Raw genomic sequence first — 57671 nt, 5'->3', positions numbered from 1 at the left:
ACTCGAAGAAGCAGTTTGTCGGTTGTAAGAACACCGAAACTGCGGGGTAGGTGTTTTCTGGTGCGGCAAGGGCAGTGCCGTAGAAGGCAATAATGCCAAAGAGCGGGAGCAGTAGCCAGGCAACAGTGACGAAGATAATAGACAAGCCTGCTGCTGATTCCTGAGAACTCTTAACAGGTTGGAACAGCAGCTGCCCGACCCCAAAGCTGACAACTGCCATGAGGGCAAACGGGGGCAACGCAAACCATTCCTTAAAATAAATAATAACAGGTAGTGTTACGAAGGCAAAAACGGCAGGTAAGTAAAGCAGCTTACCGACATCCTTCAAAAAGGCTTTGAAGTTTACGCTCAAGAGGTATATGTTAAGTTATGTGCATGTTTTAGGCTGCACTGCTACATGCCCAGCACAACCGAGTTAGTTTAAAAGAACCGTAATAGAAATACCTTCACAGGGTTGAAAAGGTTAAAGCGCCTGCTGTAATTCAGGAGGTGAGCCCCGGTTATCGTGGGGGACTATGGCTCCAGGAAGGTAAACTTGCCCTTGGCTTTGATGAAATCTGGCGTGTTAGAGAGCGATGTATAGAAAGGCTTAGCGAATAAGCAACCGTAGTCAAACGCCCTTCACAGCCTTGTATCAAGGTTGGACTAAATGTGTACAGGCTTTTTAAGTGGAGCACCCACAGCACTTCTTTGGGGGGAGCGGCTAATAAAAAAGCACCCGCAGAAACTGCGGGTGCTTTACACTTAACTTAGCTATAATTGGTAGGACTAGTTTATGGTCTTGTCAGCCTGTGTGCCTCTGCAGGCTGTGCCGATAAGTATCTCTCCTCCGGCAGGGCCGGCCCCTCTCGTGTGTCTGTTCTTGTTTCTTAAATAGGTAGCATGGTGTGTTTTTGCTTTAGTTTTCGGATTGGATTCAAAACTAAAAGCTAAGTGTGGCAGCGGTCGGCAAGACAACAGGAGATAATCTTAGCCGCCGCGCCATACTTATTGTCTAAATAAACTATATATAAAATGCGCAGAGCGCGAAGGTCCTAGGCATTTGTGTTTTCCTCGCCCTTTTGCAAGCAGCAAGGGCAGAGCTCGTGTGTTTGTGGGCGTGCTGTACAGGCAGCACCTTTGGCAGCCTAGCTTAGGAAGGCGTTCAGCATCCACAGGGTCTTCTCGTTCTCGTGAATGTCTTCGCTGATGAGGCTTACTGTGCCTTCGTCTCCCGTTTCTGCCGCCAGTTTCAGAATCTCGCGCTCCAGGTCAAGCAGTATGCTCAGGTTCTGGTGCGTAGCAGACACCGTTTCCTTGTCGCCGCTCAGGTTGGCTGCCTCCTTAATGCTGGACAGGCGCATATAGTCTGAGAACGTGTGCAGCGGCTGCTGCCCGATTGTCAGGATGCGCTCCGCGATGGCATCGATCCTGGATAGGGCGCTGCCGTAAAGCTCCTCAAACTTATCGTGCAACTGGAAGAAGTGAATCCCCTTGATGTTCCAGTGAAAGCCCCGCAGGTTCTGGTAGTACAGGTGGTAGTTTGCCAGCAGCTCATTCAGTTTCTCTGCCACGTGCCTGCTGTCTTCTTTCTGTAATCCGATGTTTGATAGTTTTTCCATTTTTCTAGTTTTATCTCTCTGTTGTTCGTTGTTGTCGTTACAAATGTCTCACAAATACCTATATATATCAAATTGATAGTTTTTATACTTTGATAGCTTAAACCTATTATGTACCTTTACACTAGCCTGAAAGCCAGTAGGCGCACAGGGGCAGCCTAACTAATAATTTGCCATGACACTCGTACAGTTAGAATATTTAGTAGCCGTAGACACGCACCGCCATTTTGCCACAGCCGCAGAACACTGCTTCGTTACGCAGCCCACCCTGAGCATGCAGCTGCAGAAGCTGGAGGAGGAGCTGGGTGTACAGGTGTTTGACCGCAGCCGCGTACCGGTACGCCCGACCGAGCTGGGGAAGGACATTATAGCGCAGGCGCGCGTGGTGCTGGCCGAGAGCAAGAAGATACAGGAGATGGTGCAGAACCAGCAGCAGGAGCTGAGCGGGGAGCTGCGCATCGGTGTTATCCCCACGCTGGCCCCTTACCTGATACCACTGTTCGTTACGAGCTTTCTGGAGAAGCACCCGCAGGTGCGCGTGGTGGTGCAGGAGCTGCTCACAGATCAGATTGTAGAGAAGCTGAACCACGAGCTGCTGGATGTGGGGCTGCTGGTAACACCGTTGGATAACAAGAGCATAAAGGAGCTGCCGCTCTTCTACGAGGCTTTTGTGGCTTACATCAACCCAAAGCACCCGTTGGCGCAGCACCCTCGCATAGAGGCGGGGCAGTTGGACATGAGCGAGCTCTGGGTGCTCAATGAAGGGCACTGCTTTCGGAGCCAGGTCCTCAATATCTGTAACCGCGGCGGCGGCGGAGGGAGCGACAGCAGCGGGCACCTCGACTATAAGAGCGGCTCTCTGGAAACACTCAAGCGGATTGTGGAGAGCCAGCATGGGCTAACCCTGCTGCCGGAGCTGTCGGTGCTGGAGATGCCGGAAGAGAAGCAGAAGCTGGTGCACCCTTTTGAGGAGCCGCAGCCGCTGCGTGAGGTGAGCCTGGTGGTGCACCGCAGCTTCCTGAAGAAAAAGCTGATCGAGGCGCTCAGGCAGGAGATTATAGACTCCGTGCCGGACGCTATCAAACTGCGCAAGAAGGAGCAGGTGGTGGCGGTAAAGTAGCGTGTAAGGCAGCCGGGGGAGGAGAACCGCTGGTGCGGTGAGCACCTTATCCAAATGCGTTACAAGGTAGAGTTGGTAAAGCCATTGGCTCTTCTGAAAGATGGCTTGAAACTTCCTCTGCTGCTATTTTCTTTCGCAACCTTAGCTACTCACGAGCTACTGCGGGCCATCGGCTGCAGCAGCAGCGGCACGCAACAGCACAGGCGCTGGAGAGTAAGTATGGCATGCATCCAGTGAGAGAGGCACAGGTGATAAGGGACACAGAAGTTGATAAAAGAAGCCACTTCTGCAGTGGGTATAAGTATAAAACAGGAGAGGCTGCCTTTGTGGGGCAGCCTCTCCTGTTTTATACTTTAGAAAGTATGACTAAGCGTTGATACCAGCCTCTTTCAGAGCTTTTACCATTGCGTCGCCAATTTCAGCAGGAGACTCTACCACATGGATACCGTTCTCACGCATGATCTTCATTTTAGCGGCAGCTGTATCCTCAGCACCACCCACGATAGCACCGGCGTGGCCCATGCGGCGACCTGCAGGAGCAGTCTGGCCAGCGATGAAACCTACAACTGGCTTCTTGTTGCCTGTCTCGCTGATGTACTTGGAAGCCATGGCTTCGTAGTTACCGCCGATCTCACCGATCATAACGATTGCGTCTGTCTCAGGGTCTTCCATCAGCAGCTGCACGGCGTCTTTTGTAGGCGTTCCGATGATCGGGTCACCACCGATACCGATAGCAGTAGAAATACCAAGGCCGGCTTTTACAATCTGGTCAGCGGCCTCATAGGTCAGCGTACCAGACTTAGAAACGATACCGATGCGGCCTTGCTTGAACACGAAGCCTGGCATGATACCAACTTTCGCCTCGCCTGGCGTGATAACACCCGGGCAGTTAGGGCCGATCAGGGTCACATCCTTGCCCTGCAGGTAGTTTTTAGCGGCTACCATGTCTTTCACAGGGATACCCTCTGTAATGCACACAATAACTTTAATACCGGCTGCAGCAGCCTCCATGATAGCGTCAGCGGCAAAGGCTGGCGGAACGAAAATGATAGACACATCAGCCCCTGTCTTTTTCACAGCGTCTTCTACTGTGTTGAAAACCGGCAGGTCGAGGTGGCTGGAGCCGCCTTTGCCCGGAGTAACACCACCAACTACGTTTGTGCCGTACTCAATCATCTGTGACGCGTGGAAAGAACCTTCCGAGCCTGTGAAGCCCTGCACAATCACTTTCGAATCTTTATTTACTAAAACACTCATGTGTATCTTTTTTAGTTTGTGTATTGACCGTCGAACTATAAGGTAGTGCAAAAATAGGCTTTTTTGTGGCCTGTGCAAAAAATAGTTGCGGCTAATATACCCCTGGGGCCGGAACCTGTGGCCTGAAAGTGGGGTTTACAGGTCGCGGGTCTGTGGCGCAGGGGCAGGGGAGCTATGCCTTTGGGTTCTAACCGTTTGATTCTGCAGGCACCCGGCCGGGCCCGTTACGCCACAGCCAGGGCAGGGGCAGCGGAGTCTCATATTTTCCTTATATTTGCACCCGAATTCTAAAAGACGACAGATGAAGTATCTGAATAATATCACCGAGGCAATCGGTAACACACCACTGGTAAAACTAAACAATGTAACGGATGGCATCAAAGCCACTGTGCTTGCCAAAGTAGAGTACTTTAACCCGGGCAACTCGGTAAAGGACCGCATGGCTGTAAAAATGATTGAGGACGCGGAGAAAGCCGGCGTCCTGAAGCCAGGGGGCACTATCATAGAGGGCACCTCCGGCAACACGGGCATGGGCCTTGCGCTGGCCGCCATCGGCAAAGGCTACAAGTGCATTTTTACGCTGGCCGATAAGCAAAGTAAGGAGAAGATGGATATCCTGCGCGCTGTGGGGGCGGAAGTGATTGTTTGCCCTACCAACGTGTCGCCAGACCATCCGGACTCTTACTACTCCGTGGCCAAGCGCCTGAACGAGGAAATCCCGAACTCCTTTTACCCGAACCAGTACGACAACATGTCGAACACGGCGGCGCACTATGAAACCACCGGCCCGGAGATCTGGGAGCAGACAGGAGGCAAGATCACGCACTGGGCTGCAGGCGTAGGCACAGGCGGTACCATCTCGGGCACATCCAAGTACCTGAAAGAGCAGAACCCTGCCATCAAAGCAGTCGGCATCGATACCTACGGCTCAGTGTTTAAGAAGTACAAAGAAACCGGCGAGTTCGATGAGAAGGAGATTTATTCCTATGCCACAGAGGGTATCGGCGAGGACATCCTGCCGAAGAACGTGGACTTCGACATGATCGACACCTTTGTGAAGGTGACAGACAAAGACGGCGCCGTGATGACACGCCGCCTGGCGCGCGAGGAAGGCCTGTTTGTGGGTTGGTCTTGCGGATCAGCTGTTTATGGAGCGCTGGAGTATGCCAGAGAGCACCTGACGGAGGACGACGTCATGGTTATCCTGCTGCCAGACCACGGTACCCGCTACCTGGGCAAGATCTACAACGACGACTGGATGCGCCAGCAAGGCTACATCGACTAAGCAGTCCTATACCTGCAAAACAAAAACCCAGCCCTACCGGTTGGGTTTTTGTTTTGCAGATTCTTTATATCTTCCTATGTGGTGCAGTAACATCGGCCACGTATAACAGTATAAGAAGTCAGAGCACAGCCTCTGCTGCCTGTTGCACAGCTAAACGGGCCTATACGCCCGGATGCCTTCCGGTACGCTGTTAATGGGCTTTTTGATTGTACATCTTTGGTGCGGTACAGCGGAGCGGGGCCGGGAAATACAACTTCGGTAGAAAGAGAATCAGGTTTCTGTACTCAGATTATCAGAAGATTGTATACTTTTGTGAAGGGCAACAGCATTCAATTTTACGAAAGCATGAGGCAGTTGCAGTTATTGCTGTCGCCCTGTTGATTACAAGTGACATTCACACTATGAGAAAATTATCTGGCGTTCTGCTTATTGACGACGATGATACAACGAACTTTCTGAATCAGCGCCTGCTCGACAGGATGCAGGTAACAGACAACGTTCGCACCTTCGTTAACGGTAAGCAAGCCTTCGATTACCTATATAACGTTAGCAACAATAATTACGAAGCAGAGAGTAAGAACTACTTTAAGCCGGAGCTGATTTTCCTGGATATCAACATGCCGGTGATGGATGGCTTCGAGATGCTTGACCTGTACGAGCGCCTGGACCAGAGCTTTCGCAAACATATTGTGATGGTGGTGCTTACCACCTCCACGCACCCGCAGGATACGGCTAACTCGCGAAAGTACAATGCCGAGTATATCACCAAACCCCTGACAGCTGAGAAGGTGAGCGGGCTGCTGGAAAAGCATTTCGAGGATACGCAGGAAAGCGAGGACGCGTAACAGGTATAAAAGAATTAACACAAAAAGGGGCAGCGCCACAAGGCGCTGCCCCTTTTTGTGTTATAAAGGAGTAAACCGCATCAGCGCGAAGAGCCGGGGCCGCTTGCCAGCACACAAGCCAGCAAAGCGGCCTTGGCAGCCTCCGGTTCACACGTGTCGCTATTCGGCCACAGGCACGAACTGGAACGTGTCGCCGTTGAAAAGGCCCTTGTCGCTGAGCTTGAGCGATGGGATTACGAGCAGCGCCATAAAGGAGAGCGTCATGAACGGCGAGGCAAGCTTGCTGCCCATCTCTTTGCTCATGCGGTCGATGGCAGAGTAAGCCTCGGCCACTTTGTAGCCATCCTGTGCCGACATGATGCCCGCCACCGGCAGCGGCAGCAGCTGCTCTTTGCCCATACCCACGGCAGCTACGCCTCCTTTGGCCCCGATGATGAGGTTCACGGCCTTGGCGATGCTCTCATCATCCACGCCCACGGCAATAATATTGTGCGAGTCGTGGCCCACGGAAGAGGCAATGGCGCCTTCCTGCAAACCAACGTTCTTGATGAAGGCCACGGCCGGAATGCTGTTCTCGTACCGGTTCACAACGGCGATCTTCAGAACGTCCTGCGCCACATCCGACTCAACAAAGCCGTTGCGCACATTTGGTGTGGCCCAGCCCTCCTTGGTGATCAGCTGCCCGTCAAACGCCTCGATCACGCGTACCTTCTGCGCCGCGCCCAGGGGCACCTCAAACTGCTGCGCCACCTTCACGTCTGTGTTAAAGTTGTTGATCTCCTCGCTTGGGCTGAAAGTGATGTTCGACTTGCCCTGCTCCGCCACCAGCTCACCGTTGATGTAGGTCGCCAGCACGTTAAAGTTTTCCGGGTTGTCTATAAGTATAAAGTCGGCGGCATCGCCTTCGCGGAGCAGGCCAACCTCCAGCTTGTAATGCTCCACCGGGTTGAGGCAGGCGGCCCGCAGCACGTGGAACAAATCGTTGCCCTTGGCCAGCGCCCGTTTCACCAGCAGGTTAATGTGGCCCTCCACCAGGTTGTCCGGGTGCTTATCGTCGGAGCAGAACATGATGTTGGGGTAATGCTGCGGCAGCAGCGGGATCAGGGCCTCGAAGTTCTTGGCGGCGCTGCCCTCGCGGATGAGGATCTTCATGCCCACCGCCAGCTTGTCCAGCGCCTCTTCGGCGGTAAAGCACTCGTGATCGGTGGTGATGCCGGCGGAGGCGTACCGGGCCGCCTGCTCCCCCATCAGCCCGGGGGCGTGCCCGTCCACGGCTTTGCCGTACTTCTTGGCCAGCTCTATCTTCTCCATCACCTGCGGGTCGCGGTTTAGCACACCGGGCCAGTTCATCATCTCGGCCAAGTACTTGATCTCGTCCCGCTGGAATAATTTTTCGATGTCGGCAGCCGTTATCTCTGCGCCGGCTGTCTCAAACGGTGTGGCCGGCACGCAGGAGGGAGCCCCGAAGTAAAACTTGAACGGTACTTTTTTGCCGTTCTCCACCATGTACTCCACGCCTTCTATGCCCAGCACGTTGCCGATCTCGTGCGGGTCCGACACAGTGGCGATGGTGCCGTGGGGCACCGCCAGGCGGGCAAACTCGCAGGGCACCAGCATGGAGCTTTCCACGTGTACGTGGGCATCCACAAAGCCGGGCAGGATGTAGTTGGACTTGCCTGTGGCCTCCCGAACTATTTTAGAAATCCGCCCGTTTGACACATGAACCGTGCCTTCGTAAATTGCATTGGTATGTATATCGATGATGCGTCCGGAGACGGAGAAATCAGTGTGCATAATGTTAGGTTTTGTTCTTAATTTGCCCTGTGTTTTGGGCCTAAACCGGTAAATTACTTTATATTTGCGTTAAATTCAGTCGTTTTGAGAAAGATAATTTCATACATCGTTTTAGCGGGCTTTCTGGCAACGGGTACGTTGTCGGGCTGCTCCAGCAAAACACCCCAGCAGCGGAAAACGGCTAAATACCTGAAAAAAAGCAAGCGCGGCGCACAGCCCTGCCCTTGCGACTCCAATTAAGTTATCCTTTTTTTGACTTCCCTGTTATGAAGAAAATTGTAATCGCGCTCGACGGGTATTCCTCATGCGGTAAAAGCACCACGGCCAAACTTGTGGCTGCCGATCTTGGTTATGCTTACATAGATACCGGGGCCATGTACCGAGCGGTTACATTGTATTTTCTGGAGCACCATGTGTCGCTGACTAACCCCAGGGAAATCAGGGAGGCGCTGGATAGCATCGACGTTGAATTCCACTACAACCCCAAGAAGAAGCGCAACGAAGTATACCTGAACGGCCTGAACGTGGAGGATGAGATACGCAAGATGTATGTCTCTAACCAGGTAAGCGAAGTGAGCGTGATACCGGAGGTGCGGCGCGCCATGGTAGCCCAGCAGCAGAAGATGGGCAAGAAGCGCGGCGTGGTGATGGACGGACGCGATATCGGCACAGCTGTTTTCCCGGATGCGGAGGTGAAGGTCTTTATGACGGCCGATGTGGAGACGCGCACCAAGCGGCGCCAGGTCGAGCTGCTCGAGAAAAAGCAGCTGGTGAACCTGGACGAGATCAGGGACAACCTGCTGAAGCGCGACCTGATAGACTCTACGCGCGCCGAGAGCCCGTTGCGCCAGGCCGAGGATGCGCACCTGCTCGACACGACGCACATGACCATAGATGAGCAGGTGGATTTTGTGCTGGAGCGCGTGACATCGCAGCTCCTGAAAAATGAGTTTGCAGCACAACAGAACTGAAGCGAGAGAAAATGAACGTAACCATAGACAAGAACTCCGGCTACTGTTTCGGTGTGGAGTTTGCCATACAGATGGCCGAGGACGAAATGGAGGGATGCGAAGAGCTGTATTGCCTCGGAGATATCGTGCACAACAGCATGGAGGTGAAGCGCCTCTACGAGAAGGGCCTGCGCATCATAGACAGGGAGCAGCTGCAGGAGCTCCGCGATTGCAAGGTGCTCATCCGTGCCCACGGCGAGCCGCCGGAAACCTATAAGCTGGCGCTGGAGAACAACATCGAACTGATCGACGCCTCCTGCCCGGTGGTGCTGAAGCTGCAGAACCGCGTAAAGCACGCGTTTGACAAAGGCTTGCCCGACAACGCGCAGGTGGTGATTTACGGCCAGGTTGGCCATGCCGAGGTTATCGGTTTGGCCGGGCAGACACGCGACGAGGCCATTATTGTAACCACGGAGGAAGACCTGGACAAGATCGACTTTACCCGCCCGGTAACGCTCTTCAGCCAGACCACCAAGAGCACCAAGGGCTTTTACCACATCAAGTCGCTGATAGAGGAGCGCCTGCAGCAAGCCAACCAGGATAGCACCGCGGTGCCTGAGTTTGACGCCAACGACAGCATCTGCCGGCAGGTGTCTAACCGTGAGCCGCAGCTGGCCCGGTTCTCCACAGAGCACGACGTGATTGTGTTTGTGAGCGGGAAGAAAAGCTCCAACGGAAAGGCCCTGTATAGCGTATGTAAGCAGCACAACCCCAGCAGCTACTTTGTGGAAAGCGAGGAGGAACTACAGGAGGAGTGGTTCACGAACGCCAGCAGTGTGGGTGTTTGCGGGGCAACCTCTACGCCGATGTGGCTGATGGAGCAGGTCGCGACAAGTATAACCGCCTTCGAGGCAGAGCAAGTGTAAACATTAGCGAAATACTATAAAAGCTTTTGCTAATTTAGGCTTTGCTTCGGCAAGGCCTTTTTTTATGCACAACATACAATGAAAACCCTTATCCGCTACTTTCTAAACGGACTTCTCATTATTGCCCCTATCGCCCTCACTATCTTTATTGTGGTGGGCATTATTGATTGGCTGGACAGCATGTTTGACCTGGGCATACCCGGTTTGGGAATTCTGCTGATGGTGGTGTTGCTGACACTTGTCGGCTTTATCGGCTCCTCCTTCTTTGTGAAGCCGTTTCTGGTGGTAACGGAGCGCCTGCTGCATAAGGTGCCGCTCGTGAGCATTATCTACTCCAGCATTAAAGACCTCTTTGACGCCTTTGTGGGCGATAACCAAAAATTCAACAAGCCGGTCATGGTGAAGATGGCAGAGGACTCCGACAACCACAAGCTCGGCTTTGTGACACAGGATGCCCTGCTGCAGCTGAATATCGAGGATAAGGTGGCCGTATACTTCCCGCACTCCTACAACTTCTCCGGAGAACTGTTCCTGGTGCCCAGGCGCAACGTGGTGTACCTTGACCTGCCGAGCTCGGAGGTGATGAAGTTCATTGTGTCCGGTGGCGTGTCGAGGCTGTAGGCCGGGCGCGGCGGCGCTTCTCCCGGGGCGGCCCATTTTTATAAAAGTAGAAGGCTGAAGCGGCAGACAGCTTGTATGCATGCCGAATAATGTGTAATATGCATAGGTAGCCTTGCCGGTGCATCGTTAACCATCATCTATACTTCTATACAAAGTGCCATTTCTCCTACACGACAGGTCTAAGCTGCACTACCGCGTGATCGGGCGCGGCAGCCGTGTGCTGCTGGCTTTCCATGGCTACGGGCAGAGCAGCAGCTATTACCTGCCGATGGAAAAGGCGCTGGGCGAGGACTACACGATCTATGCCTTCGACCTGTTCTACCACGGGCAGAGCCACCTGCACAAGCACAACATGCCGCTCACCAAGGAGTTTCTGGCAGCCTTTGTAACGCATTTCCTCGAAAAGCAGGGCATTGAGCGCTTCTCGCTGATGGGCTTCAGCATGGGCGGCAAGTTCGCCCTGACGCTGGTGGAGCAGATGCCGCAGCGCATACAGGAGCTCTTCCTGATTGCCCCGGACGGTATCAAAACAAGCTTCTGGTACAACATTGCCACTTACCCGGGCTGGCTGCAGCAGCTCTTTAAACGGACGGTGCTGAAGCCGGAGCCGTTTTTTAAAATGCTCCAGGTGCTCAGCAAGTATAACTTAGTGCACAAGAGCCTGCTCCGCTTTGCCCATTACCAGATGGACAGCACACCGAAGCGCCTGCGCGTGTACCGCAGCTGGATCGGCTTCCGCGACCTGAACTTTGACATCCGCAGAATCGTGTCGCTGCTTAACCAGCACAAAGTGCCGGTGCTGATGTTTCTGGGGGAGTATGACGAGATCATTTCGCCGAAGCGGGTGGCCGTGTTTGTGGATGCGCTGGAGCAGGGAGAGCTGGTGATGCTGAAAACGGGGCACTCACACCTGTTGCAGGAGGTGGCGGACATGCTGCACGCGAAGCGGTCGGGCTAAGCTCAGTTCAGGTCTTTGTTGGGCATGAACAGCGGCGGCAGGAAGTAATAGCGGCCATCGAGGCGGGCAGCGTTAAACTGTACCACAAAAGGCAAGCTGCCGGGGGAGGTGAGGGTGAGCCTTACGGGGAGAACGGCGACGCGATGCGGGGAGGCGGGCACGCCGGTCAGCACGCTTTTCACCTGCGTGTCAGGCCAGCTTACCTCCAGGGCTATGCCGTCGCGCACCACCTGGCTGAAGCCTTTCTGAAAGTCATACTGCATCTCATCGGGTGTGTAGAGCACAAGCGCCTCCTGAACAGGGAGAACACCCGTCAAAAGCATTTTATCATATACCTGCTTGCTGATCATGTGCGGGCTCACCGGGTCGAAGTTGGTGCGCTGCAGGGCCTGGTGCAGCAGCAGCGCCAGGGCTTCCGCGCTCTCAGCGCCGGCTACCTTGTTGTGCGCCAGGCGCTGCACGGCCAGAGAGTCGGGCTCCTGGGCCAGGGCGGGGGCAGTTGCCAGCGCGGCCAGTGCTAGTGCCATCGTCCATCCAAACCACATTTGCTTTGCCATACTGCCTGCTTTGCCTGTTGCGTAAACATTGTACTTCCGTAGGAGTATACGTACCTTAGTATTCTGCGGCCGTGCGGCGCCTGCTGCACACGCTGTACTTAAACCTAAACCACTATATCAAAACTACCGCAAGAATGAAGGATCTATTGCGCCTGCTGTGCCTTGGCATAACCCTCACGGCAATCAGCACAGGCTGTTCCTCTGACAACTCAGCCAACGACGCTACCAAAACAGGACCAACCGAAACAGAGCAGGCCGCCGGTGAGCGCACTGGCGCAAACTTGCCCACAGGGCCTATCGATAAAGACCTCCAGCGTATAAAGCTGCCGGAGGGCTTCCGCATCGACTACTATGCCAAAGACGTGGAAAACGCCCGCTCCATGGCCATGAGCGAGTCCGGGATACTGTTTGTGGGCACCCGCAGCAACGACAAGGTGTTTGCGGTGGTTGACCAGAACAACGATGGCAAAGCCGATGAAGTAGTGGAGGTGGCCTCCGGCCTGAACTCCCCGAACGGGGTGGCCATCCGAAACGGTGACCTGTACGTGGCCGAGATCAACCGCGTGATCAAATACCCGAACATAGAGCAGGCGTTCCGCAACAAACCCAAGTACGAGGTGGTGAACGATGACTTCCCGAGCGATGCGCACCACGGCTGGAAGTACATCGCCTTTGGCCCGGACGACAAACTGTACGTGCCGGTGGGGGCGCCCTGCAACATCTGCAAATCAGAGAAGCCGATCTACGCCAGCATCACCCGCATGAACCCGGATGGCTCCGGCCTCGAGATCTACGCCGAAGGCGTGCGCAACACCGTGGGCTTTGACTGGAACCCCGAAACGGGCAACCTGTACTTTACCGACAACGGCCGCGATATGCTGGGCGACAACCTTCCGCCCGATGAGCTGAACCGGGCGACGGAGAAGGGCCAGCACTTTGGCTACCCTTACTGCCACGCCGGTGAGATTGCCGACCCTGAGTTTGGCAAGCAGCGCGATTGCAGTGAGTTTGTGGCCCCTGTGCAAAAGCTGAACCCGCACGCGGCCTCCCTGGGCATGAAGTTCTACACGGGCAGTATGTTTCCGCAGGAGTACAAGAACGATATCTTCGTGGCGGAGCACGGCTCCTGGAACCGCTCCCAGAAAATCGGTTACCGTGTTATGCTGGCCACAACCGATGGCAGCGGCAACGTAACGGGCTACAAGCCTTTTGCCGAAGGGTGGCTGCAGGGCGAGGAGGACTGGGGCCGGCCGGTGGACGTGCTGGTGATGGACGACGGCTCGCTGCTGGTGTCAGACGATAAGAACAATGCCATTTACCGCATTACGTACGCGCAGTAGCACCCTTGCCAGAGAAGAAGCGGAGACAAGTATAAATTGCCGCCGGAGTGAACCAAAAAGCCCCGTTTATACTTTCTTTATTCATGCTCGCGCATGCTGAGTTCGTAATTATTACTCTATCTTTAGCCGCTGATGAGAGAGGAAAAAACAAACAAACCCAAGCCGGAAAAGCTGCTGATCGGGCGGCGGGAGCTGGTCTCCTTTCCGGAGCTGGACATAGAGGAAATAGAGGCGAAGATAGACACAGGCGCCTTTACATCGGCCATCCATTGCTCTGACATACATGAGGAGCTGCGCCCGGACGGGAGCAAGGTGATCTGCCTGGACCTGCTGGACCCGTCGCACCCGCAGTATAACCACAAGAAGCTGGAGTTTACCGAGTATGACCTGCGTGAAATTAAAAGCTCCAATGGCGAAAAGCAGGAGCGCTTCGTTATCAGGACCAGGATCAAGCTTTTTGAGGCGGAGATTGAGGCGGAGTTCTCGCTATCGGACCGCAGCGACATGAAGTACCCGGTTTTGCTGGGCCGCAAGCTGCTCAAAGGCCGTTTTGTGGTGGATGTGGCCAAGAAGAACCTGGCGCACAAGTATAAGATCAAACACAAACAGAAATAAAAGCATTTATGAAGATTGCTATTCTCTCCCGCAACCCCAAGCTGTACTCCACCCGCCGGTTGGTGGAGGCGGCGGAACAGCGGGGGCACGAGGCTGTAGTTCTGGACCACCTGCGTTGCGACCTTGTGATCGAGCAGGGCGACCCGCACATCCTGTACAAGGGCGAACGCCTGAACGATATTGATGCGATCATTCCGCGTATTGGTGCCTCCGTTACCTTTTACGGCACGGCCGTGGTGCGCCAGTTCGAGATGATGAAGGTGCGAAGCGCCGTAGACTCACAGGCCATCGTACGCTCCCGCGATAAGCTGCGCTCGCTGCAGATACTGGGGCGTGCCGGGCTGGGGATGCCCAAGACAGCCTTTACCAACTACTCCAAAGAAACATCGGAGCTGGTGAAGGAAGTAGGCGGTGCGCCGCTGGTGATCAAGCTGCTGGAGGGCACCCAGGGGCTGGGTGTGGTGCTGGCGGAAACCCGCAAAGCCGCCGAGTCGGTGATAGAGGCTTTCCACAACCTGAAGGCGCGCATTATCGTGCAGGAGTTTATCTCTGAGGCCGGTGGAGCCGATATCCGTGCCTTTGTGGTGAACGGAGAGGTGGTAGGTGCCATGAAGCGACAGGGCAAGGAGGGCGAGTTCCGCTCCAACCTGCACCGTGGTGGCAAAGCCCAGCTCATTAAACTGAGCCGCCAGGAGAAAGCGGCCGCCCTGCTGGCGGCCAAGTCGCTGGGCCTCGGCATTGCCGGCGTGGACCTGCTGCAGTCGAAACGCGGCCCGCTGATACTGGAGGTAAACTCCTCGCCGGGCCTGGAGGGCATCGAGAAAGCCACGCAAAAGGACCTGGCAGGTAAGATTATAGAATATGTGGAGAGCCTGCCCGTGAAGAAGAACTCTAAGAAGAAAGTGAGCGAGTAGCATGCCCGAAACCATTGTTATCAACGGTAGAAGTATAGACCGTGGAGAGAAGGTGCTGACAAAGCTGGTGATCAGCAAGCTGCCAAGCGGCACCGTCATTGAAATACCCGTGTATGTTTTCCGCTCGGTGCACGATGGGCCGGTGGTCCTGCTGATGGCCGGCATGCATGGCGACGAAGTGAACGGCACCGAGATTATTCGGCGCATGCTTTCCAAGAAGATGCTTTACCCGCTTAAGGGTACTATCATTGCCGTGCCGGTGCTCAACATCTATGGCTTCCTGAATTTCTCCCGGGAGGTGCCGGACGGCAAGGACGTCAACCGCAGCTTCCCGGGCAACCGCGACGGGTCACTGGCCAGCCGTGTGGCCCACCGCTTTATGAAAGAGGTACTGCCTTACGTGGACTACGGCCTGGATTTCCATACCGGGGGCTCCAGCCGCGCCAATTACCCGCAGATACGCTGTGTGCTCAGCGACCATAAGAACGCCGAGCTGGCCAATGCCTTCGCGCCACCGTTTATCATGAATGCGCCTTACCGGCAGGGCTCGCTGCGCAAGGAGGCCGGCAAGCTGGGCAAGTCCATACTAGTGTATGAAACCGGTGAGTCGCTGCGCTTTGATGAGAAGGGCATTAACCTGGGGATAGAGGGTACCTGCCGCGTGCTGCACCACCTGGGGATGATGGCCAACTTTAACGAGCCAACGGAGCCTACGGTGGTCTGCATGAAGGATATATGGCTGCGGGCCAAGAACGCGGGTCTGTGGCGCACGTTCATCAGTATCGGCGAGCACGTGAAGAAGAACCAGCACATTGGCAGTATCACAGACCCTTACGGGGAGATGGAGGTACGCCTGAACGCACCGGCCACAGGCTATGTCATCGGCCTTAACAACATGCCGGTGGTAAACCAGGGCGACGCGCTGCTGCACATTTCGTTTTAACCTTTGCTTTTATCCCCTTTTAAAATGTGCCGCTTTATACTTGTTTAGTGTTCAGGGTAGTACGTAGCGGCGGTGTATGAAAAAGCACCCGGTAACAACTGTAAAAGGCCATGAGTATGAAATTTCAGAAGCGTAGTAGCGGTGGCAAAGTAAGGTTGCCTTTGCTGGCGCAGTTAGCCGTTTTGCTGGCCCTTTTCGGTACAGGGTTGCTGGTAGGAGAAACCATCGCAAAGCTGTTGTAAAGTGCACTCCCTGATTTTTACTCGTAAAGCCTCTAAAACCAGAAGGGCCAGCTACACTTAGCTGGCCCTTCTGGTTTTAGAGGCTTTAAACAGGCTTAGGTCCTACTTAAAACACGTAGCGTACGTGCAGGGCCGTATCCCAGAAACCGCCGCCGCGCGGTATGTTGAAGTACGGCTTAATGTCGGCTCCGATCGTGAACGGAATGTCGCGGATGTAGTACTCCAGGCCCAGCACACCATCAATACCCACACCAAACACGTCATCATCGTAGTGCTTGTGGTGGTGATCGTCATAGTAGTCGTGGCCGTCCCAGAAGCCGACGTGGCCACCAAGGCCATAGTACCACTGCAAGCCGCGCGTATCAAAAGCCTGCGCGTGCTTCTCGTACAGTACCGTAATCACGGTGCCTCTGTACTTAAAGCTGGTGCTCAGGATACCCTCAATGGCGGCATCGCTTTTAATAAAATGCTTTACGGTAAGGCCAGAAGCTGCTCCTCCTCGCAAGCCGATACCTGTTGTGTAGCCACTTTGGGCCTGTGCGCCGATGGCCGCAAAAAGTATAAGCGCCAGCGCAAAAGTCAATTTTGTAAAAATTCTCATCTCTTTGGTAAAGTTGGAAGATCCTCGTCGGCTGCGATAGGTATGACTGCCACAGCCGCCGCGAAATTACAAGTTCTAACGCAGACATGAAGCATTATTGTGCGCCGCCCGCTACTTTTTACCCTCGGCTTTGTAGTCTTGCAGGTACGCCGATTTTCGGGTGCGGCGGCCTATCAGTTTAAAGAAAGAGATAAAGCCTTGCTGGTCAAGCTGCAGCGCTTTGGCGAACGGGTCTTCCTCCTGTTGCTGCTCGTAGTCCCGGATGTAGTGTTCCCGCACCAGGTCGGCCTCGGCTAACTCCTCGGCGGCCTCTATCTGCACCAGCCCCGTCTTCTCCCAGAGCCTGCGCCACCAAGCTATACTATGGATAAAGTACCAGTAGTGCTGGTAGTCCTGCCGCAGAAAGTCCGGCACCTGCTCCAGCGTTTCTACCTCCTGGGTAAAGCACACGTCCACGATGGCGATGCAGCCGCCGGGCTTGATGAAGCGGGCGATGTAGGGGAGGTACTTCTCGTCGGTGCCGAAATAGGTATAGGAGTCCACCACAATCACGGCATCGAAAAACTCCTCGGCAAAGGGCAAGGCGCGGGCATCGGCCTCCAACGGAATCACTTTGTCTGCGCAGCCCGCGTGGCAGATGCGCTGGTAGTTGCCGCTGGCCGATACGGCCTCGTCCACGGCATACACCGTTACGCCGAACTCCCGGGCCAGAAAGATAGAGCTAATGGCTTTGCCGCAGCCCAGGTCCAGCACACGCATGCCCGGCCTCAGCTCCAGCGATTTGGTGAGGCTTTCGAGGTTGAAGAGCACATTCTCGCCCATGGAGTGCTTTCGCACCCACGTCGGGTCGTACTGCAGTGCCTTCGGGAAAACATGTTGTAGTTGCTGTTTGGCCATAAACGGGTATTTGCCTGAAAACAGCTTACGCGGGGCCGGGGCTAAAGTTTGGCGCCTACGTGGGCAATGTCATCGGAGAGGTGGATATGCCTGCCTGGCTTCTCCTCCCTGGCCGCCTGCAGCATGGCCTTGGCCACCGTCTCGGCCTCTATGGGCTTATACTTTTCCAGCGGCCCGACCATGAGCCCGCTCAGTGGTTTCATCACTTTGGAAGCGAACTCCTCACCGCCCCGGTGCTCCTCGCGCTCCCCGAGCAGCAGCGACGGACGGAAAAAATGGAGGGCGTTAAAAGGCTGCTGCTGTACATCGCGCTCCATCTCGCCTTTGGTTTTGTTGTAGAAGAACATCGAGCCGGTATCGGCACCCATCGCCGAAACGACCAGGAACTGCACGGCTCCCCGCTGGGCAGTTATCTCGGCTAACTGCACCACATACGTGTGGTCTACTTTGTAGAAGTTCTCTTTGGACCCTGCCTTCTTAATGGTGGTGCCCAGGCAGCAGAAAACATCGTCTGCGGTCAGGTCGGCGGCGTAACCCCGCATTTTGTCAAAGTCGATTACCTGCTGGTCCAGCTTAGGGTGGATCAGCGGCAGTTCGTGGCGCCCGATGGAGATAACTTGGCTATAGCGTTCGCTCTTGAGCAGTAGGCTGAGCAGGTGCCCGCCTACCAGCCCGCTGGCTCCGGCTATCAATGCGGTTCTTACTTTTTGCATAAGTGAATTAGCTTATGCAGAAAATACGTTCTTCAGCGATATATAGTCTATAAAATATAGCAGCTTTACGGAGAAATTATTGTTCTGCGGCACCGCAAAGGTCCTGGACATATTATCGAAGTAGCGGTCTTCAATCTCGCTGCTCTTGTCCTCAATAAAGTTCTTCCACACGACACGCAGCTCGCTGCCCGGGGCAAAGCGCCAGCTGTACACCAGGTCCATGGTAAAGGTGTTGTAGTTGATGTCTTCTATCCCGGAGGTGTAGGCGTTCTGCTCGGCTGTGGTGGCGCTCAGCAAGCCCTCCTTCGTCAGCTCGTAGAATTTCTGGTAAGCCGCCCTGGACCAGTAGTGGCGCATGTTCAGCGTGAGCCCGGAGCGCTCGTTAAAGATATAGGCACTGCTGATGGTGGTGCTTAAGGTGGTGAGGGTGCGGTCGCCGAAGAGGATGCGCTTGTTCAGGGCCGCATCTTCATACTTGTCGGCGTAGCCAATGTTGTGCCGCTCAATCTCGTAGCTGTTGCCGTTCACAATCGAGAACTTGTCGTTCACGCGGAAGCGCGGGGAGAAGTTAAGCCACCAACTGGTCTGGTCGTAGCGGCGGGAGCGCCAGAAGCCCGTGGAGGCGTCCAGGGCGAGGCGTTTGCGGTAGTCGGTGCTGATGCCCACGTTGGCGTCGTGGGCCGGCGGGCGCACAAACACCTGCGGGAAGGCGCGCGCCTCAAAATAATCGTACCTGTCGCCGGGGCGCACGCTTAGGTTCAGGTAGGCGCTCAGGAAGTTGCGGAAGCGGACGTTGGTGCTGGCGCTCAGGTCCAGGGCGACAAACTCGCTCGGCTCGTACAGCATGCTGTGCCCCACGCTCAGGCTGTTGCTCCATGACAGGAACTTCCAGATGGGCTGGTAGAACTTGTAGCTCACGCTGGCGCTGGTGTACATCTCGTTGTTATTGCTGATAAAGCCCAGGTCGTTAATGTCGTAGGTGTCGGACTCTACGCTGTGGTTAAGGCCGTACTGCAGGTTGCCGCTAATCTTGTTCAGGTTTATGAAATACTGGTGGCCCAGCGTAACGCCGTCGTCCGTTGCCGGGTCGTCGTCCACGTCTTTGCCGTAGAGTTGGCTCAGGTTGCCCCCGGCAGTCAGGGCAAAGAGGTTGCGCTTATCGGCAAAGCGCATGCGCAGGCCGCTCACGTTGGCATCGTAAAAGCCACTGGCACGGGTTACGTTGGTGTTGGTAAAGGTGAGGTAGGAGTTGCGCGGCAGCGTTTGGTCCAGCACAAACACGCTGTAGTTCGTGAACGGGTCCGTGAGTATCTCACGGGTGGCCCCGGTGGTGGAGTCCTGCACGGTAGCGTAGGTGCTGCCGGTAAAAGCGTTAAACAGGCCTACACCCAAGCCGCGGCGCGTCCTGCCCGATACCTTGGCGGCATTCAGCAGCTGTGTCTCCACCGGGTTTTTGCTGATGCCTTCACGGCCCTGCAGCTGATCCTCCACCGCGTCATAGCCTACAGGGCTGGCCCCGATGCGGCGGGAGTAAAACAGGCCCGCTTTGTTAAAGAGCTCCGTGCCCTCGGTAAAGAACTGGCGGTTCTCGCTGTACTTCACCTCAAAGGGCCCCAGGTTCAGCACCTGGTTGTCCGACTGCGTCTGCCCAAAGTCAGGGATCAGGGTTACATCCAGGGTAAAGGCGTCGTTGATGCCGTACTTTACATCCATGCCCCCGTTAATAGAGTGGCTGAAGGCCTTCCGGTCGCTCTCGCTGTCCTGGTTCGGGGAGTGGTTTACGTAGCCCGACACATAAGGCATAAACTGCAGCCGCACCGGCGACTCAATTCCGTCGATGCCGATAACGCGGCCTCCCTGGTTTATCAGGCCTTCCACCGAATTATCTACATGGCTCCAGAAAGACTTTTCGCGGCTTCTGCGGATAACGCGCATGTAATTAACGCCCCACGTCTGCACCTCTGCCTTGGGGAAGCGGATCGCGCCGTAGGGAATGCGCAGCTCTACCGTCCAGCCGCCATCGTGCTTGCGCACGCTGCTTTCCCACACGGCGTCCCAGTTCCAGTCTTCGCGGCCCTGCGAGTACTTGATGTCCGTCTGCACCCCGGCCGCCGACACCAGAAAGGCAAAGGCGTTCTGCTTGTCGTTGTAGGTATCGAGGTACACACCGAACATATCGGAGTTGTTTTCGCCGGAGTCGCGCTGGCCCAGCTGCGTCAGTACAGAGTCGGGAGCGGTGTCGTGCAGGACGGCCCCGATGTAGACGGCATCATTGTCGTAAAGCATGAACACCTCCGTCTGCTGAGACGAGGGCTTGCCGTTGAGCGGGTCGTAGCGGTAGAAGTTCTTTGCCGGCTGCACCTGGTGCCACACCTCAGGCTCCAGGTGCCCATCCAGCTTTGGCACGGCCCGTGTGCGTGCCACTTTAGTGGTCTTGTTTCGCTTGTTCTTCTCTGCTTCTGTGTCGTCGTTTCCGTTAGCCTGTGCGCCTCCGGCGCACAGGCTAAGTATAAGCGCAAAAGGTAATAGTCTAGTAAGCATACGCTGTAGCAGCCCTTACTTAGGGGCTGCTTGTTTAAGGTGAGATGGTTCGGTATAAGGTGTCGTAGGGGTGGCTGGGGCGGCGGCTGGAGCGGTTAACTCTTCTTCAGCCTGATGCTGTCCGGCTCAATTGAGATCTTGCCGGCTTTATACAGGCTGCCGATAGCGCGTTTGAACGTTTTCTTGCTCATGCCCAGCGTCTGGTAAATGTCTTCGGGCGAGCTGCTGTCCGAGAGGGGCATCCAGCCGCTGCCCTGCTCCAGCGAGCGCATGATTTTGTCTGCGGCTTCGTCTTTCTCCTCCTTCTGGTTAATGCCCGGCTTGCGCAGCGTTACGTCAATCTTGTTGTCAGGGCGGATAAGCTTGATATAGCCTGTGGTTTTATCGCCGATGCGCAGGTCCTGGAACACTTCGTTTTTATAGAGGATGCCCATGTACTCGCCGTTGATGATAACCTTCATGCCGATATCGGTAAGGCCGGCCACCAATAGCTGCACCTCGTCTCCCTCACTTAGCTTGATGTCTTCGTTGTGCAGGTATTTCCCCAGCTTGGAGGTGGCTACTACACGGTCAGAGCTCTCGTCCAGGTACACGTACACGCAGTACTTGCGGCCTACCTGCATTTTGTTTTTCTGGTTGTTGAGCGGCACCAGCAGGTCCTTTTCCAGGCCCCAGTCCAGAAAGGCGCCGAAGGGCGTTTCGTCGGTGCAGGTGAGGCAGGCGAACTCGTTGATGGTGGCGTAGGGCTCCAGGGTAGTGGCGATCATGCGGTCTTCGGAGTCGCGGTACACGAAAACGCGCAGTTTGTCGCCTACCTTTGCGCCTTCGGGTAAATACTTGCCCGGCAACAGAATGTCTCCGTCGTCTGAGGTGAGGTAAACGCCAAAGTCTACCTCACGGGCTATCTCCAGCTCGTTGTAATTGCCTAAATCTACCATGTTATACTTGTGGTTAAGAGATGTAAAGTGCAGAGGCTGCACTCCTTCTACAAATCTAATAAAAAGAGCGCGTGCTTAAAAGTTGTAACAGTAGATAAATAGGGAATAGCTTATGTTTTACCGGGAATGCCGGGGGCACGAGCGGAGTGAGGGGTGTTCGTGCGTTCGGAACTGGCCGGGCCAGTGCAGGCAGTGCCGGAGCAGCAATAGACTGCGCCGCCCGGTCTGGCGCTGCTGGCCTGCTCAGCATTGGGAAAACAGTTGCAGCGGCGGCGGTAAGCCCTATCTACTCGGAAGGGACCGAAGAAAAAGCAAAACCCCGGTAGCCAGGGCCACCGGGGTTCTACGGTATACTTAGGCGGAGCGTGTTACGCTTTCGCTTTCTTCTTCGCCTTGGCTTTGGCGTCTTCTGCCTCTCCGTCTTCCATAATGTCACTTGGCTTTGCGATCAGGCCAATCGAAAGGCCGTCTTCGCCGAGGAAGTGCTCGATGTGGTGGCAGCGGTCCTCGGTTTTCAGCAAAATGCCTTCCAGCAGTGATTTGGTCGCGAAGTCCTCATGCTCCAGAGCCTTTTTGATTGACTTGCGCAGCTCCACGGCAATGGTTTTCTCATCGTCCATGTCCTTTTCCAGCATCTCGCGGATGCGGAACTCGCCCTCCTCCTCGTGCTCCAGGTAAGCGATCTTCAGCTGGTTGGCCGGGTGGCAGGTAGGGCAGTAGCCCATAACCGTCAGGCGCTCGGCAATGGCGTCGTACTGCGCGTGCAGCTCGTTGTAGTGCTCTTCAAAAAACAGGTGCAGGTCGCGGAACTGCGGCCCCTCCACCAGCCAGTGGTGTTTATGGTATTGGTGGTATAGCACAATAAAGGAAGCCAGGTGGCGGTCCAGCTCTTTGGCCATGGCCGTTGCCGTGTCTTTCGACAGCCCTACCGGATTCCCCTCATATTCGTTTTTCTCTCTTACTTTTTTCATAGCAGTCTTTGTGTCCGTTTGGTTAATCTCTACCCTCTAACAGGTGAACCTCCCAAAAGGATACGAAGAACTAGTAAAAGTCTGCCACGCCGGGGCGGTTAAACTGGAAGTCGCGCAGGTCGTAGTGGGTGGCCGATGACTCGTAAATTCTGAAGTCGCGCAGGTTGTCGTTGGGGGGGAGCTTGGGGTAGTAGCTCAGGGTAATCTGAATGGTGCTGAACGAGAGGAACTCGTTCCGGAGCCGGAAGCCAACCCCGTAGCTGCGGTAAGGCGACTCTTTGAAGGGGGAGCTCTGGTTGCCGGTAGAGAGCCAGGCCACATCGGCAAACACAAAGGTGGCCAGGCGGAAGCCGAGCAGCGAAAGCGGCGTGTAAAGGTTCGCCTCGTAGTTGAACGTGATGCGGCGCGTACCCCGGACCAGGTCAGACCGGAAGCCCCGGACGCCGCTGTCGTCGTTAATGGAGAGAAGCTCCTCGGGGTGGCGGTCGATGCCGATGGTGCCGCGGCCCAGGAGGTAGTGGCGCAGTTTCCAGTTGCCCCTCTCAGACAGTTTGGTGATGTACATTGTCTCAACGTCGAGTACGCCCTGCTCCCAGCGGTCGTCCCGGATGTAGGAGCCGTAGCCGGCCTTGCCGTACAGATACCCGAAGTTCGTGCCGTACTTGGCAAAGGAGAGGGAGGTGCTAAAGTACTTGCGGTCCCAGATGCTGCCGTCCTGGTAGCCGCCGGTTACCGTAAACAGGGTGCCCACGGGGATGTCCTCCGTGCGGCCAAAGCCGAAGATAAACCTGTCCTTGTAGTACTTTCGGATGCTGTAGCCCACGCTGCCGAGCATCAGGGTGTTGTCCTGAAAGTTGCCTGTAGGAGTAGTGGTGTAATTGGTGTTAATGACCCGGGCGCCAAGTATAACCCGCCCCCGCGAGTCATAACCCAGGTTATAGCTCTTGAACTTGAGGGCGCGGCCGAGCCAGGCATCCTGCCGGGTGTAGCTCACATTGCCGAAGCGGGCGGCTGTGTCCTCGGGTGTGGAGGGCAGCAAAATGCGCTCATCGATCCAGCTGGCCCCTACCGCGCCGGCGTACTTGGTGTTCAGGGAGAAGAAGTCACGGCGCAGGAAAAGGCTTTTCTCCTTGTAGTAGTTTTCATCCACATAAGCCAGGTCCGCGGAGACGTAGGTTTTGCCGATGTTTTCAACGGTGTAGTAGGCCGCTGCCTCCCAGGGCCGCGGCCGGTCCATGTTAAACTTGTAAGAGCCTTCTATCTGGTGGCCCTGCCCCAGGAAGTTGAGCTCACGCAGCGTAACGCGCCCCCGCCCGGAGGAGGGGGAATAGGAACCGGAGCCGCCCAGGCTGAAGATGTCTTTGGTGACCACGAACACATCCACGCTATCGTTGGTGGTGGTCTCCTCGTTTACGATGATTCGGGCATCGAGCAGGTACTTGGTCTGGCGCAGCAATCGCTCAGACTCCACCAGGGCCAGCGGCTCCAGAGGCTTCATCTTCTCAAAGAGCAGCTTGTTGCGGATCAGGCCGCGGCCAGTCTTCACGTGTAGCGAGTTGCCGGCCTTCTCAAGAAACGTGTCCGGCACCTTGGAGGTATCGTTGATGGAGTAGCCGAAAACGTCCAGTGTCAGGATATCGATGCGGCGCACGATTTTATAGTTGTGCTTTTCATACTCCTTTCGGATCAACTCCGCATCCAGGCCATACACCTCCTCATCTGCCCGGTCAAAGTCGAGCAGTGCCTTCATGAGCTTCCCCATAATGGTCTTGCGCTTTGACAACTCCTTCAGGTTCTCGATTACACGCGTGTTGAAGTTCTGCTTTGTGGAGTCGGTCTGGGTGGAGTCCTGCACCTGCGCCTGGCACACCCCTATGTTGAGCAGCAGCATGCACAGCAGGCAAGCCAATGGCAAACAGCGAAACGTGAAGGGTGAATGAGGCATAAGTATAGGTATACGCAAAAAAGGCAATCAATGAGCCTCCTAATATAACGCTTTCTGATTGCAGAAACGATATGCTACCCCTACTAAAATAGTGCCAGCAGGCGCAGGAGGTTGCTTCTGTGCAAGTACACGCACGGGGCGGGTTGCTAACTATTTTAGTTTATCAACAGGTGTAGATAAAGGTGTGGATAAAATAATGCTAAATATATTGGGTTTATTGCGGAGGTGGCCGTATCTTTAAACCGTTGAAAGTTCAGTAACCCAGCAAAATGGATAGTAGAGTAGTAGAGAAACTAAAGATATTAGCAGATGCTGCCAAGTATGATGTTTCCTGCTCTTCGAGCGGTGGAAAGCGCAAGAACGAGAACAAGGGGCTGGGCAACTCCGAGGGGATGGGCATCTGCCACAGCTATACAGAGGATGGCCGTTGCGTGTCGCTGCTGAAGATCTTGCTGACCAACCACTGTATTTTCGACTGCGCCTACTGTGTAACCCGGAAGAGCAACGATGTGCAGCGCGCGGCCTTCACAGTGCAGGAGGTGGTGGACCTGACGATCAACTTTTACCGCCGCAACTACATTGAGGGGCTGTTCCTGAGCTCGGGCATCTTCAAAAATGCCGACTATACCATGGAGCGGCTGGTGCGGGTAGCGAAGCAGCTGCGGCAGGAGCATAAGTTCAACGGTTACATACACCTGAAAACCATACCCGGGGCCAGCGAGGAGCTGATAAAGGAGGCGGGGCTGTATGCCGACAGGTTGAGCGTGAACATAGAACTGCCTTCCGAGGCAAGCCTGCAGCAGCTGGCGCCGGAGAAGAACTATAAAGAGGTGCTGGAGCCGATGGGAAGCATCAGGCAGCAGCTGGCACAGGCAAAGGAAGAGAAGAAGCTGTTTAAGTCCGCGCCTGCCTTTGCGCCGGCAGGGCAAAGCACGCAGCTGATTGTGGGCGCCTCGGCGGAGAACGATCACCAGATCCTGCAGCTCTCGAGCCAGCTCTACAAAGATTACAGCCTGAAGCGCGTGTACTACTCTGGCTATGTGCCGGTGAGCAGCGACAGTCGCCTGCCCATCATCACGGAGCCGCCCATTATCCGGGAGAACCGCATTTACCAGGCCGACTGGCTCATGCGCTTCTACGGGTTCGACGCAAAGGAAATCGTGGATGAGCTACACCCCCACCTGGACCTGGACATCGACCCGAAGCTAGGCTGGGCGCTGCGCAACCGCCATGTTTTCCCGGTGGAGCTGAACACGGCGGACTATGAGATGATCCTGCGGGTGCCGGGGATCGGGGTGAAGAGCGCACAGAAGATTGTGTCGGCCAGAAGGTTTGCCCCCCTCAACTTTGAGCACCTGCGGCAGATGGGCGTGGTGCTGAAGCGGGCAAAGTACTTTGTTACCTGCCAGACCAAAAGCCTGCAGCGCCAGGACTTCGATTCGCTGGCGATCCGGAGAAAGATACTGTTTGGCGAGGGCTCCGTGCGGAGCGCATTGCTCACGCAGCAGCTGGACCTGTTCCGGCAAGTGGGGTAGTAAAGAGGGAAAGGAAGCAGCATGAGAGAGAGAAAGAAAAAATCAACCATACCAAGTTATACTTCCAAGTTAATCCAACCTAAGAAAGTGTTAGTCATGAGAAAGAGCCAGAAAGTAGCCCGCGTGTCGCTTTATTGCAAACTGAACATGCTGGTGCCGCAGCTGCAGAGCCTCTCGGCCCGCATGAAGGCCGACGCGACCGAGAAGGCCCGCAACACCAGTAAATAACACCGCATGAACGCCCTGTACCACTACACCTACGACGGCACGTTTGAAGGGCTGCTGACGGTGGTGTTTGAGGCTTATGAGCGAAAAGCCTGGCCCGCCAGCATAGAGCAGGAGCACCTGGCGCAGCCAAGTATGTTTGGCCAGCACCTTGCCGTGGTTACCGATGAGGAGAAAGCCGCCCGTGTGTGGCAGGGCCTGCAAAAGAAGCTGAGCGTGGGGGCGCAGCAAGCGCTGTACTATACCTACCTGTGGGAGCAGCCCGGGTTTGAGCAAACAGTCTTTGCCTATGTAAAGCTGGTGTTCGGCTCTTCCGAAAGTATAGAGGGCAACTACGCGGCCCCGTGTGTGCTGCAGGTGCAGCAGGCGGCAAAGCAGGTGCACCGTGAGAAGCACCGGATGGAAGCCTTTGTGCGCTTTGAGAAAACAGCCGATGGCCTCTTCTACGCCGCTGTTACGCCTGACTTCAACGTGCTGCCGCTCATTGTGCGGCACTTCGAAAAGCGGTACGCCGACCAGCGCTGGGCCATTTACGACACCAGCCGCCGCTACGGAGCCTATTACGACCTACAGCAGGTATCGCTGGTGCAGATGGAGTTGCCGCCGCACCGGCGCCAGGGCGTGCCGGCCACCGAGGCCAGGCACGCGGAGGAGGATACGTACCGGCAGCTGTGGCAGGTGTACTTCGACCACGTGACTATACCCGAACGCAGGAACCCAAAGCTGCACTTACGCCACATGCCCAGGCGCTACTGGAAATACCTGTCCGAAAAACAGCCCCGCAAGTTGCTGTAAGAGCTTCTTCTGCAGCATCAAAGCAGCGATTGCACTAAAACGTGGTTAAAATTGCACTCGTTGCGCAACCTTTTCCTGCTTCTATACGTTAATAAGTATATATATCACTTCAACAGTAAGGCAGGAGAGGACCCATGGCGGCGAAAACCCGTTTCAGCGGCCCGGACTGCGTAAACCATAAATTTGCACAATGAATTCACGCGTACGAAAGAAACTGATTCAAGTAGCTCGCGGCAGAGCACATTTGATGTCCTTCCAAAACTTGATCTACGAAGCCGAGCTGGGGCTCAACCTGGAAAACCCACATGAGAAATCGATGCTGGCCGATGTCATCGATGAGATCTCGGAGAAAGAATACAAAGAGGGCCGGCCGCTGCTAAGCGCCCTTGTGAGAGTAAAAGGCCAAAAGAACCAGGGAGATAGCTTTTTCAGAATGTGTGAGCGCCTGGGCTACGGCAACTGGAAAGAACTGAAAAAGAACTCCAAATTTATTGAGGAGCAGCGCGAGGCCTGCCGTGAGTTCTGGTCTGACAAGAAAAACTTCTCCGCATATTTGTAAATACTTACGTGGAGCGGCAGTACCGCCATCCCACCCTCGGGCTGCCGCTCCACCCCTTTAGCTCACCAAGTCCATCCCTAACCCTGCCGTGCTGTCGTACGGCTGTTTCTTACTCCCCTGTAAACCAGCGGCAAGGCTGCATCTTTGCCTGCCGCTATGTATATTAGCTGCAAGGCTGCTACAGCGGCATCCACGCGTTGCTTGCCCACCTTGCCCCGTGATGATAGCTTGAGCGTGCACGGTATAACATAAGAGCGGCAGTGAAAAGAATAGTCATATTCGTAGAATCACCGGAACTGCTTTCAGTGAAAAAAAAATTTTTAGGCGTGAAAGCCTTTGCCGGTGCACATAGCCGTTTTTTGCTGCTTCACGAGAACCGTATTCTTAAAACCTACCTCAAAACTTTACAATCCGTTTTGGTTATAAAGAAAGATATTGTTTTCTTTATGGTGAAATATAGCTATAAAAGTATGCTTAAACCTGAAAAAGGAATAAGAGCTTTGTGGGCTGTGTTTTAATCCGCGCTTATAATTCTACTTACATACTAGTTATTTACCATTGCCTATGAAAGCAATCTCTACCAAACTACTGGTGCTGGCGCTATGCATTGCCGGTGCCGTACAACATGCCGTTGCCCAAGCCCCCAAATTCGGAAAGGTCTCGGAGGAGGAACTTAAGATGCGCATGTATGACAAGGACACAAGCGCTGCGGCGGTTATTCTGTCTGATTTTGGCTCCACCCGCTTCATCTACACAAATGAACTGCAGGTGGTTTTCGAACGCCATCTCCGCATCAAAATCTTTAAAAAATCCGCTTATGATTGGGCCGATATTGTAGTACCCTACTATGTGAAGGGCACAGACAAAGAGCGTGTAACCAACGTGAAGGGCTATACCTTTAACCTGGAGAAAGGGCAGGTGCAAAAGGATAAGCTGGAGAACAACAGTGTGTTCGATGAGCAGACGTCGGAGAACTGGCTGGCCAAGAAGTTCACCATGCCAAACGTAAAGGAGGGCTCGGTGATTGATGTGAGCTACACCGTTACGTCTGACTTTGTCTATAACCTGCGCGACTGGGAGTTTCAGCACAGCATCCCGACGGTCTGGAGCGAGTACCGCGCCCGCATACCGGAGTACTTCGACTACAAGTTCCAGATGCAGGGCTACAACATGCTGTACAAGAGCGAAACCAACAGGGAGGCGGCAGGCAACTCCGCCTCTCCAGATATGCAGAACAAGGCCTATGTATGGGCTATGAAGGATGTGCCGGCCCTGAAAGAGGAGAAGTACATTACCACCGTGCGCGACTACCAGTCTAGAATAGAGTTTGAGCTGCAGCGCGTGCAGTATCCGGGGCAGGCACCCCGCATCATGACCGGCGACTGGAGCAGTGTAACGAGTGACCTGATGCTGGCGGAGCGCTTCGGTACGCAGCTTAAGCGCAGCGGCTTCTATAAAGAAGAGCTTGCCTCGATCCAAGGGAAGTACAAAACCAAGCCGGAGCAGCTCGCCGCCGTTTTTGACCTGGTAAAGAGCCGCATGAAGTGGAATGGCAGAGGCGCCATCTATGCCGATGCGACCATTAAAAAGGCGTGGGATGAGCGCACCGGAAATTCCGCCGATATCAACCTGCTGCTGACCTCTATGTTGCTTGAAGCAGGGTTTGATGCCGCGCCCGTACTGGTAAGTACCCGCGACCACGGCCGTGTGCGTGCGGCCATGCCTCCCATGGTTAGCAAATTCAACTACGTGGTGGCGCATGTGAAGTTAGACGGTAAAGAGTTGCTGCTGGACGCCACTGATCCGTTGGTGACCGTTGGCATGTTGCCTGCCCGTTGCCTGAATGGCCAGGGCCGCCTCATTAAAAAGGATGACCAGCGCTGGGTGGACCTGTTGCCGGCGGCCAACTCCACCACCATGTTCAGTGCGGCGCTAACGATCAACGGGAAGGGCGAGATTATCGGTACGGGCCGTGAATCTGCAGGGGGCTACAGAGCCCTGAACATGCGCAAAAGCATTCTGGAGGAAGGCGAAAGCAAGTTCACCGAAAGCCTGGCAAAAGAGGTAGGGGACTTCAAGATGACAAAGCCTGAGATCAAGAACCTGAACAACCTGGGCGATGCGCTGGACATTACCTACGACATCAGCGTTAGCGGCAGCGGCCGCTCCAATGACATTATCTACCTGAACCCCATGCTGGGACGGGGCGAGAAGGAAAATCCCTTTAAGCTGACTGAGCGCCTGTACCCCGTAGACTTTGCCACGCCGATAGACGAAACCTACATCTGCAGCTTCACTATTCCGGAAGGCTACGAAGTGGAGGAGGCTCCAAAAAGCATCGCTGTGAACCTGCCCGAAAACGGCGGCCGCTTTATGTACATGGTGCAGCACGAAGGCAACACACTGCAGGTGATGAGCAAGGTGAACATCAACAAACCTGTTTTCTACGCGCCGGAGTACCAGTACCTGAAGGAGTTCTTCAACCAGATAATCGCCAAGCATGCCGAGCAGATTGTACTGAAAAAAGCAACGGCATCTAACTAACCTGAAAAGCAATTGAAGTATAGCTGATGGAGAATGGCCTGCTGCGGTGTTTACTGTAACAGGCCGTTTTCGTCAGGCGTCCTTTCAACTATAATACCCATGCAAAGTATAAACAACACCTATAAGTGGATCTGGGGGCTAGCCTGTTGGCTGCTGCTGGCGCCACAGGCCTTTGCCTCCGGCGTCGGTTCGTTTGAGGCCCTGGCCAAGGAGGCCAACGCGGTTATCCGTTCAGAGGAAACGGTGTTCACCGTCAACTCTATCAGCAGCGGCACCCTTCGCTTTAAAACCACCGTCACCATCCTGAACGAGAACGGAGACCACCGGGCCACGATCTATGTGCCCTATGATGACATGAGCAAAGTTTCCTACATCAGCGGCACCTGCTACGATCGCTTGGGGAAGAAAATCAAAAAGCTCAAGAACAGCGATATCAAAGACGTGAGCTCCGTAAGCAGCTTTTCGGTGTATGAGGATGACCGGGTAAAGATCGCCAGCCTGGAGTACAATGTGTACCCGTACACGGTGGAGTTTGAGTACGAGGTGAGCCAGAAGAACATGATGTTCTACCCCCACTGGTTGCCGCAGGACGAAGAAAAGCTGTCGGTAGAGAAGGCGAGCCTGGAGGTACAGATGCCGGTTGGAATGCCGCTGCGCTACCTGGAAAAAAACATGCCCCAAAAGGCTGAGAAGAGCAACAACGGCACTTTGGAACTGTACCGTTGGGAGCTGAAAGACCTGAAGCCGGTATACCGGGAGCCCTACGGGCCCGGCCTGGTGGAGCTGGTGCCGCAGGTGATTACCGCCCCCACTGAATTTGAGGTGGATGGCTACAAAGGCCGTATGGAAACCTGGAAAGACTTTGGCATCTGGATAAACAAACTCAACGCCGGGCGCGACGTGCTGCCTGAGGCAACAGTGGCCAAGCTGAAGCAGCTCACCGCTAACGCCAAAACCCCGGAGGAAAAAGTAAACCTGGTGTACGATTACATGCAGGGCAAGACCCGCTACGTGTCCATACAGCTGGGTATAGGGGGCTGGCAGCCGTTTGAGGCCAGCTTTGTAGACAGCAAAGGCTACGGCGACTGCAAAGCCCTCTCGAACTACACCAAAGCGATGCTGGCCGCGGTGGGGGTTAACTCCTACTACGCACTTATAAAGGCAGGTGAGGGCACACCGGACATCAGAACCGAATTTCCAAGCACGCAGTTTAACCACGTAATCCTGTGCGTGCCGATGGCCCAGGATACCATGTGGCTGGAGTGCACGAGCCAGACAGCGGCGGCAGGCTACAACGGTAGCTTTACCGGCGACCGACACGCCCTTTTGATCACACCGGAAGGTGGGAAACTGGTGAAAACAACCTCTTACGGCGCTGCCGAGAATCAGCAGGTCAGGAAGCTGCAGGTAAAGCTGGATGAGAAAGGGAACGGCACAGCCAACGTGGAGACGCACTATACCGGCATTCAGCAAGAGAGCCGCGACGGTGTGCTGCACAACCTGAAGCCGGAGGAGCAGCGCAAGTGGCTGTACGAGCAGGTAAAGGCCCCTTCCTTTGAGATCAGTAAGTACAGCTTTTCGCAGCAGAAGGAGCGCGTGCCACGCATTACCGAGAACCTGAAGCTGAGCCTGCGGCAATGCGCCACCCTGAGCGGCAAGCGCATGTTTATCAGCCCTAACCTGATGAGTAAGTGGAGCTACGTGCCGGACCAGAAGGAAAAGCGCAGCACCGAGGTCGTGCGCACGATGGCTTTCTCAGACGTGGACACCGTAGAGATACAGGTGCCTGCAGGCTATGCGGTAGAGTACCTGCCCCAGGAGGTGATGTGCAAATCTGTTTTCGGGGAGTACAAGGCCAGCTTTAAAGTAGAAGGGCAGCGCATTCTGTATGTGCGTCAGATGCAGATGGGCAAGGGCCGCTTTGCCCCAGAGACCTTCACAAAGCTGGTAGAGTTCTACAACAACATCATTAAGGCAGACGCAGAGCAGGTCGTGTTTGTGAAGAACGTGCCGTAAAAGCGGCAGGCTTAGCCAAAACTGTAAAAACCGCCCGGGCAAAACCTCTGCCCGGGCGGTTTTTTTGTTAATTTTCAATAATGCTGCGTCTTTTCAGGGGGGGCTCCGTCATCAGGGTGTACAAAGAACAAAACACTCAAAAAAACAGAGCCATGAAAAGATTTCACGTAAATGTAGGCGTTAAGAACCTGGAGGAGTCCACCGCCTTTTATACCGCCCTGTTTGGCGCGCAGCCGACCGTGCTAAAGCCGGATTATGCCAAATGGATGCTGGATGACCCGCGCGTAAACTTCGCCATTTCGCTACGGCCGGAGAACCCTGGCATTGAACACCTGGGCATACAGGCTGACAGAGAGGAGGAGCTCCGGGAGGTGTACGGCCGCCTGAAAGAGGCCAAAGGCACCATTCGGGAGGAAGGCAAGTGCACCTGCTGCTATGCTAAGTCGGAAAAGTCGTGGATTGCAGACCCGCAGGAAGTGGAGTGGGAGGCCTTTTATACTTTTGGAGAGTCGACCGTGTATGGAGAGCCGGCTGCCGCATGCTGCCACTAAGCCACCGCTGCCAACTGGTGCGAGGCGTAACCAGCCGAAACAGCAGCAGGTGTTTACTTATACCTGTTGCTGTTTTATATTTACTTTCAGATAAAAGTATGCAAACCACTACAAACAGCTTGGTGACAGTATCGGAGATGCTGCCTGAGCACTACCCGCAGGTTCAGGATATCTACGCCCACGGCATAGCGACACACAATGCCACCCTGGAAACCACAGCACCGGGTTGGGAGGAATGGGACAACAAGCACATGAAGAGCTGCCGCTTTGTGGCGCTGACAGAGGCTGGCGCGGTGGCAGGCTGGGCGGCCCTCACACCGGTCTCGGGCCGGTGTGTGTACCGTGGTGTGGCAGAAGACAGTGTGTACATTCACCCGGCTCACAAAGGCCAGGGCCTGGGAAAGCTCCTGCTGCAGCGCCTGGTGGAGGCCTCGGAGCGGGAAGGCGTCTGGACACTGCAGGCGGGCATCCTGAAAGAGAACCAGGCAAGTATAAAGCTTCACGGGCAGTGCGGCTTTAGAGTGGTAGGCATACGGGAGCGGCTGGGGCAACTGCACGGGCAGTGGCGGGATGTGTGCCTGATGGAAAGAAGAAGCAACATAACCGGTTTATAAGTATGAACACCTGCTGCACCAGTGCCGAAACAAAAAGCACTCCTGACTCCTGTTCAGCTGTCGGACCCGTGTTTCTGGCGTATGAGGCCCGGCTAAGGGGCTTTGTGGAGAAGCGCGTTCCGGATAAGGCCGAGGCCGATGACATCCTGCAGCAGCTGTACCTGAAGGTTTACGCCAACTGTGAACAGCTGCAGGAGGTAAAGAACATCAAAGCCTGGCTGTACCAGGTTACGCGCAATGCCGTGTATGACTTCTTTCGGGAAAGCAGCCGCCGCCAAAGTATAGGCGAGCTGGAGCTACCGGATGGGGAGCTGCCCGGGAGCGCACGGCATGAGGTAGAAGCCTTGGTAGAGCCATTTATAAAGCTTTTGCCTGCCGAATACGCTGAGGCTTTGCGCCTGAGCGAGCTGGAGGGTATAAGCCAGAAAGAGATTGCCGGGCGGCTCGGTATTTCATACTCGGGAGCAAAGTCAAGGGTACAGCGGGGCCGCGAAAGGCTAAAGGCCCTGTTTATGGAGTGCTGCCACTTAGAGTTCAGCCACGACGGGCAGGTGCTGGAGGCCCAGGTAAAAGCCAGCTGCGCAGCCTTGCAACAGCCGCAAAGCTGCTGCAAAAAGTAATCAGTGTTGGGCTTATCAAAGCCCAAGCAAGTGTCTAATTAGTGCCTTGCATAACTCTCCTTGCAAGGCCGGGACAGACTATTCCTTTATAGCCATTGCTGTGGCGCGAGCGGGTGCCTGCACCATCGGCCGTATCAAAACTTATACCGGGCCTGCACTTTCATGTCGGACCGCTTTGCTCCCTCTATCGTTTCCAGCCCGGAGCCGATACGGTCCTGGTTTCGGTAGTGGGTCAGGCCGTACTTCACCCATACATCCAGGTGCCGAAGCGGCCGGAACTGCAGCAGCGCGTACATTCTGGTGCCCTTGCCACTGAATGCGGGTATGGAGAAGGCATACAGCACATCGCGCTCATACGCGTATTGGCGGGTATCGTAGCTGTCGGTGTCAAAAAGGGCGTAACGGGTACTAAGCCGTACTTTATCAAACGTCATGTTGATATCCTGTGCAATCAGGTAACCTGTCTGCTGCGGCGACTCCTGCGCATAGGTGCTGAACTGTACCCGCGATTTGAGGTTGAAAGTTTTAGAGGGGGATGTTTCGAAGTACAGTAGGTAATTCTGCCGCTCTGCCTGTGCCACATAGTCCAGGGCTGTGGTATTGTTGCTGCGGTTGCGGCCCTTGCTTTCGTGGCGCATTTGGGCATACAGGCTGCTCTGCCGGGTAGGCTTAAAGTATACCCGAACCAGATACTCATCTCCCCGTGAGGGAGCATCCACCAGGTAGCGCAGCCACGGAAACGTGAACCGGTCGTAGTAGGCGGTTATCTCCCATTTGGGCAACGGCTTTATTTTGATGCCTGTGTAAAAGCCCCGCTCGTTTATGGTACGGGTGCCTTCCCCGAAGGCGCCGCCGTAGAAGGCGTGAAAGTCCCGGGCGTAGTGGCGGTAGAGCATCGAGAGCTCCACTGCGTTGGATAGGTTGGCGATCAGGCCGTTTACGCTCCCAAGGCCGCCGCTTCTGCTCACAGCCGTTTCCCCGAACAAGTACACGTTTTGCCAGGTGTAGCTGTAGTTGGCTCCTACGTTATAGTTATCAGTGCCGCTGAACTCAAACCGCTGGTAGGGTGCGCCAGCCTTTTGTACGGAGGAGCTGTAGTGGGTGCCCAGGGCTGTAATACCTACGGCAAGCGTTTTGTCGCTGGACTGATACTGCGCACTGCCGCCGTACACCTGCTCGCGTACCCGGTCTTTGTTGGCCAGCTCTGTGGGCGTGCGGTGGAAACCGGTGGTCTGGATGCCGCTAAAGAACTGCTGCTCCGTCAGTAGCGTGTCCAGCTGGGTCTGCAGGTTGGCGTCCACCAGCTTGTTGGAGTAAAAGGCCGTAACGTCTACTTTCCCCAGGTCATAGGTCACCGCGCCGCCGCGCAGGAAAGCGTACTCCAGCACGGAGTTGTAAGGCCGGATGCCCAGGTTAGGCCTGCTGACGGTGGTGATGGTCTCACTGCCCTTGCCCACACTGTAACCGGAGGAGAGCAGCAGGCCCTGGCCGATCTGCAGCTGGTAGTCTCCCAGGGCTATCGTTTTAAAGCGGCCCTTGTTGTAAAGCTGCAAATGGAGGGTGTAGTAGTCGAAGCCGTAACGGCGGGTGGTGGGGCTCCAGGTAAACTGCTCCCCGGCGTCTTTCTCGGCCGTAAAGCCAAAGCTGTAGTCGCGGGCGTGGCTGATGCGGTAGCGCAGGTACAGCTTGTCAGGTGAGCCGAGGTAGCGGGAGGAGTTGCTTCGGGTGGTGTCAGCGGAGGTGTAGCCGCGCCGCTGCTGCAGCGTGCGCTCATACCGAAGTATAAGTGCGTTGTTGTCCTCGCCCACTACGCGTTGCCACAGCGGCCTTGTGTCAGCCTGCAGCCCCGCATCCTGCACCCGCACAAAGGGCAGCAGTTGGTTTATGGTCAGCCTGTCGAAGCCGGGTATGGCCTGTAGCTCATAGATGCTCAGCAATTCCCCGTTCTCCTGAATGTAATTAAAGAAAGCCACGATCTGGGGGCGAGACAGCAAGTAGAGCGAGGCAAGCTCTTCGGGGGAAGTATGGTTTAGGTCGATGGGGCGTTGGTAATACTGGAAAAGCGTTTCGTACAGGTCCTCGTAAGAGATGCTTTCATCGTCCTGCTCTGCAAAAAGCTCCTGTACCAGCAAGTCCAGGTCTATGTTTTGGCGCGGATAGTCCTGTGCGTACAGGGGCAGTGCAGCCAACAACGTGAACCAAGTCAATAGAAACCCTCGTACCATACAGTCAGGAAATATTGGTATCTAGATATTTTCATACTTAATCAGGACCTTAAGGTTGAACAAAATCTGACACATGGAGCTTTTTCACTTATTCTCAGCCATACTTGCCATCTCGGCGCTTTTTGCCTACATCAACCAAAAGTTTATAAAACTACCTGGTGCCATAGGGTTGTTGCTGGCTGGCTTGCTGCTGTCGCTGGTGGTGCAGGGGCTTGGGGCCGTGTCGCCGGAGTTTGAGGCGATAGTGGAGAAGCGCCTGTCGGAGCTTGACTTTTCGGAGTTTCTGCTTGAGTTCCTGCTCAGTTTCTTACTGTTTGCCGGTGCCCTGCACACCGACCTTGAGCGGCTCCGAGAAAGCAAATGGCCTATTATGGTGTTTGCCACGGTAGGGGTGCTGATCTCTACTGCTGTAACGGGCACCCTGTTTTACTACCTGCTGCAGCTGCTAAACTACCCCATCGACTACATCTACTGCCTCCTGTTCGGGGCTCTTATCTCACCTACCGACCCGATTGCCGTGCTTGGCATTCTGAAAAGAGCCAAGATTCCAAAATCGCTGGAGGTGAGTATCACCGGAGAGTCGCTGTTTAACGACGGTGTGGGGGTGGTCATCTTTATTTCTATCTTCCAGATAGCGCAGAGAGGACTGGGGAATGTAGAAGGAGGGTTTATTGCTGAGTTGTTCCTCAAAGAGGTGGGGGGCGGTATCGGCCTGGGCTTGCTCATTGGCTACATTGCCTACCATTTTATGAGGCGGATAGACCATTACCAGACCGAGGTGCTCATCTCTTTGGCCGTAGTGATGGGGGGCTACAGCCTTGCCCAGATTTTCCACTTCTCCGGCCCGCTGGCGATGGTGGCGGCCGGGCTGCTTATTGGTAACCAGGGCACGCAGTTCGCGATGAGCAAGCAAACGGCCGATTACCTGACCAAGTTCTGGGAGATGGTAGACGAGATCTTCAATGCTGTCTTGTTTGTGTTGATTGGCCTGGAGCTGATGGTGGTGCAGTTTAAATGGGAGTATGCTGTAACGGGTGTGATTACAACAGGCATTGTGCTACTGGTGCGTTACATAGCGCTTGCCGTGCCGAGTTACACGTTGGGGCTGCACCGTACTTTTGCGCCCGGGGCTCTTTCTATCATGACGTGGGGAGGCCTGCGCGGCGGTATCTCTATTGCGCTTGCCCTTTCGCTTACGCCGGACATGTACCGCAATGAGATTGTGGCCATCACCTACACGGTAGTGCTTCTGTCGCTGGTGGTGCAGGGGCTTACGATAGAGTCGTTCATCAAGCGCGTCTCCGATAGAGTGCGTGTATAGCCGGGGCGGCAGCCTTGGTGAGCATCTTAGGGCAGAAGTTAGCCGCTGGTAGGCTGGCAGTGCTTGCCGCGCCTGGAGCTAACGGGCTAACGCGTACGAAACGGAAAGGTGGTGGCTGTTGCCGATAGGGGAGGTGGAGCCAAAGGCGTAGGCAACCTGCAGCTGCCTTGCCTGAAAGCCTGCCCCGAAGGTCAGGCTACTGGTAAGCGTGCTAAAGCCGCTGCGAAGCAGGAACTTCTCCTTTATGAGGGTATACTCCACCCCGGCCTTGAAGTCGGCGTCAAAGTCGATGCTCTTCTCCGTTTCTACGGCTAGCAGCAGCCGTGGGCTGGGGTGGTAAGATAGCCCGGCCTTCATGATGGTCGGCAGCCGTTCATCCTCATAGGAGGCAAGTTTGGCTTGGTTCAGGTTGTAAGCGTAGGCTCCAAAGTATAAAGTAGGCACCACCTCGCCACGAACCCCGGCCGATAAAGCGACAGTCTTGCGGCTGCCGTACCCCTCCACCTGCGCCTGCCACACGTCTGCTTTTGCACCCAGGCTAAACTGGCCCAGCCGGTGCGCCACCCCCAGTCCCGCATGCTGGAAGCTAAAGAGCGCGTCGCCAAACCTGCTGAAGCTAAGGCCATAGGTGCCGTGGCGTTGTGTCGGGTACACCGCCTGCAGCGCCACTGTCGTAAATGCGGCCATTCCGAACCTGCTCTCGACCGAAAGGCCCAGCTGCGGCTCCTGCAGGCCCGCCATACCCGCGGGGTTGTTGCTAAGAGCCCACACATCGGCCAGGGTAACCGCAGCATGCCCCATACTTGCCGAGCGGGCACCGAAGTTGCATATCTCCTGCGCTTGTGCCTGCCTTGCCCAAAGTACTGAAAGGAAAGTGAGGAAGTAGGTGAAGAGTAGCTTCATAGCATGCTTTTTAGGTCAATGAATGGCACCATAAAAGATGTTTCTGATGGATTTAGGTACTTAATATTGATTTATGGTGATTATTTCATGTTTAGCTTCTACGGAAGCCGGTTGGGAATGATATAATAACAGTAGGCGTGTTTGTTTAATTTTTAGAAATAATTTTAACTAAAGAATTCAGAGCGTTAGCATCAGAAAATAGATTATTTAGCTTCATATATGATTTAATTGTATTTATTTAATATTATTGACTGTTTGTTGCACCCGTAGACTAAGCTAAAATACTATGTTTAACAGCTAATTATGGGTTCATGAAAAGAGTTCTACTACTAAACCTGATGCTGGCCGTGCTATTGCCATTGTTAGGTTTCTCACAAGGAGCAAGGACTGTAACGGGGACAGTAACTGACGAAGCAACAGGTCAGCCTTTACCTGGTGTGGCAGTTCTGGTAAAAGGAAGCACCATAGGTGTTACCACTGGTGCAGAGGGGGTGTACAGTATCAACGTGCCCGAAGGCTCCAACACGCTTGTCTTCCGCTTCCTCGGCTATGCCAACGTGGAGCGGCAGATCGGTAATGCGGCTACCATAAACGTTGCCATGGGCATTGATGCCGAGCAGTTGCAAGAGGTGGTGGTAACCGCCCTCGGCCGTAAGGAAGAGGAAAGAACATTGGGGTACGCCACGCAGCAGATTAACGAACAGTCGATTACGCAGGGTCGCGAGCGCAGTGTGGTAAACTCACTGCAAGGCAAGGTGGCCGGCGTAAACATTCAAAGCCAGGGCGGTGGACCGGGTTCCTCGAGCCGTGTGGTAATACGGGGTGCCAAGTCTATTTCCCAAAGCAACCAGGCCCTCTTTGTTATCGACGGTATTCCGGTAGACAACAGCAGCAGCGGTACCGGTGACAACCTGAATGCCGGTGTCGACGTGGGTAACCGCGCCAACGACATAAACCCCGATGATATTGAGTCAATCAACATCCTGAAAGGGCCTGCCGCCGCGGCGCTTTACGGAGCGAGGGCGGCCAACGGTGTTATCATGATTACCACCAAGTCGGGCAGGGGCGCAACAAAGGGAGCAGAGGTTACCTTTATTACCTCCTACACCGTGGAAGACATTCTACGCTACCCTGAACTGCAGAACCGCTACGGGCAAGGTTTCTTTGGGGCACCGGACCTGCTGGAGAACACAAGCTGGGGACCTATTTTTACCGGAGAGTTGCTGCCGTGGGGTCAGGTTGTAAACGGCCAGCAGCGGGTTAAGCCCTATGTGGCGCTGGAGGATAACGTAGAGGAGTTCTTTAACTACGGTTACAACTGGACAAATACGGTGTCTTTATCAGGTGCCGGTGAAAACGCCACTTACTATGCCTCGTACTCCAACACGCAGCAGGAAGGGGTGGTGCCTACCACAGAGTATGACCGACACTCATTGGCGGTAAAGGGAACAGCTAAACTGGCGAACAAAATTACCTCTAACGTTTCCCTGACCTACACAAAATCAGGCGGAGACTTTGCTTTGACAGGGCAGGGCAACTCGGTTTTCAACCAGATCATCCAGACGCCTCGCGATATTCCGATTCTGGAGCTGGAAGACCTGGATAGTCCTTTCAACGACGATGCGGGCTTCTATTCGCCATACACCATAAACCCTTACTGGTCTCTCCGGAACCAGACCTACGAGAACGATGTGGACCGCCTGTTCGGTAACATCCAAATTGGCTACGAAATAATTGAAGACCTCAATGTGACATACCGGATTGGTACAGACTTCTACACTGACCGGCGCAAGCAGTTCTCCGCTATTCGTGATGTAGAGGGGCAGAACGCATCCAACAACGATAACGGCCTGTATGCGGAGCGACAGATCTATTACAGAGAGGTTAACTCTGACCTGATTGTAACCTACAGCAGAGATCTGTCAGAGGAGCTCTCGCTGGAGTTGCTGGTTGGGCAAAACGTGAACCAAAGGATCAACGATGACCTTACTGCCACAGCCGATGCGCTGGCAAATAACGAGTTCCGGTCTCTGAGCAACATCATAGGCACGCCGCTTACAGTAGGGTTCCGTGACATGAGGAGGTTGATTGGCGTTTACGGGTCGGCAAAGATAGGTTACCGCAACTTTGTATGGTTAGAGGTTACTGGCCGCAACGACTGGTCCTCTACACTGCCGTTGGACGACAACAGCTTCTTCTACCCTTCTGTGAACCTAGCGTTTGATGCCGCGGAGGCCTTCGGGTTGGCTGAGAATACACCGTTCAACTTTGCAAAGATCCGGGCCAACTATGCTAACGTGGGTAACGATGCACTGCCTTACAGCACGCGTTCGGTGTTTGTGTCAGGTAACATCAGCGATGGTTTTGCCGGCACCGATCTAAACTTCCCGTTCGCCGGCCTGCCAGGCTTTGAGGTGAGCAATGTAATTGGTAACGCCAACCTGGAGCCTGAGAACACCAGTTCGTGGGAGGTGGGAGTTGACCTGCGCATGTTCAACGAGCGCTTCAGAGTTGATGCGGCCTACTACAACTCTGAGTCGACAGACCAGATCATAAATGTTCCGCTTTCCTATGCAACAGGCTATGGCTCTGCTTTCCTGAATGCGGCCACCATTCGGAATGAGGGTGTTGAACTGCTGGTGGGCGGTGTCCCAATTGAAACAAACGATTTCAGCTGGGATATCAGTGTGAACTTTACCAAGAATGAGAACAATGTGGAAGACGTATCTGGGGACAACGAAATCTCTCTGGGTGGTTTGTCATCAGCCGCACTGGTCATATCAGAGGGCAGGCCATACGGCACGTTCCTGGCAGAAGACTACCTGCGTGACCCGCAAGGTCGAATTGTGGTAAACGCCTCTACAGGAAGGCCTCGCCTTGCCACGGAGCAAACTTATCAGGGTACGATTCAGCCCGACTGGACAGGCGGTTTAGTGAATACCTTTAAGTATAAAGGGCTGCGCCTGGCAGTCGTGTTTGACACCCGCCAGGGCGGTAAAATATACTCCAGAACAAGAGGTACACAACGCTTTGCCGGTACGGCTCCTGAGACGCTCTTCAACGATCGCCAGCCATTCATTATTCCAAACTCTGTGGTACAGGTAGGTAACACGGATGAGTATGTGGAGAACACCACACCACTTACCAATGCCAACCTGTACGATTACTGGGGTAACCTGCCTGAGGGTACTAACATCATAGACGCCTCTTTCACAAAACTCAGAGAGGTGAGTCTATCCTATCGCTTGCCGGAGTCGGTGGTAAACAAGACTTTCTTTGGCAACATTGAGGTGGGCGTTACCGGCCGTAACCTGGTTCTCTGGACACCGGATGAAAACACCTATATAGACCCGGAAGTGAACAGCCTTGGCAACGGCAACCTACAGGGTTACGAATTCAGCAGTTACCCTAGCACCCGGTCTTGGGGCGCTAACATCAGAGTAACTTTCTAAGCAACCGAAGAAGAGAAAATCATGAAAAAAATATGTAAAAGAGCTTTTGCTGTGTTACTGGCCTTGTCTCTGGGCTTCACAGCATGCGACGACTATCTTGATGTAAACGTAGACCCGAACAACCCGCCCACCTCCACACCTGCCTTAACACTGCCGGCAGGTCAGGGTGAGTTGGCCTACGTGCTTGGTAACCAGTTTCAGTTCCTGGGTAACTTCTTTGCCCAGCACTGGACACAGGCCGGTGCCGCCAACCAGTATTGTGACCTGGAGTTGTATCAGATTACCTCATCAGACTACGATGCCCGTGTGTGGGGTGAGCTGTATGCCGGCGCACTAAACGACTTCCGCTACGTGGCAGCGCAGGCAGAGGAAAATGGAAACCCGAACTTTCAGGCAATAGGTGAGATTATGCAGGCCTATACCATGCAGGTGATTACAGATGCATGGGGCGATGTGCCGTTTACCTCTGCTTTGGAAGGGCTGGACAACGTGAACCCTGAGTACCAGGAGCAGGAGCTAATCTATGACGGCCTGATTAACAAGCTCGACTCGGCACTGATGCTGATAGATGAAGGTGCTCCTGAACCTGGTGCCTCTGATCTGGTGTATGGCGGTGACATGGACCTGTGGCGCCGGTTTGCCAACACGCTTAAGCTAAGAATCTACCTGCGCCAAGCCTATGTGAGGCCGGATGTAGCACAAAGCGGCATACAGCAAATGTACGCCAACGGCGCTGAGTTTCTGGAGATAGGCCAGACGGGCGACATCCCGTTTGCTGACCAGACGCAGAACCGAAACCCGTTTTACCAGACGCAGGTGGTTTTCAGAGGAGGCGTGGACGTGGTGGCCAGTAACACAGCCCTTAACTACCTGGAAGAAACCAACGACCCTCGGATAGATGAGTTTTACAACCCAGCAGAGAGAGGACCTGCCGCTGGCTTGTTCGTTGGTGTGGACCAGGGAGTGGAGTGTACCCCAGACAGAACCGGTGACCAGGCGAACACGGTGTCAAAGCCCGGCCCGTTTGCCGCGAGCCCCACTTCGGCAGTACCGTTTATCACCGCGGCCGAAAGTTACTTCCTGCAGGCAGAAGCAGCGGCCAGAGGCTGGACAGGCGGTATGGCTGACGCACAGGAACTGTACAGACAGGGTATCGAAGCCTCTTTTGTTTATGTTGGCCAGGACATTGACGCGCTGGATGAGTACCTGGCACAAAGCGAGGTAGGCTATCCTACTGGCGCCCCGGTAGAGGAGCAGGTAGAGCAGATCATAACCCAGAAGTGGATTTCCTTTAACGGTGTGCAGGGGTTCGAAGCCTGGACAGAGTACCGAAGAACAGGCTATCCAAGCTTTATCGATCCATCCGCGGCATCCACCTTAGGACCTGATATCATTCCCAAGCGCCTGATTTACCCGAACACCGAGGCCATCCGGAATTCAAACTATCCAGGGCTGCTTGAGGTGGACGTGCCAGTTTGGTGGGATGTGAAAGACTAATGTTGAAACTAATATTGAGAAGAAATGATGAACACTAAAAATAGACTCTTCATACTGGCTCTGATGTGTTTCGCATCTGTTTTCCTGGCCAGCTGTGAGAAAGACGAAGACACGGCGGATGTTTCGTTCGTAACGACATATCCAACCATAGAGCTTACTGGTGAGCAGTGGGACGCCATCATGGTAGGCGAATCCTACACAGACCCTGGTGTGGAGGCTTTTGAGGGAGAAACCCCTATTGAGTACACCACAACCGGTTCTGTGGATCCCAACACGCCAGGGGCTTATGTCATTACCTACACGGCCACGAATTCAGACGGCTTTTCAACGTCTGTCAGAAGGTACGTGGGGGTGATTACACCTGAAGCAGCTGCCATAGACCTGAGTGGGCAGTATCAGCGAAACGCTGGTGCCCTCGGTGTTTCCACAGTTATACGCTTAGAGCCCGGGCTCTACCAAACGAATAACATTGGGGGTATTGGTGCGCCTGGGCCTGCTACTACCGTTAACTTTTTCCACCCTACGGTAAACAACCTTGTCGTGCCACCACAAAACGTCTTAGGAAATGAGTTTGCGGCTGTTGATGCTACTGTGATACCAGGTACGAGCTATAGTTGGTCAGTGGTCAACCCAGGATACGGAACGGTTCTCCGCACATTTGTTAAACTATAAACCTGTACAGATATGAAACTGAAATATACCTTACTGCTGCTCACGTTCCTTTCGTTTGGTTTTCTGACGTCCTGCGACGATGACGATGATGAGGACATTGACTACACGGCCACCTACCCGATTTCAGGTGACTGGACCGTAACCTATAGTATAGAAACCAGCCCCGGTGAGTTTTTGCCGCTCGTGGAGAACGAGGAACTCCTGATTTACAACACAGCGGCAAACGTGCCTACCGAGGTGTGGGTAGATGACGACGGCCACTTCTGGGACTTTAAAGTAAAGACGCCCGTTGATATCAGCAGCCTTACTTTCGGGGGCGAGAACCTGCAGAACGTGTCGTACAACTCGCAGGTGAACATCTCTAACGGGCAGGTTTTCCTGAACGCCGTGGAGGTGAACACCATCATGAGAGACAGCATTTACTTTCAGGTGTCTTTCAGCGATGATGAAGAACCCTATGGTACTATTTACCATGTGTACGGCCACAGAAGCACAGGCTTCGAATAATCAAAGGTAAAATACAAAAGCAAGTAAAAAGGCAGGCTCTGCAGAGCCTGTCTTTTTACTTGCCCCTTTTAGCCCCGCCAGTAGCAAACACAGCCCTGTGGGGCCAACTGAACACACGATCTTCGGCAGCAACTGTAAAACTTACATGAAGCAGATTGTCCTTTGCGTTACGCTGACTTTGCTGGCCTGTGTCGGGTGCCTGTGCTCATACGGGCGGGCTTGTTCCAACGGCTTGTGGTATGACGGCTGGGGGGGGAGCAGCACCCTGCAAACAGTGGAGCTGCAAACGGAGGGCGCACCGGTTACGGTGAGCGGCACCGTGCGCGATGCACAGACAGGGGAGGCCATTGCAGGGGCTGCCGTACAGGCCGTGCAGCGCAATGCAGGTACTACCACCGATCAGAGCGGCCACTTCCGGCTGACCCTGCCGGGGGGCACGCACACACTTATCGTTTCTTTCCTGGGCTATGAGAAGGCTACGCTGAGCTTTACCCGGTATGAGGACTATACGCTGGACGTAAAGCTGCTGCGCTCGTCCTTCGAGCTGCAGGAGGTGGATGTGGTAAGCGGCAAGCCCGTGGACGATAACATCAGGAGCGTGCAGAGCGGCATTTCCAGCCTGAGTATAAACACCATTAAGTCCGTGCCCGCATTTTTGGGGGAGGTAGACGTGGTGAAGAGCATAAAGCTGCTGCCTGGGGTGAGCTCCGTTGGGGAGGCGGCCACGGGCTTTAACGTGCGGGGCGGCAGCACCGACCAGAACCTGGTGCTGCTGGATGATGCCCCGCTCTTTAACAGTTCCCACCTGTTCGGTTTTTTTTCCGTTTTCAATCCGGATGCCGTAGCGGATGTGACACTGTACCGGGGCGGTATGCCGGCGCAGTTTGGCGGGCGTATTTCATCGGTGCTGGATGTCAGGCAGCGGGAGGGGGACTTTCAGCGTTTCGAGCTGAACGGTGGCATTGGCCTTGTATCCGGCAGGCTGGCGGTTGAAGGGCCGCTCGTGAAAGACAAGACCTCCCTGCTGGTGGCTGGCAGAAGCTCCTACTCTGACTGGCTGCTGCGCAAGATGCCCGATGTCAGCATCCGCAACAGCAGTGCCTCCTTTTACGATGTATCAGTAAAAGTGAGCCACCTGTTTAACGAGAAGAACAAGCTTAGCCTCTCTGGCTACCGCAGCCACGATGCATTTGGCTTTTCCGGCGATACGCTTTACAGCTGGGGCACCAACGCGGCCACCCTGAAGTACACACATCTCTTTAGCAGCAGCTTTTCCGTGGACATTACCGGCGTCTACACTGACTATACGTTCGAGGTGAAGGCAGAGGAACCCGGCAACGCTTCCACGTATAGCAACGGCATCACCGTTAAAAACGTGAAGGCTGATTTTGCCCTGGCAGCAGGTACGCACCAGATCAATTTCGGAGCGTCGGCCATGGCGTATGAGTTTCAGCAGGGCAGGCTGGAGCCGGCATCCGATGAGTCGCCGGTGCTGCCTGTGCAGCTGCAGCCGGAGCATGCCCTGGAAAGCGCCCTGTACTGGAACGACGAAGTGCGGCTCTCCCCGAAGGTTTCGTTTATGTACGGCATCCGCTACTCGTACTATGCCAACTACGGGGCCGGTACAGTATACCTGTACCAGCCGGGGAGGCCAAAGAGGGAGCGCACCATTACCGATACCCTGCGTTACAGTGGGGGCGAGGTGATAGAGGCCTATCATGGAGCGGAGCCTCGGTTATCCCTGAACTATACCTTAAACGACAGAACTGCTGTAAAACTGGGCTACAGCCGGAACAGGCAGTACATCCACCTGATCACCAACACCACCTCTGTTTCGCCTACTGACATCTGGAAGAGCAGTAACACCTACATCCGGCCCCAGGTCGGAGACCAGGTGAGCCTGGGCCTCTTCCGCAATTTTAAGCAAAACGCTATTGAAGCCTCGGTAGAAGGCTACTACAAGCGCATCGAGAACATGGTGGACTATAAAAACGGAGCCAATCTTTACCTGAACAAAACCCTGGAGGCGGATTTGCTCTCTGGCGAAGGAAGGGCATACGGCGTGGAGGCAAGTATAGCCAAACAGAGCGGGCGCCTGACCGGCTGGTTAAACTATACCTATGCCCGCACAGAGATTGCTATAAAGGGGGCCACGCCGGAGGAAACAGTAAACAACAGCGACTACTACCCCGCCAGCTATGATAAGCCACACACGCTGAACCTGGTAGGCAGGTATGAGTTAAGGAAGCGGGTGATCCTGTCGGCGAACTTTACCTACAGCACCGGCCGTCCTATCACGGCGCCGCTCTCACACTATGTTATCGGCGATTATATTGTGCCGAACTTCGGGGAGCGCAACCAGTACCGCATCCCCGACTATCACCGCCTGGACCTGTCGTTGTCGGTGCTCCCGAACAAGGCGAAGAACAAGCGCTGGGAGGGCACCTGGAACCTGTCGGTGTACAATGTGTACGGCCGCAACAACCCCTACTCGGTTTTCTTTAAACAAGTGTACGGCTCCCCGCCCAGGGCCTACCAACTGGCGGTGGTGGGGGTGCCGCTGCCATCAGTTTCCTACGATTTTAAATTCCGGTAGCACGCTATGAAAAGAGGGTATTCTATTATGCTGATAAGTATACTGCTGCTGATTAACAGCTGCATTGATCCGCTGGAGCTGGACATCGACGCCAATGCGGAGCAGCTGGTGGTGGACGGGGTGATCACCAACGAGCCGGGGCCCTACACGGTGCGCCTGAGCAGGAGCAAACCTTACGACAGCTATGCCGACAGCTGGGACGCCGTGGAAACCGGCGCCACGGTTGTTATATCGGATGACCAGGGAAACCAGGAAACGCTTTCGGAGACAAAGCCAGGCCTCTACCAGACAAGCGCGGAGGGGATACAGGGGCAGCTGGGCCGCACGTACACCCTGAGCATCAGAACAAAGGGAGGCCAGCAGTATACCTCTGCTCCGGAAACGCTGCTGCCCGTGCCCCCAATCGACTCCCTGTACTTCGAGGTGCACCCGGAGCAGCTCCTGAACGAAGAGGACATAGAGGAGACGGTGTATGTGGTGGATGTGCTGTCTGCCGTGCAGGACCCCGCGCAGCAGAAGAACTATTACATGTGGCAGTGGGAGAGTGTTTTTCAGGTGAGCACGCAGCCGTGGGATTACTCGGAGAAAGTGCGGGGCGTGCGCGTGAAAATGCCGAAGGACTGTTGTGAAACCTGCTGGGTAACCCGCTTTACCAACAGTGTAAACGTGCTGGATGATCGGCTGCTAAACGGCGGAACCGTAAAACGGCATCTGGTGACAAAGATTCCGGTGACGGAGCAGGCCTTCGGGAACAGGTACCACATAGAGGTGAAGCAAACCTCCCTGACAGAAGCCGCCTATGACTACTGGAGTTTACTGAGGTCGCAGATCGAAAACGGCGGAAGCATACAGGACCCTCCGCCGGCCATCGTTATCGGGAACATTACCAACGCCAACAACCCTGACGACAGGGCCCTTGGCTTCTTTGGCGCGTCTGCCGTTGCCCGGCGCCCGCTGTTTATCAACCGGGAAGACCTGGGGGTGCAGGTGGGGCTTTACGTTTTCCCGGATGATTGCCGGGTGATTGTGAACAGCACCACCGAGCGGCCTGCCTTTTGGTAGCCTGGTGTTACCCCTGAGGCTGCCCCAAAGTATAAGCTTGGCGGCTTCGGCTATGCAGGCACATGCGCCTGCCACTGTAAAAGAGGCTTGCGCTGGCAAGGCAGCACTAGAGCGGTCTTTCGTTTTTAGAGAGGCGCTTATGGCATTTTTGCCCTGTAAGCCGGGGAGGGTTGAGCAACAAAAACAAACAAGGGGGCTGTAACGGTTACAGCCCCCTTGTTTTCATGTAAGATAAGGCATGCAGCCTACTCCACGCTCAGCTCATCTACCAGCAGCCATGTTTTCTGGCCTGCCGATGGATACTGCGCCGGGCTGACGCCCACGTTGCGAGCCGTAACTTTAACATAACGCGCCTTCGTCTGCGGGATTTCCGCTACAACCGCTTTTCTCGTTATAGTTTCGTCGCCGTCTGGGTTTGGCTTATCAATCACCTTAACTGTTTTAAAGTGCTTGCCATCCTCCGAGACGGCATACTCTACCTGGGCCGGCAGGAAAACGCGGTAGCCGATGTGCTGGAAGTAGGAGCTGCTGATTTTGCTGATCGGCTGCACCTGCTGCAGGTCAATCACCGCTTCCAGGTCGTTGCTCAGGTAACCGAGCCACTGGCCGTCATAGTGGTCGGTGGTGCCGTGGAGGCCGTTGACAAGTATAGCAGTGCCCGGCGAGAAGCTGGCGTGCGGCTCAGTGGCAAGCTTTACTTTCTTGTTCAATGCTTTGCTGGCGTCAAACACGCGCGTGCTCGCTTTGCCAACCAGTTTACCGTCCACAAAGGAGCCTGCCTTGATAACAGCTGCTTTGTCCAGCTCAAAGGGGCTGCTGTACTTGCGGGATTTCGCCGTTGGCTCTGATCCGTCCAGCGTGTAGTAGATGTCGGCTCCGGCAGCGTCTGTGTCGAAAGTAACCTTGGCGATGTTGCGGTTCGGGCTCAGCTGCAGTTGCTGGCGCACCTGGTAGGCACTGCGGGCGTAGTTTATGCCCATGGCATCGTAACGCTGGTACTGCTGCTGCATGCGCTGCTTAAAGTCATCCCAGTTCTTCTGGCTTGCCTGCGTCCAGAGCACCTCGGATAAGGCTGCCATACGCGGCATAGCCATGTACTCTACATGATCCTCCGTTGCAATGTACTCCGTCCAGAGGTTGGCTTGTGCGCCTAGGATATACTGCTGCTCTTCTTTGGAGAGCTCTGCCGGCGTCGGCTCGAAGGAGTATACTTTGGAGAGCGTGCTGTAGCCGTGAATGGTGGTCGGCTCCAGGTCGCGGTCGCCTTGGTAGTGGTCGAAGTACAGGTGCGTGCCCGGCGTCATAACGACGTAATGCTTTTGTTTGGCTGCCGCTATGCCGCCTTTGGTGCCGCGCCAGCTCATAACGGTAGCGTTCGGGGCAAGCCCTCCTTCCAGAATCTCATCCCACCCGATGATCTGGCGGCCGTTGGCGTTTACAAACTTCTCCATGCGCTGCACAAAGTAGCTTTGGAGTTCGTGCTCGTCCTGCAGGCCTTCGTCGGCGATGCGCTGCTGGCACTTCTTGCACACTTTCCAGCGGTCTTTGGGGCTCTCGTCGCCGCCCAGGTGGATGTACTTGCTCGGGAACAGCGCCATCACCTCCGTCAGCACATCCTCCAGAAACGTAAAAGTCTGTTCGTTGCCGGCACAGAACACATCCTTAAAAATTCCCCACTTCGACTCGACATGGTGCGGGCCGCCGGTGCAGGAAAGCTCCGGGTAAGCAGCAAGTGCCGCCAGCGCGTGGCCCGGCATCTCGATTTCGGGAACCACCGTGATGTAGCGCTCCTGCGCGTACTTCACCACGTCTTTGATCTGCTCCTGGGTGTAGTAGCCGCCGTGGCGGGTGTTATCGTAGGTTTGCGGCAGGTCCCAGTAGTGGCCGATCAGGGTGCTGTCGCGCCACGCGCCCACCTCCGTCAGTTTGGGGTGCTTCTTGATCTCGATGCGCCAGCCCTGGTCGTCGGTGAGGTGCCAGTGAAAGGTGTTCATCTTGTGCATGGCCAGGTAGTCGATGTACTGCTTCACGAACTCCACCGGGAAGAAGTGGCGGGTTACGTCCAGGTGCATCCCGCGCCACTCAAAGCGCGGTTTATCGGCGATACGCACCGCGGGTATGGCTACGGGCGCTTTGCCCTGCTGGGTCGGCAGCAGTTGTTTTATACTTTGCGCCCCCAAAAACAGGCCGTTCGGCTGGTTGGCGGCAAGTGTGATTCTGTCTGGTGTTACCTCCAGGGTATAGCCCTCTTTGCCCAGCGTGTCGGGTGTGGAGGTGAGGGTGAGCTGAATGATGTTCTTTGCCCTGGCTGGGGTTTTCTTCTGTACCACCTGCGGCTGTACACCTGTGGCAGAGGCTATGCTTTCAGCCAGTTTGTCGGCGATGCTTTTCAGCTCCCCGTTTTTTGCCGGCACGTAGATCTTTGTGTCGGCGCCGAGCATAAACTGGCCCTGCTTAGGCGTGAGGTGCTGCGGCTTCGGGATGATAGAGATGGCTGCCTGCTTCTGGGCAAACACATAGCCTGTGCTTAGCAGCAGTGCCAGGCTCAGCAATAAGGTTAGAAATCTGTTCGGATTCATGCAGAGTGAAGGTGATGTTTGAACATCAAGAATAAACAATATTTTGTAGAAAAGCCAGTAAGAGAGAATAATAGCGAAGCCAGGTGCCCTGCTTGTGCATGTGGCGATGCCTGAAGTGGGAGCAGGGAAGGGGTGGGGCCTCCCGAGGGGTGGCTTCAGCTCCTTTGGTTGTAAAGAATGCCGACGCGCCTTTCCTGTGTTACAGCATAGGTGCAGCTGTTACGCACGCTGTGTGGTTTGGGTAAAACAAAACCGGCGCTGGGGAAGCCCCAGCGCCGGTTTTATACTTTAAAAGAAAAGCAGCTGCTTAGTCTTTGATCTGAAGTTTTACCTTCACGTCGCCTTTCTTTTTCTCAATCTTAAACTCTTCTTTACCGTTTTGCAGGTTTTGCTGTGCTTCGTTTACAACGGCGTTCAGCAGTTCTGCCTGTGGCGTCTTCGCTTCGGCTTTGGCTGCGTCGCCGGCACCTGGGCTGTTGCTGTCTACTATCGTCATCTCGTTGATCAGGTTCTGTGCGCCTGCGAATTTATCGATCAGGAACAGCAGGTAACGAGAGTCCATGTTGATGCAACGCTTGTAGTCCGGGTCGTACACCAGGTCACCTGTCATGGCTTCCCAGTTGCCGTCGAAGGCCAGGCCGATCAGCTCACCTTTGCCGTTGATTACCGGAGAACCTGAGTTACCGCCCGTAATGTCGTTGTTGGTGATGAAGTCGGTTACCAGCTCGCCTTTAGAGTTGGCATAGCGGCCGTAGTCTTTGGCCTGGTACAGTTGCTTCAGTTTAGCCGGAACCACGAACTCTTCGTTGTTCGGGTCTTCTTTCGACATCACACCATCCAGCGTTGTGTAGTAGTTGTACAGCACGCCATCCTGTGGGCTATAGTCCTTTACAGCACCGTAGCTCAGGCGGATAGTAGAGTTAGCATCCGGGTAGTATACCTTGTCCGGGTTCATCAGGCGCAGGCCAGCCACGTACAGGCGGTTCGCCTTGTCCAGCTTGGCGTTGCTCTCAGCCACTTTAGGCGCAATGTTGTTTCTGTAGTTCTCGATGATAGCGTTCACGATCTGGAAGGCCGGATCGTTCTCCAGCGCCTTCTGCGAAGGGTTAGCCAGGAAGTTGTTGAGCTTCTGCTCGTCTACTACCACAGAGTTGCTGTACACGTAATCAGCAAGCTTGTTGAAGTTGCCGTTATACTTCTTCACCAGGTTTTTGAAGTACTCTGGCTGCTGGTCTTTGGCGATGTCCTCGTAGTAGTACTTCATCAGGGCGGCGAACACTTTCTTGTCGGCCGGCTTGTAGTAGTCCTTGAAGAAAGCATCCACGCGCGGCTTCAGGTCTTGGGCAGCCTTTTGGGCCGCTTCCTTGTTTCCTGCTTTCAGGGCGTTGTAAAGCGGTGCCATGCGGTAAGCCATCAGCAGTGACTCTGTGCCCAACACAGCCTCGTTCAGGTACACGGAGCCCAGGTTATACTTCTCGATTGTCGCGTAAGCATCTGCAATGTCGCTTAGTACGTTGCCGTAGGTTGCTTTGCGGGAAGCATCGGCGTTAGCCCAGTTCTGGAATTTATCCTCGTCTACCAGCTTGCCTTCGATGGTGCGCATGCGCTTGATGCCTTCGTTCTGGCCGATAGAGTACTTGTAGTAGTTAGAAGTAGACGCATACTTAGAAGCATACTTAATGCGGGTAGCCGCATCTTTGTCCATTTCTTCTTTCCACAGGTTCAGCTTGTCGTTACGCAGTTTGATGCGTGATTTGTTCAGTTGGTTTACCTCCAGCTTCAGGCCGTGCGACGTCATGAAACGCTTTGTGCGGCCCGGGAAACCGAACACCATCGAGAAATCGCCCGGCTCTTTGTCGCCGATGTTGATGGGCAGGTGGTGCGCAGGCTTGTAAGGTACGTTCTCTTTGCTGTAGGTGGCCGGTGAGCCATCCGGTGCCATGTATACACGGAACATAGAGAAGTCGCCGGTGTGGCGTGGCCACATCCAGTTGTCGGTGTCGCCACCAAACTTACCGATAGAAGACGGAGGAGTACCTACCAGGCGTACGTCGTTGTAGCGGTTGTACACGAACAGGTAAAACTCGTTGCCGTTGAAGAAATCGCGCACATACGTTACGTACTTGCCGTTTTCAGAGGCTTCTTTGGCCAAAGCCTGCGTGCGCTGTGCAATCAGCTGGGCACGCTGCTCTTCCGGAGTGTTGTTGTCGATGCCTTCCAGTACTTTGCCTGTCACATCGTCCATGTGGTGCAGGATGTCCACAAAAAGGCCTTCGTTCGGAAGCTCCTGGTCTTTAGAAGTAGCCCAGAAACCATCCGTCAGGTAATCGTGCTCCGTGGTAGAGTGCGACTGGATAGCGCCGTAACCGCAGTGGTGGTTGGTCAGCAGCAAGCCTTCAGGAGAGATGAACTCACCAGTACAGAAGCCGCCGAACTGCACGATGGCGTCTTTCAGGCTGGAGTTGTTCACAGAGTAGATTTCTTCGGCAGTCAGCTGCAGGCCTTGCTTCTGCATGTCTGTGTAATTCAGACGCTTGATGAGCATCGGCAGCCACATACCCTCGTCTGCCTTGGCCGCAAACGGCACGCTCAGCGAGACTAAAAGTAAGAGTGAAAGGATTCTTTTTAACATGGAAATTTGTTTAGATTAGTTAAACAGTGGCAAATTTAGCAAATATTGCCGCCTTTTGCTCATTTGTTGCAAAAACCAAACCATGACTTGGATTCTGAAGAAGTTTGTGCTCGGGCTGGTGTGGGTGTACCGGAACATGATATCGCCGATGACGCCTGCCGCCTGCCGCTATACCCCCACCTGCTCGCAGTACGCTGTGGACGCCGTAAACAAGTACGGCCCGTTTAAGGGAGGCTGGATGGCGATGAAGCGCATTGGCCGCTGCCACCCCTGGGGCGGGAACGGCTATGACCCGGTGAAGTAAGCCCGTAAGGTGCTGTGATTTATGATTTAACATGATAGCTGGTTGGGGACGGGTGCCGCGCATTTCTAAATAAAAGCTGTTGGTAAGTGATACTTTACGATAATATTTCTTAAACTGCATATCTACATTTTTTAGATGTAGCCGCCTGTGTTTTTTTAACAATAAATGTAGGCAAACATGATAACGCATATTCAAGGGCCGGAGGGCTCCTCCAACACACAGATCCAGGTAAAGGACATCCTGTACCTCAAAACCCACCAGTTAAGCTTTTTTGATACCGAGGTGTTTAACCTCTATGTATTCGTGAAAAAGGGCGACTCAGAACACTTCTATCTTTTTATTTATAAGGAGCTGCTGCCAATGCAGCTGGCTTTTGAGCAGCTGACGGCTGCCATGGAAACGCCCCTGTCTGGCACCCACACAATTTATTTTTCCCCGGACCTCCATCTGGCTTCGGAAGAAGTATAAAAGCAACGTGTTTGCTCTTGCAGGCACTCCGTCTGTTGGCCCTGCCTTTCTGGCGGCCCTCTGTTAGGGCTTTGTCGGGAGTTCCTGCAGGTAAGTATAAACTTTCCCCCGGTTGGTCTAAAGAGCGAAGATGGCGCTTGGGTTTCAACGCCTTTATGATCATATTTAGAAAAGTATATACTATCTCACCGCAATATATGATCACAACGTTGCTCTCTCACCAGTGGAAGGCCTATTACCGTTCCTCCGTTTTCCAGAAGAGCCTGGCGCTGAATATAATTCTGGGGCTGCTGATTCTTTACTTCGGGGCGATTTTTCTGATAATCGGTATCGGCATGCCTGTGCTGCTGGCTGAGCTGTTCCCGGGGCAGAACCCGGTCGATGTGTTCAACGGGATGCTGCTGTTCTACTTCCTGATCGACCTGTTTCTGCGCTTTGTGCTACAGGAGCTGCCTGTGCTGGCGGTGCAGCCTTACCTGCACCTGCCCGTCCGGAAGGGCAAGCTGGTGCATTTCGTGCTGCTCAAGTCGCTGCCGAGCATGTTCAACCTTATCTTCCTGCTGATTCTGGTGCCGTTTATGTACGCTACGGTGGTGCCAGCCTATGGGGCAGGCGCAGCGCTGGCGTGGCTTTTCGCCTTCCTCATGCTCACGTTCTTCAACAACTTCGTGCTGATTTACTTTAAGCGGCAGCTAAGTGTAAAACCGTTGCTAACCCTGCTGTTTGGCCTTGCGGTGGCCGGGCTGATGGTGTTGGACTATGTAGGTGCGTTCTCGCTGCTTGCTGTGTCGAGGGCTGTTTTCGGGGCAGTGCTGGAGCGGCCGTGGCTGGCGGTAGTGCCGGTGCTGCTGGTGGCGGCTGCGTACGCGCTTAACTTTCAGTACCTGAAAAACCATACCTACCCGGAGGAGCTGGCCATTCGCAAAACAACGAGGGCAGAAGGTAAGGGCATCGCCTTCCTGAGACGGTTCGGGGAGATAGGCAAGCTGATAGAGCTGGAAATAAAGCTTATCTGGCGGCACAAACGCTCTAAGTCGCTCCTGACCATGTCGTTGTTTTTCCTGTTCTACGGGCTGATCTTCTACCGGAACGAGAGCTACCTGGACAGCTTTGTGGTGCTGATTTTCGTGGGCATCATAATTACGGGCATGCCGATGTTCAACTACGGCCAGTTTGTGCCCAGCTGGCAGAGTGGCCACTTCGACGCCATCCTTACCCGGCGTATTTCGCCCTACCAGTTCTATGCGGCCAAGCTGTGGATTTTTGTGTCCGTGGTTACGCTAGCTTACCTGCTCACGCTGCCTTACGGCTTTTTCGGGTATAAAATTATACTTGTCAATACAGCCGCCCTGCTTTTTAACATCGGCGTGAACACGTTCATCATTTTCTTCTTTTCCGTGTACAACACCAACCGCCTGGACCTGAGCAAGGGCTCCGCCTTTAGCTGGCAGGGCGTAGGCGCCTCCCGCTTTGTGATGATGCTGCCGATGATGCTCCTGCCTGTCCTCATCTACCTGCCCTTTAAGTTTATGGGCGTGCCCGACCTGGGTGTTGTTGCCATCGGGCTACTAGGGCTGGCTGGCTTTGCCTTTCAGAAGCAAATGCTGCACTGGACGGCGAACTGGTTCCTGAAGCATAAGTATAAACTGGCCTCCGGCTTTCGGCAGGACTAGGCAGAGCGACAAAGTATAAGACTTTAAAAACATCCTTGATAAGATAACTCCCCCAGCACATGATAGAGGTAAAAAGCATTGAGAAAATATACAGCGGCAAGGTGGTTGTAAACATACCGGAGCTAAGCGTTGCCGCTGGAGAGGCGGTTGGGTTGGTCGGTAACAACGGGGCCGGCAAAACCACGCTGTTCCGGATGGTGCTGGACCTGATCCGGCCGAGCAAAGGCGAAGTTTACTCCAAAGGCATAAACGTGGCTAAGTCGGAGGAGTGGAAGGAGTACACCGGCTCTCACCTGGACGAGGGCTTCCTGATCGACTACCTGACGGCGGAGGAGTACTTCAAGTTTATCGGCGACCTGCACGGCCTCTCGGATGGCGACATTACCGAGCGCCTGCTGCCGTTCATGGACCTGTTTAACGAAGAGATCCTGCACCAGCGCAAGTACATCCGTGATTTCTCGAAAGGTAACCAGAAGAAAATAGGTATTGCCGCTGCCGCGCTCTCTAATCCGGAGTTGCTGATCCTGGATGAGCCTTTCGCCAACCTCGACCCCAGTTCTCAGATCCGACTCAAGAACCTGCTGCGAACCCTGCGTGAGCAGAAGCGCATGACCATGCTGATCTCCAGCCACGACCTGAGCCATGTGATAGAAGTATGCGAGCGCATTGTGATCCTGGAGAAAGGGCAGCTGGTGCAGGACATGCAGACAAACGAAAACACGCTTAAAGAGCTGGAGACATACTTCACGGTGTAGTTTCTTTGCATTGAATGATGTGAGGGCTTTCGGTGTTCCTTTGCAGTGCCAAAAGCTCTTTTTTTACTCTATAGGTTGTGATGGTGCTGATACTTCTTTCTCAAAGCCCATGACAGTTGCAGGTTCTAGCCTTCATCGTTCAGAGGTTGATCAAAGTATAAGCTTCCCCAGTCTTACTGCCGGCGTTGCATTGCCCACGAGCGGTGTTTGGCGTGAGGGACTTGGCTTCTGCCTTTTCAGCAACAGGTAAACCGTTGCTGCTGGCGCAGCGCTCTTTTCATGCAGCCACTGCCGGTTTTCCCCCACAAACTCTAAGCAAAGCAGTTGCGGCGGCAGAGAAAGAGCAGGAAGGTTAGCGTGTGCCACTTCATCGTTTTCCTGTACAGCCCGGTGGCTTATCGGTACCGTTGGAAGATGGTCAGGTACAGCCGCGACGCCTCTGCCAGCACTTGCACGCTGGTGCCTTCCATGTCGTCGAACTCCAGCTGAAAACCATCTTCGTAGCCGCGCTGGTTGGTCATGCGCCAGAGGTAGCTGATGCGCTTGCGCTGGTTCGAGAGCTGTGTTCTGCTGAACTGCTTGTCCAGCGCCTGTAAGTCCATCGCTGCAAGTAAGTCAAGTATAACCTCGTCCGTGTCAGCGTCTACCTTCACCACCAGGTAAGTATCCTCCACCTGAAACACTACCTGCTGTAGCCACCCCTGCTCCAGGTCGTGTAGCGTAAAGGCCTGTGTTACTTCTTTTCCGGTCAGGCCGTCAAGCTCTGTCATACTTTTCATATATTCTAAGGTATAAAATTATACCTTGTCAAGCTATCGCTGTATCTAGTTAAGCGATCTGTTATTTTTACAGCAACCATACTTTGTACCATGACTCAGGAAGCTCACTCCTTAAGCGCGCCATCGGTAGGGCTGCTGCTGCACGTTTTGCGCCAGCAGGGGCAGGATGTGGGGCATATCTGCCGGCAGGTGGGCCTGGACCAGCGGCTGGTGCAG

General features: G+C 54.6%; 50 protein-coding genes and 1 pseudogene (2 of these 51 cut by a window edge). 34 read left to right on the top strand and 17 right to left on the bottom strand.

Annotated elements, in window-relative coordinates; translation table 11 throughout:
- Both CA264_RS13825 and CA264_RS13820 read right to left on the bottom strand, forming a co-directional pair.
- Nucleotides 1-352 carry the 5' portion of a TrkH family potassium uptake protein gene (locus CA264_RS13825; RefSeq protein ID WP_025607974.1) on the bottom strand. The gene continues 1136 nt to the left of window position 1, outside the view, so the window shows 352 of its 1488 coding nt (coding positions 1-352); the start codon lies at nt 350-352; its stop codon lies beyond the left edge, outside the window.
- A 775-nt stretch (nt 353-1127) separates the two neighbouring features.
- Entirely contained in the window at nt 1128-1601 is a 474-nt protein-coding gene (locus CA264_RS13820) for a Dps family protein (protein WP_025607973.1), read from the bottom strand.
- 172 nt (nt 1602-1773) lie between these two features.
- Between CA264_RS13820 and CA264_RS13815 the strand changes: the two genes are divergently transcribed.
- Nucleotides 1774-2718, top strand: a complete 945-nt coding sequence (locus tag CA264_RS13815) for a hydrogen peroxide-inducible genes activator (RefSeq protein ID WP_025607972.1) — start codon at nt 1774-1776, stop codon at nt 2716-2718.
- Between the two features lie 366 nt (nt 2719-3084).
- On the opposite strand, the gene sucD is transcribed toward CA264_RS13815, so the two are convergent.
- On the bottom strand, nt 3085-3975 hold the full coding sequence (sucD, locus tag CA264_RS13810) for a succinate--CoA ligase subunit alpha (protein ID WP_025607971.1): 891 nt from the start codon (nt 3973-3975) through the stop codon (nt 3085-3087).
- 301 nt (nt 3976-4276) lie between these two features.
- On the opposite strand from sucD, the pseudogene CA264_RS13805 reads away from it, so the two are divergent.
- Together CA264_RS13805 and CA264_RS13800 are read left to right on the top strand one after the other, a co-directional pair.
- Nucleotides 4277-5257 (top strand): annotated as a pseudogene (locus tag CA264_RS13805) (PLP-dependent cysteine synthase family protein); the annotation flags it as partial.
- 404 nt (nt 5258-5661) lie between these two features.
- On the top strand, nt 5662-6105 hold the full coding sequence (locus CA264_RS13800) for a response regulator (protein ID WP_025607968.1): 444 nt from the start codon (nt 5662-5664) through the stop codon (nt 6103-6105).
- Nucleotides 6106-6264: 159 nt separating this feature from the next.
- Here the strand turns inward: CA264_RS13800 and ade are convergent, their stop codons facing one another.
- Nucleotides 6265-7899 carry an adenine deaminase gene (ade, locus tag CA264_RS13795; RefSeq protein WP_025607967.1) on the bottom strand — a complete coding sequence of 545 codons (1635 nt, stop codon included), beginning with the start codon at nt 7897-7899 and terminating at the stop codon, nt 6265-6267.
- Between the two features lie 266 nt (nt 7900-8165).
- Here ade and cmk point away from each other — a divergent pair, with 266 nt between their 5' ends.
- The 4 genes from cmk to CA264_RS13775 all read left to right on the top strand — a co-directional run bounded on the left by cmk (nt 8166) and on the right by CA264_RS13775 (nt 11354).
- Nucleotides 8166-8870 carry a (d)CMP kinase gene (cmk, locus tag CA264_RS13790; protein WP_025607965.1) on the top strand — a complete coding sequence of 235 codons (705 nt, stop codon included), beginning with the start codon at nt 8166-8168 and terminating at the stop codon, nt 8868-8870.
- An 11-nt stretch (nt 8871-8881) separates the two neighbouring features.
- Entirely contained in the window at nt 8882-9775 is an 894-nt protein-coding gene (locus CA264_RS13785) for a 4-hydroxy-3-methylbut-2-enyl diphosphate reductase (RefSeq protein WP_025607964.1), read from the top strand.
- A 78-nt stretch (nt 9776-9853) separates the two neighbouring features.
- Nucleotides 9854-10396 (top strand): DUF502 domain-containing protein, encoded by a 543-nt coding sequence (locus tag CA264_RS13780; protein WP_025607963.1) that lies wholly within the window; start codon nt 9854-9856, stop codon nt 10394-10396.
- Between the two features lie 154 nt (nt 10397-10550).
- Entirely contained in the window at nt 10551-11354 is an 804-nt protein-coding gene (locus CA264_RS13775; protein ID WP_025607962.1) for an alpha/beta fold hydrolase, read from the top strand.
- Between the two features lie 2 nt (nt 11355-11356).
- On the opposite strand, the gene CA264_RS13770 is transcribed toward CA264_RS13775, so the two are convergent.
- Complete coding sequence (locus tag CA264_RS13770; RefSeq protein WP_119570446.1) at nt 11357-11911, bottom strand: hypothetical protein; 555 nt, start codon at nt 11909-11911, stop codon at nt 11357-11359.
- Nucleotides 11912-12045: 134 nt separating this feature from the next.
- On the opposite strand from CA264_RS13770, the gene CA264_RS13765 reads away from it, so the two are divergent.
- The 5 genes from CA264_RS13765 (at nt 12046) to CA264_RS22390 (ending at nt 15965) form a co-directional block, all read left to right on the top strand.
- Nucleotides 12046-13251: a PQQ-dependent sugar dehydrogenase gene (locus CA264_RS13765; RefSeq protein WP_084196259.1), complete on the top strand. Its 1206-nt coding sequence runs from the start codon at nt 12046-12048 to the stop codon at nt 13249-13251.
- 132 nt (nt 13252-13383) lie between these two features.
- Nucleotides 13384-13866 (top strand): ATP-dependent zinc protease family protein, encoded by a 483-nt coding sequence (locus tag CA264_RS13760; RefSeq protein WP_025607957.1) that lies wholly within the window; start codon nt 13384-13386, stop codon nt 13864-13866.
- 8 nt (nt 13867-13874) lie between these two features.
- Nucleotides 13875-14780, top strand: a complete 906-nt coding sequence (gene rimK / locus CA264_RS13755) for a 30S ribosomal protein S6--L-glutamate ligase (RefSeq protein WP_025607956.1) — start codon at nt 13875-13877, stop codon at nt 14778-14780.
- Nucleotide 14781: 1 nt separating this feature from the next.
- Complete coding sequence (locus CA264_RS13750) at nt 14782-15723, top strand: succinylglutamate desuccinylase/aspartoacylase family protein (RefSeq protein ID WP_025607955.1); 942 nt, start codon at nt 14782-14784, stop codon at nt 15721-15723.
- Nucleotides 15724-15839: 116 nt separating this feature from the next.
- Nucleotides 15840-15965 carry a hypothetical protein gene (locus tag CA264_RS22390; protein ID WP_257791724.1) on the top strand — a complete coding sequence of 42 codons (126 nt, stop codon included), beginning with the start codon at nt 15840-15842 and terminating at the stop codon, nt 15963-15965.
- Nucleotides 15966-16071: 106 nt separating this feature from the next.
- Here the strand turns inward: CA264_RS22390 and CA264_RS13745 are convergent, their stop codons facing one another.
- From CA264_RS13745 to CA264_RS13715, 7 genes are all read right to left on the bottom strand, one after another.
- Nucleotides 16072-16566 carry a hypothetical protein gene (locus tag CA264_RS13745; RefSeq protein ID WP_025607954.1) on the bottom strand — a complete coding sequence of 165 codons (495 nt, stop codon included), beginning with the start codon at nt 16564-16566 and terminating at the stop codon, nt 16072-16074.
- 111 nt (nt 16567-16677) lie between these two features.
- The gene (locus CA264_RS13740; RefSeq protein WP_025607953.1) at nt 16678-17463 is read right to left on the bottom strand and encodes an SAM-dependent methyltransferase; all 786 of its coding nucleotides are present in this window, start codon (nt 17461-17463) and stop codon (nt 16678-16680) included.
- 41 nt (nt 17464-17504) lie between these two features.
- Nucleotides 17505-18176, bottom strand: a complete 672-nt coding sequence (locus tag CA264_RS13735; protein WP_025607952.1) for an oxidoreductase — start codon at nt 18174-18176, stop codon at nt 17505-17507.
- 12 nt (nt 18177-18188) lie between these two features.
- On the bottom strand, nt 18189-20717 hold the full coding sequence (locus CA264_RS13730) for a DUF5916 domain-containing protein (protein ID WP_025607951.1): 2529 nt from the start codon (nt 20715-20717) through the stop codon (nt 18189-18191).
- A 95-nt stretch (nt 20718-20812) separates the two neighbouring features.
- Nucleotides 20813-21655: a CvfB family protein gene (locus CA264_RS13725; RefSeq protein ID WP_025607949.1), complete on the bottom strand. Its 843-nt coding sequence runs from the start codon at nt 21653-21655 to the stop codon at nt 20813-20815.
- A gap of 368 nt (nt 21656-22023) precedes the next feature.
- Nucleotides 22024-22626 carry a Dps family protein gene (locus CA264_RS13720; RefSeq protein ID WP_025607948.1) on the bottom strand — a complete coding sequence of 201 codons (603 nt, stop codon included), beginning with the start codon at nt 22624-22626 and terminating at the stop codon, nt 22024-22026.
- A 70-nt stretch (nt 22627-22696) separates the two neighbouring features.
- On the bottom strand, nt 22697-24541 hold the full coding sequence (locus CA264_RS13715) for a BamA/TamA family outer membrane protein (protein WP_237151120.1): 1845 nt from the start codon (nt 24539-24541) through the stop codon (nt 22697-22699).
- 299 nt (nt 24542-24840) lie between these two features.
- On the opposite strand from CA264_RS13715, the gene CA264_RS13710 reads away from it, so the two are divergent.
- The 10 genes from CA264_RS13710 to sigZ all read left to right on the top strand — a co-directional run bounded on the left by CA264_RS13710 (nt 24841) and on the right by sigZ (nt 34030).
- A complete protein-coding gene (locus tag CA264_RS13710; RefSeq protein ID WP_025607945.1) occupies nt 24841-26106 on the top strand; it encodes a putative DNA modification/repair radical SAM protein in 1266 nt (421 codons plus the stop codon).
- Nucleotides 26107-26202: 96 nt separating this feature from the next.
- On the top strand, nt 26203-26334 hold the full coding sequence (locus CA264_RS22385) for a hypothetical protein (RefSeq protein ID WP_257791723.1): 132 nt from the start codon (nt 26203-26205) through the stop codon (nt 26332-26334).
- A gap of 6 nt (nt 26335-26340) precedes the next feature.
- The gene (locus tag CA264_RS13705) at nt 26341-27126 is read left to right on the top strand and encodes a TIGR03915 family putative DNA repair protein (RefSeq protein WP_036776204.1); all 786 of its coding nucleotides are present in this window, start codon (nt 26341-26343) and stop codon (nt 27124-27126) included.
- Nucleotides 27127-27316: 190 nt separating this feature from the next.
- Complete coding sequence (locus CA264_RS13700) at nt 27317-27685, top strand: hypothetical protein (RefSeq protein WP_025607943.1); 369 nt, start codon at nt 27317-27319, stop codon at nt 27683-27685.
- A 260-nt stretch (nt 27686-27945) separates the two neighbouring features.
- On the top strand, nt 27946-28203 hold the full coding sequence (locus CA264_RS13695; RefSeq protein WP_025607942.1) for a hypothetical protein: 258 nt from the start codon (nt 27946-27948) through the stop codon (nt 28201-28203).
- 46 nt (nt 28204-28249) lie between these two features.
- On the top strand, nt 28250-30229 hold the full coding sequence (locus CA264_RS13690; protein ID WP_025607941.1) for a DUF3857 domain-containing protein: 1980 nt from the start codon (nt 28250-28252) through the stop codon (nt 30227-30229).
- Between the two features lie 99 nt (nt 30230-30328).
- On the top strand, nt 30329-32245 hold the full coding sequence (locus CA264_RS13685; protein ID WP_025607940.1) for a DUF3857 domain-containing protein: 1917 nt from the start codon (nt 30329-30331) through the stop codon (nt 32243-32245).
- Nucleotides 32246-32397: 152 nt separating this feature from the next.
- Nucleotides 32398-32796: an ArsI/CadI family heavy metal resistance metalloenzyme gene (locus CA264_RS13680; protein WP_025607938.1), complete on the top strand. Its 399-nt coding sequence runs from the start codon at nt 32398-32400 to the stop codon at nt 32794-32796.
- A 98-nt stretch (nt 32797-32894) separates the two neighbouring features.
- Nucleotides 32895-33410 carry a GNAT family N-acetyltransferase gene (locus tag CA264_RS13675; protein WP_036776198.1) on the top strand — a complete coding sequence of 172 codons (516 nt, stop codon included), beginning with the start codon at nt 32895-32897 and terminating at the stop codon, nt 33408-33410.
- A 2-nt stretch (nt 33411-33412) separates the two neighbouring features.
- Nucleotides 33413-34030, top strand: coding sequence for an RNA polymerase sigma factor SigZ (sigZ, locus tag CA264_RS13670; protein WP_025607935.1), 618 nt, complete (start codon nt 33413-33415; stop codon nt 34028-34030).
- A gap of 134 nt (nt 34031-34164) precedes the next feature.
- Here sigZ and CA264_RS13665 read toward each other — a convergent pair whose 3' ends face one another.
- Nucleotides 34165-36255: a ComEA family DNA-binding protein gene (locus CA264_RS13665; RefSeq protein ID WP_025607934.1), complete on the bottom strand. Its 2091-nt coding sequence runs from the start codon at nt 36253-36255 to the stop codon at nt 34165-34167.
- Nucleotides 36256-36328: 73 nt separating this feature from the next.
- Between CA264_RS13665 and CA264_RS13660 the strand changes: the two genes are divergently transcribed.
- Entirely contained in the window at nt 36329-37576 is a 1248-nt protein-coding gene (locus CA264_RS13660) for a cation:proton antiporter (protein ID WP_025607933.1), read from the top strand.
- Between the two features lie 78 nt (nt 37577-37654).
- Here CA264_RS13660 and CA264_RS13655 read toward each other — a convergent pair whose 3' ends face one another.
- Nucleotides 37655-38479: a PorV/PorQ family protein gene (locus tag CA264_RS13655; RefSeq protein ID WP_025607931.1), complete on the bottom strand. Its 825-nt coding sequence runs from the start codon at nt 38477-38479 to the stop codon at nt 37655-37657.
- Nucleotides 38480-38790: 311 nt separating this feature from the next.
- Between CA264_RS13655 and CA264_RS13650 the strand changes: the two genes are divergently transcribed.
- The 6 genes from CA264_RS13650 to CA264_RS13625 all read left to right on the top strand — a co-directional run bounded on the left by CA264_RS13650 (nt 38791) and on the right by CA264_RS13625 (nt 48265).
- Nucleotides 38791-41931 carry a SusC/RagA family TonB-linked outer membrane protein gene (locus CA264_RS13650; protein ID WP_025607929.1) on the top strand — a complete coding sequence of 1047 codons (3141 nt, stop codon included), beginning with the start codon at nt 38791-38793 and terminating at the stop codon, nt 41929-41931.
- A gap of 21 nt (nt 41932-41952) precedes the next feature.
- Nucleotides 41953-43428, top strand: coding sequence for a SusD/RagB family nutrient-binding outer membrane lipoprotein (locus CA264_RS13645; RefSeq protein ID WP_025607928.1), 1476 nt, complete (start codon nt 41953-41955; stop codon nt 43426-43428).
- A gap of 24 nt (nt 43429-43452) precedes the next feature.
- The gene (locus tag CA264_RS13640) at nt 43453-44100 is read left to right on the top strand and encodes a DUF5011 domain-containing protein (RefSeq protein WP_025607926.1); all 648 of its coding nucleotides are present in this window, start codon (nt 43453-43455) and stop codon (nt 44098-44100) included.
- A gap of 12 nt (nt 44101-44112) precedes the next feature.
- Complete coding sequence (locus CA264_RS13635) at nt 44113-44607, top strand: lipid-binding protein (protein ID WP_025607925.1); 495 nt, start codon at nt 44113-44115, stop codon at nt 44605-44607.
- A gap of 145 nt (nt 44608-44752) precedes the next feature.
- Nucleotides 44753-47203 (top strand): TonB-dependent receptor, encoded by a 2451-nt coding sequence (locus CA264_RS13630; protein ID WP_084196232.1) that lies wholly within the window; start codon nt 44753-44755, stop codon nt 47201-47203.
- A gap of 6 nt (nt 47204-47209) precedes the next feature.
- Nucleotides 47210-48265 carry a DUF4249 domain-containing protein gene (locus CA264_RS13625; protein ID WP_025607923.1) on the top strand — a complete coding sequence of 352 codons (1056 nt, stop codon included), beginning with the start codon at nt 47210-47212 and terminating at the stop codon, nt 48263-48265.
- Between the two features lie 245 nt (nt 48266-48510).
- On the opposite strand, the gene CA264_RS13620 is transcribed toward CA264_RS13625, so the two are convergent.
- Entirely contained in the window at nt 48511-50844 is a 2334-nt protein-coding gene (locus CA264_RS13620; protein WP_036776193.1) for a glycoside hydrolase family 20 protein, read from the bottom strand.
- 307 nt (nt 50845-51151) lie between these two features.
- Complete coding sequence (locus tag CA264_RS13615) at nt 51152-53476, bottom strand: S46 family peptidase (protein WP_025607921.1); 2325 nt, start codon at nt 53474-53476, stop codon at nt 51152-51154.
- An 82-nt stretch (nt 53477-53558) separates the two neighbouring features.
- Here CA264_RS13615 and yidD point away from each other — a divergent pair, with 82 nt between their 5' ends.
- The 4 genes from yidD to CA264_RS13595 all read left to right on the top strand — a co-directional run bounded on the left by yidD (nt 53559) and on the right by CA264_RS13595 (nt 56676).
- A complete protein-coding gene (gene yidD / locus CA264_RS13610) occupies nt 53559-53780 on the top strand; it encodes a membrane protein insertion efficiency factor YidD (protein WP_025607920.1) in 222 nt (73 codons plus the stop codon).
- A 177-nt stretch (nt 53781-53957) separates the two neighbouring features.
- Nucleotides 53958-54248 (top strand): hypothetical protein, encoded by a 291-nt coding sequence (locus CA264_RS13605; RefSeq protein WP_025607918.1) that lies wholly within the window; start codon nt 53958-53960, stop codon nt 54246-54248.
- A 197-nt stretch (nt 54249-54445) separates the two neighbouring features.
- On the top strand, nt 54446-55921 hold the full coding sequence (locus tag CA264_RS13600) for a DUF5687 family protein (RefSeq protein WP_025607917.1): 1476 nt from the start codon (nt 54446-54448) through the stop codon (nt 55919-55921).
- Between the two features lie 59 nt (nt 55922-55980).
- Nucleotides 55981-56676 (top strand): ABC transporter ATP-binding protein, encoded by a 696-nt coding sequence (locus tag CA264_RS13595; RefSeq protein ID WP_025607915.1) that lies wholly within the window; start codon nt 55981-55983, stop codon nt 56674-56676.
- 395 nt (nt 56677-57071) lie between these two features.
- Here CA264_RS13595 and CA264_RS13590 read toward each other — a convergent pair whose 3' ends face one another.
- A complete protein-coding gene (locus CA264_RS13590; RefSeq protein ID WP_025607913.1) occupies nt 57072-57455 on the bottom strand; it encodes a DUF6334 family protein in 384 nt (127 codons plus the stop codon).
- 90 nt (nt 57456-57545) lie between these two features.
- On the opposite strand from CA264_RS13590, the gene CA264_RS13585 reads away from it, so the two are divergent.
- On the top strand, nt 57546-57671 hold the 5' end (the start) of the coding sequence (locus tag CA264_RS13585; RefSeq protein WP_025607912.1) for an AraC family transcriptional regulator. Its footprint extends 918 nt past the window's final position; only the first 126 of its 1044 coding nucleotides appear in the window; the start codon lies at nt 57546-57548; its stop codon lies off the right edge, out of view.

This window comes from Pontibacter actiniarum (genome assembly GCF_003585765.1).
Taxonomy (GTDB): domain Bacteria; phylum Bacteroidota; class Bacteroidia; order Cytophagales; family Hymenobacteraceae; genus Pontibacter; species Pontibacter actiniarum.
This window is presented reverse-complemented; position numbering and strand designations above follow the sequence as displayed.

Excerpts from the sequence above, each read along its gene's own strand:
- CA264_RS13820 (WP_025607973.1), bottom strand. The coding sequence starts at position 1,601 with ATGGAAAAACTATCAAACATCGGATTACAGAAAGAAGACAGCAGGCAC.
- CA264_RS13815 (WP_025607972.1), top strand. The coding sequence starts at position 1,774 with ATGACACTCGTACAGTTAGAATATTTAGTAGCCGTAGACACGCACCGC.
- sucD (WP_025607971.1), bottom strand. The coding sequence starts at position 3,975 with ATGAGTGTTTTAGTAAATAAAGATTCGAAAGTGATTGTGCAGGGCTTC.
- CA264_RS13800 (WP_025607968.1), top strand. The coding sequence starts at position 5,662 with ATGAGAAAATTATCTGGCGTTCTGCTTATTGACGACGATGATACAACG.
- ade (WP_025607967.1), bottom strand. The coding sequence starts at position 7,899 with ATGCACACTGATTTCTCCGTCTCCGGACGCATCATCGATATACATACC.
- cmk (WP_025607965.1), top strand. The coding sequence starts at position 8,166 with ATGAAGAAAATTGTAATCGCGCTCGACGGGTATTCCTCATGCGGTAAA.
- CA264_RS13785 (WP_025607964.1), top strand. The coding sequence starts at position 8,882 with ATGAACGTAACCATAGACAAGAACTCCGGCTACTGTTTCGGTGTGGAG.
- CA264_RS13780 (WP_025607963.1), top strand. The coding sequence starts at position 9,854 with ATGAAAACCCTTATCCGCTACTTTCTAAACGGACTTCTCATTATTGCC.
- CA264_RS13770 (WP_119570446.1), bottom strand. The coding sequence starts at position 11,911 with ATGGCAAAGCAAATGTGGTTTGGATGGACGATGGCACTAGCACTGGCC.
- CA264_RS13765 (WP_084196259.1), top strand. The coding sequence starts at position 12,046 with ATGAAGGATCTATTGCGCCTGCTGTGCCTTGGCATAACCCTCACGGCA.
- CA264_RS13760 (WP_025607957.1), top strand. The coding sequence starts at position 13,384 with ATGAGAGAGGAAAAAACAAACAAACCCAAGCCGGAAAAGCTGCTGATC.
- rimK (WP_025607956.1), top strand. The coding sequence starts at position 13,875 with ATGAAGATTGCTATTCTCTCCCGCAACCCCAAGCTGTACTCCACCCGC.
- CA264_RS13750 (WP_025607955.1), top strand. The coding sequence starts at position 14,782 with ATGCCCGAAACCATTGTTATCAACGGTAGAAGTATAGACCGTGGAGAG.
- CA264_RS22390 (WP_257791724.1), top strand. The coding sequence starts at position 15,840 with ATGAAATTTCAGAAGCGTAGTAGCGGTGGCAAAGTAAGGTTGCCTTTG.
- CA264_RS13745 (WP_025607954.1), bottom strand. The coding sequence starts at position 16,566 with ATGAGAATTTTTACAAAATTGACTTTTGCGCTGGCGCTTATACTTTTT.
- CA264_RS13740 (WP_025607953.1), bottom strand. The coding sequence starts at position 17,463 with ATGGCCAAACAGCAACTACAACATGTTTTCCCGAAGGCACTGCAGTAC.
- CA264_RS13735 (WP_025607952.1), bottom strand. The coding sequence starts at position 18,176 with ATGCAAAAAGTAAGAACCGCATTGATAGCCGGAGCCAGCGGGCTGGTA.
- CA264_RS13730 (WP_025607951.1), bottom strand. The coding sequence starts at position 20,717 with ATGCTTACTAGACTATTACCTTTTGCGCTTATACTTAGCCTGTGCGCC.
- CA264_RS13725 (WP_025607949.1), bottom strand. The coding sequence starts at position 21,655 with ATGGTAGATTTAGGCAATTACAACGAGCTGGAGATAGCCCGTGAGGTA.
- CA264_RS13720 (WP_025607948.1), bottom strand. The coding sequence starts at position 22,626 with ATGAAAAAAGTAAGAGAGAAAAACGAATATGAGGGGAATCCGGTAGGG.
- CA264_RS13710 (WP_025607945.1), top strand. The coding sequence starts at position 24,841 with ATGGATAGTAGAGTAGTAGAGAAACTAAAGATATTAGCAGATGCTGCC.
- CA264_RS22385 (WP_257791723.1), top strand. The coding sequence starts at position 26,203 with ATGAGAAAGAGCCAGAAAGTAGCCCGCGTGTCGCTTTATTGCAAACTG.
- CA264_RS13705 (WP_036776204.1), top strand. The coding sequence starts at position 26,341 with ATGAACGCCCTGTACCACTACACCTACGACGGCACGTTTGAAGGGCTG.
- CA264_RS13700 (WP_025607943.1), top strand. The coding sequence starts at position 27,317 with ATGAATTCACGCGTACGAAAGAAACTGATTCAAGTAGCTCGCGGCAGA.
- CA264_RS13690 (WP_025607941.1), top strand. The coding sequence starts at position 28,250 with ATGAAAGCAATCTCTACCAAACTACTGGTGCTGGCGCTATGCATTGCC.
- CA264_RS13685 (WP_025607940.1), top strand. The coding sequence starts at position 30,329 with ATGCAAAGTATAAACAACACCTATAAGTGGATCTGGGGGCTAGCCTGT.
- CA264_RS13680 (WP_025607938.1), top strand. The coding sequence starts at position 32,398 with ATGAAAAGATTTCACGTAAATGTAGGCGTTAAGAACCTGGAGGAGTCC.
- CA264_RS13675 (WP_036776198.1), top strand. The coding sequence starts at position 32,895 with ATGCAAACCACTACAAACAGCTTGGTGACAGTATCGGAGATGCTGCCT.
- sigZ (WP_025607935.1), top strand. The coding sequence starts at position 33,413 with ATGAACACCTGCTGCACCAGTGCCGAAACAAAAAGCACTCCTGACTCC.
- CA264_RS13665 (WP_025607934.1), bottom strand. The coding sequence starts at position 36,255 with ATGGTACGAGGGTTTCTATTGACTTGGTTCACGTTGTTGGCTGCACTG.
- CA264_RS13660 (WP_025607933.1), top strand. The coding sequence starts at position 36,329 with ATGGAGCTTTTTCACTTATTCTCAGCCATACTTGCCATCTCGGCGCTT.
- CA264_RS13655 (WP_025607931.1), bottom strand. The coding sequence starts at position 38,479 with ATGAAGCTACTCTTCACCTACTTCCTCACTTTCCTTTCAGTACTTTGG.
- CA264_RS13650 (WP_025607929.1), top strand. The coding sequence starts at position 38,791 with ATGAAAAGAGTTCTACTACTAAACCTGATGCTGGCCGTGCTATTGCCA.
- CA264_RS13645 (WP_025607928.1), top strand. The coding sequence starts at position 41,953 with ATGAAAAAAATATGTAAAAGAGCTTTTGCTGTGTTACTGGCCTTGTCT.
- CA264_RS13640 (WP_025607926.1), top strand. The coding sequence starts at position 43,453 with ATGATGAACACTAAAAATAGACTCTTCATACTGGCTCTGATGTGTTTC.
- CA264_RS13635 (WP_025607925.1), top strand. The coding sequence starts at position 44,113 with ATGAAACTGAAATATACCTTACTGCTGCTCACGTTCCTTTCGTTTGGT.
- CA264_RS13630 (WP_084196232.1), top strand. The coding sequence starts at position 44,753 with ATGAAGCAGATTGTCCTTTGCGTTACGCTGACTTTGCTGGCCTGTGTC.
- CA264_RS13625 (WP_025607923.1), top strand. The coding sequence starts at position 47,210 with ATGAAAAGAGGGTATTCTATTATGCTGATAAGTATACTGCTGCTGATT.
- CA264_RS13620 (WP_036776193.1), bottom strand. The coding sequence starts at position 50,844 with ATGAATCCGAACAGATTTCTAACCTTATTGCTGAGCCTGGCACTGCTG.
- CA264_RS13615 (WP_025607921.1), bottom strand. The coding sequence starts at position 53,476 with ATGTTAAAAAGAATCCTTTCACTCTTACTTTTAGTCTCGCTGAGCGTG.
- yidD (WP_025607920.1), top strand. The coding sequence starts at position 53,559 with ATGACTTGGATTCTGAAGAAGTTTGTGCTCGGGCTGGTGTGGGTGTAC.
- CA264_RS13605 (WP_025607918.1), top strand. The coding sequence starts at position 53,958 with ATGATAACGCATATTCAAGGGCCGGAGGGCTCCTCCAACACACAGATC.
- CA264_RS13600 (WP_025607917.1), top strand. The coding sequence starts at position 54,446 with ATGATCACAACGTTGCTCTCTCACCAGTGGAAGGCCTATTACCGTTCC.
- CA264_RS13595 (WP_025607915.1), top strand. The coding sequence starts at position 55,981 with ATGATAGAGGTAAAAAGCATTGAGAAAATATACAGCGGCAAGGTGGTT.
- CA264_RS13590 (WP_025607913.1), bottom strand. The coding sequence starts at position 57,455 with ATGAAAAGTATGACAGAGCTTGACGGCCTGACCGGAAAAGAAGTAACA.